Source organism: Streptomyces sp. NPDC051907, assembly GCF_040681075.1.
Taxonomy (GTDB): domain Bacteria; phylum Actinomycetota; class Actinomycetes; order Streptomycetales; family Streptomycetaceae; genus Streptomyces.
On the sequence record NZ_JBFAYB010000002.1, the window covers coordinates 110981 to 166818 of the forward strand.

Consider the following 55838-nt stretch of genomic DNA (forward strand, 5'->3'; position numbering starts at 1 on the left):
AGCACTACAAGATCCTCCGGGACTGCCGGCAGCACGGTGATGGGCTCCACCACGCGGTCCAGGCCTTCGCCCACATGCACAACCTCGCCCTGGCCGCGTGATCAGAACAGGTGTGAGCCATCTACTCCGCCAGGCTCCGGGGGATCTGCCGCACGTCATCGCGGACGCACGGGACCAGGCGGTAGCAATGACTTCGTCGTACGACCACCATCGGAGCTGTCCGCCGATGGCGGGAGCACACCATCCTGCGACGTGAACTGCGGCTCGCAGGCCCGTACGTCGGCAAGGCCCACCGCGCCGGCTGTTTATGCAGCACTGTTCACGTGGAGATCTTTCGTCTTCGTGCCGTACCTGAACACAGGGTCCGGGCACCCCGTATATGTCGAGAGAGTGAGGGCGAAGCGACGGGAGAACTCGTGAAACACACAGTGCACAGAAGCTCAAAATCCGGGATCCGGGTGGCTGCCCTCTCGGCAGCCCTTGTCGTGGGCTGCGGTGGGATCATCATGGCCGGTGTCACCGCATCCGCTGGAGAAGGTGGACAGAAGCCAGGCGCCGAAGCTGCGGCAGCATTCAGTCCTGACGTCGACGAAATCGACCAGCCGTCAGCAGCACCTGCCATCGAGTGCCCGGACGTGGACAGGGCGATTCCGGACGTTCCCGCCGAGCATGAGGGGACAGTGCAGCAGTCCCTGCTCCTTATAGATGCCCAAGCCATCGCCGCGAATGAGCGTTTCTCCGACGACAGAGAGCGACTTGAGCGCGATCCCGCCTTGGCTCGGGAGCAGATCTTGACTCCCCTGGAGAACGAACGCCGCTCGACCATCCGAAGAATCGTTTCGCTCACGCAACCGAACGAGGCCGTCGTCGCACAAGAGTTGGAGTCGCTGGCTGTCTGCACGCTGCGAACCGGTGCAGGTGGCAACGATGGGTCCGGGGGCAGCACCCCCGACTTCCGGGCCGACGCCCCGGATACCGGAGTCACCGGCGACGCCGCTTCACCAGGAGTCGACGAGAGCGGAGCTGGAGTCGGCAACGGAAACGGGAACGGCAACGGAAACGGCAACGGTGACGGCCAGAACAACGGCAACGGAAACGGTCAGGGGAACGGGAATGGGAGGGGACAGAACAACGGCAACAACAACGGCAATGTCAATGGCGCCGGGGATGGCCGGGACAACGGAAACGCCAACGGCAACGAAAACGGGGCCGGGGATGGCCAGGACAACGGAAACAACAACGGGAACGACAACGGCGGCGACAGCGAGAGTCTGAGCGCAGATCCTCGCAACAACTCCGCTGGCTGAGCGCCTGACAGAGAGGGGATATCGCCGACGTTGGAGCAACTCACGCCGTGTACTTCGACCGTCGTGCACATCTCTGCCTCGATACAGCGTGCAGCGAGGTCTGCCCCGTGGCCCTGCTGAGTCTCCGGGGGTACATGCGCGACTCCGCTGAGCCTCCCAGGGCAACATCCCTTTGTGGCGGCAGCGCTACTGCCGGTCCTACGGGACGCTCCGGGCCAATGGCGCAAGCATCGCCGCGCCATGCTCGCAGCGGGGGTGGCCGGTCGCTTCGCCCGCCGCGGCCTGACTTACAGGCCATCTCATGCGGCTCCTCGCTATGAGGTGTTCGGTACCACGGTGGACTGGGCCCCAGTTCCGTATGGCACCGGTCAGCGGAGCCGGCACGTGCCATCCCGCCGTTTCGAACAGAGTCCGGCCTTCCGGCGTCGCGACCAGCACGCCCTGCACCGCCCTCTGCCCGGCCGCAGCGTTGGCGAGCGTATGCATCACCATGCGACCCAGACCCGGGCGTTGGTGAGCTAGGGCAGTCGTCTCGACCTGGTCGAGTACCACGGTGGGGCCGGTGACGGCGATCTGCCCACGGGCGGCGAAGGCGCCGTCGATGGTGCGCACCAGGACATGGGTGACGCCGGCTCGGGTCCAACGGCGCAACCGGTAGCCGTCGGCGGTCTCGGGCGGGGCCTTTGGAGTAGCTCTAGGGATGTGGGTACCTTCAGTCATACGCCGGGCGCGGTCGTGTCCTCCGTGATCTCGCGGATGACCGCTTCGTCGGCGGTGGTCAGCACATGGCGTACGACATGCACGGACAGGCCGACGTCAACAGTGAATCCCCAGCCAGTAGGGGTGGGGGCGGCTGTGCCGCGCGAAACGGACCAGCCAGAGGCCACATCCGGATGGCCACCGTCCGCGCTGTGCGAGCAGCCGTAGCCGGTGATCACCAGCCTGTCTTCTCTCTCGGCCGCTTCGAGCACAGCGCCAGCTGGAGCGAAGCGATATCAACTGTCGGCGCAGGAGCGCGAGGCGCGGGTGGTGGCCGGTGCGGACCCGGAAGTTCTCGCAGGAAGGCAGGGCGGGAAGTCGGCACCGCAGCCCCCGCTCGGGTCAGGCTAGGGACTGGTGTCCTCGTCCGCGCAGTCCGCGGTCGCGGCCTCCTGGGCGAGTCCCCCGCCAACGCTCCACATGGGCACTGCAGGAGTGGGGCGGGAGAGCCAACGCACCCCATCCTCGACCACCTGCGGGCGTCGAGGTCCCCGGCGTCCCCATCGCCGACACCGATCTGTTCGACCCGCTTCCGCCCACGATCGACGGCATGGCCCCGGGCCGATCACTCAGCAAGCCCGGTGCGAGTGACAGGACTGACCGCAGAACCCGATCCGTCACACGGGTATCAACAGCGGCGTTTCGGCCATCACACCAGGAAGGCGAACCCGCGCGCCTTGCGGGTGGATGCACTCTGCACGAGGAGACTCCCGTGCTCCCGTACGGAATCCGCTTCGTCTCAAACACGTGTGTTCGATCAGGAGTCCGCTGTCGTTGATCCCGACAGAGCCACCTGACCACAACGCCTGTGCAGAGAGGTGCAGTTGACCTCGTGGACATCACAGGCGATCCCTCCGGCAGACGGGTACGGCGGCTGGCTCCCCAGGCCCCCGTTCCAACGTCGAGAGGTACTGACATGACGCCCGCCCGCTCCGAGATCCGCGGCCTCGTCGGTGCCTACCTGGAACGGCACCCCGCCGAGCACGACCGTCTGGCGCGGCTGTTGGCGGCCCTCGACGAGGCGGATGATCCGGCGGGCCGCGCGACGCTGCCTAGGCACGTCACGTGCAGCGCCGTCGTGATCGACAGCGAACGGCGCGTGCTGCACGTTCGCCACAGGGCCGGTGGCCCGGCTCTCGCGCCCGGCGGCCGCATCGAGGCAGCCGACCGCACGCTGCTCGCCGCTGCGCTGCGCCAAGTCCACGAAGAGGCAGGGATCGAATCCGGAGACCTGTGCCTCACTCCCCAGCTCCTCGGCAGCCCTATCGACATCGACGTCCACGACGTCGCTGCCCGACCGGCCGACGGCGAGCCGGAACACCGGCACTACGATGTCCGATTCGCCTTCTACCTCGCCCACGAGGCTCCCGCGATCCCCTTGCAGGGCGAGGAGGTCTCGGGGGCGCAATGGCTCCCCTTCGACCAGGTCGCCTCGCCCACGTTGCGCGACAAGCTCCTCGACGCCGCGCTCGACGGCCGACCGGAGCCGGTGAACGCCTCGGCGCTGATCTTCGACGACGCCGGCCGATATCTGCTGCACCTTCGCGACCATGTGCCGGGCATCTGGGAACCGGGCGCGTTCGCCCTGCTCGGTGGAGGCCGCGAGCCGAAGGACACCTCGCTTGAGGGCACCCTGCGGCGCGAGCTCGCGGAAGAGGTCCCGGGCCTCGACCTCCCGGTCCTGGAGCCCTTCGCCGTGGAGGCGGCCACCGGCAGAGACGGCCTGTGCGTGCCGGTCCAGATCTTCGCCGGCCGCTGGAACGGCGACCCCGACCACGTGGAGCTGACCGAGGGCGTACTGCTGCGGTGGTTCCCGCCAGAGACACTGGACCGGCTGCGGCTGAGCCCCTCGACCCGCGACCTCGTGCGCCGGCATGCGGCGCAGCACGCCGCCCGCGGCCCTCGGCCGACCATCCCGGTGGCCCGTCCGGCCGCCGGCGAGACCGTGCCGAACGTCGTGGGTGTCCACCTCTACCTGGAGGACCCCGACGGCCGCGTGCTCCTCGGACTGCGTCACCCGGACTCCGCATACGCCGGGGAGTGTTGGCATCTGCTCGCGGGCCACTGCGAGCAGGAGAGCGCTGTCGCCTGCCTCGTCCGCGAGGCACTCGAAGAGGCCGGTCTGGTCATCGACCCGCACGATGCGGAGTTCGTGCACGCAGTGCACCTGGTCGACGCTCCCGGCGCGCAGCCCCGGATGCAGATGGTCTTCCGGGTCCGACGGTGGAAGGGCTCCCCAGAGCTCCGCGAGCCCGGAAAATGCCTCGCCTGGCAGTGGTGGTCGCCCGACGGCCTTCCCGAGCCCATCGTCCCCTACGCCCGGGTGGCAGTCGAGGGGATTCGCGCCGGTCGCCTCTATACCGAGATGGGCTGGTGAGCGATGTTGAACGCTCCGGCCGACTCCCCCTCGACGCCCCACTCCCACGCCGACGCCCTGCCCTCGTTGTGGCGGCACCGCGACTTCCGGCGGTACCTGACCGGGCAGACCGCCGGCGTGGCCGGCAGCTCGATCAGCTCGATGGCGATCCCGATGCTGGCCGTCCTCGAACTGCACGCCACCACGGGGCAGGTCGCCATGCTGGCGTTCCTTGGGCAGCTCCCGCCAGCGCTGCTCGCGCTGCACGCCGGCGCGCTCGCCGACCGTTACTCCAAGCGCCGGCAGATGATCATCGGTGACCTGGCCAGCGCCGCGGCGCTGGCGACGGTGCCGTTGGCCGCTGCCCTGGGAGTGCTGACCCTGGCGATGCTCAACACGCTGTGGGCGCTGTACCTGCTGCGGGTCCTGGAGATGAGCGCGACCTCGTTCGGCGTGGTCCTGGGGCTCGGCGCCCTGGGCGCGGCCGCCGGCACTCTGTCCGCCCCGGTCCTCGCGCGGCGCTACGGGCCCGGGCCGATGATGCTCGGCGCGCTCGCTCTCACGCCGCTCACCCAGGTCCCGCTGCTGCTGGCCTCCCCCGGCATCGGCTGGGAGACCGTGATCGGCGGCGCGTTGTTCCTGCAGCTGGCCTGTGCCGCGGCGGCAGGCACCACTCAGCGCTCGATCCGGCAGATCGTCACCGAGGACCGCATGCAGGCCCGGATGCAGACGGTGAGCACCTGGCTGACCTCGGGGGCCCGGCCGTTGGGGGCGCTGCTGGCCGGTGGGCTCGGCACGTGGGCCGGGGTGCGGCCCGCCTTGGCAGCCGGCGCCGGTCTGCTCGTGGCGCCGCTCGCGGTCCTGGCCTGTTCGCCGCTGCGCGGCCTGCGGCAGATGCCCGATCCTCCGCTCCGGTCGGATGCCTCGGGCGATGCCGGGGCCGGGCCGCCCGCCGGTTCCCGTCACGTCGTGCCCGCCCCCGGGCCGGGGCGCGCCATGGACGTCGACCGGGAGGGTTCGATGGACGGAGAGAGGCCGTGACGCAGCTGAACAGAGGCAGTTCCGAGGTGGCACCCAGCGCCTCCGCGCTGCCGGAGCCGCGTCCCCCGGGGCCCGCCCTCGCCACGTCCCGCGAAGGCGCGGCAGCCGTCGGCGCGGGTGTCTCGGCCGCGCGGGCGGCGATGGTGGCCCGCCTTGAGGAGTCCGGTGATCTGCGCGCCGGTCCGGTGCGCGATGCGCTGCTCGCCTTGCCCGGGAGGTGCTGATGCCCCAGGCGTACGTGCGCCGCTCGGCTCCTGACGAGGTGCCACCGCGTTGGGATCTGCTGGACTGGGCTCGGGCCGAAGACCGGGACGAGTTGCTGCGTCTGCTCCACAGCGGGGACAGCGTGTCGGTCCAGCACGGGGGCGAGCCGCTCCTCGGCCGGGTCCCCGGCCCCCGGCACGGGGGCTCCATGACTGCGATGTCGAGCACGATGGGCATGACCGCAGACCTGTTGGGCGTGCTGGATCTACGGCGGGGCCAGCGGGTTCTGGACGTCGGCACCGGCGCGGCGGTCACCGCGGGGGTGCTGTGCTTCGTCTGCGGGGACGCAGGGGTCGTCACGCTCGACATCGACCCACATGTCGGCGCGGCCGCGCGAGCCCGGCTGGCCGAGCTCAGGTATCGGCCCGTCGTGGTGACCGGAGACGGGATGGCCGGTTGCCCGGGCGGTGCGCCGTTCGACGAGATCTTCGTGTCCGGGGCGCAGTTCGACCGGATCTTCGTGTCCTTCGCCGTGTCCCGTGTCCCGCCTGCCCTGGTGGCCCAGCTCGCACCGGGCGGCCGTGCCCTCATGACGGTGGGCACCTCTTCGCCGTCGTGGCCGGGCCTCGCCGTAATCACCAAGACCGCGACGGGAGAAGTGGTCGCCGAGCTCCGCGCGGTGGAGTCCGGGCATCGCGGCGGTGTGGGCTTCGACCGGCTGTTCTTGTCCGCGGGCTTCCGCGAGCGGATTGCCGCCGGCGGAGGCCGCTGGACCCAGCGCAGCCGCCTTGTGCCCCCGGCCGACACCGATCGTGGCATGTGGCTGGCCTTGGACCACCTCTACCCGGGTCTCGTCCGCCACTTCGGCGCGGACGGTCTGACCATCGGCGCACCCGGGTGCGGGTCCTGGATGCGGGCGCGGCCGGTCGGGCGGCGCCGCTGGGAGGTCACGGTCGACGGGCCGCGCGACATCTGGGCGGAGATCCACGACGTCGCCGCCCGGTGGCGGGCAGCGGGCTCCCCTCACACCTACCGCCTGCAGATCGACGCTGGCGGCGCCCAGCGGGTGACCACCAGCTGCGACACGCTCGCCTGGTCCCTTCCCGACCCTTCTCGTACCTCTGGAGACGCACAGTGACAACCCGACGTGGCGGACCGGCCGCCGAGTACGCCGCCTGTGGGGAAACGCTCTTCGGCACGACGGCTGCCGCGTACGCCCGCTACCGGCCGGGAAAGCCGGACGCTGCCGTTCGCGTGCGTGCCGCTCCCCTGCATGGTGTGCCGGCCCCGGTGCCGGTGGACCTGGTGACCAGGACGGCTCAGGTACCGTGCGCGCCGCTGACCGTCGTACGGCGGCTCGCGCACGTCGATCTGATGGACGCCCACCCGGGAGTGCTCGCCCAGGCGATGGCGGAGTCGAGGGCCGTCCTCGGGGCGGGCACGACCTCCTCGTACGGCGAGGTCCGCACCGTCACATCGCAGCCGGCCGACCGGGGCCCTGATCTGATCGCCTGTCGCCGGGCGTTCCTCCGCTTCCCCGTGGCCCGCCCCTGGACACCCGAGACGGTCGTCGGCCATCTTCGCCGCACCTCTTTCGCCCCGCCCGATCTCTTCTCGGACCGGCACGAGGCGTTCGAATTCGAGGCCAGGACCCGCCAGCTGCTCGACGCGTACACAAAGCGCGGAGTGCTGCGGGAGGCAGCGGCGCTCACGGTGCTGCTGGGCCGCCGGCCCGGGAGCGCGCGGTGAGCGGGCAGCAGCGCCACCGGGAGCCGGTCGACGTGCACCTGATCCTGCGCCGCGACGGGGATGCGGGCGCGGAGATCCTGCTCTCTCGCCGGGCCGGGGACGTCTACGCCTCGGGCCTGTGGCACCTGGTCTCGGGACACCTCGACGGACCGCATGAGGACGTCGTCGACGCGCTGATCCGCGAGGCCGCGGAAGAGGCCGGCGTGACCATCGACCCGGCGGAGGTTCGCTTCGCGGTCGCCGTGCACCACCGCGGCCCTGGCGGCAGGTCCAGGACCGGAATGTTCTTCGAGGTTCGCGTCTGGCAGGGCGCCCCTTGGGTCCGGGAGCCGGCTGTGTGCGACGCGATGGGCTGGTTCCCGCTCGACGCTCTGCCGGAGCCGATGGTCGCGTACTGCCGGGCCGGGCTGGACGCCTACCAGTCCGGCCAGATGATGGCCGTGCACTTCCAGGAGCCCACCGACCCGATCGCCTACGACCCGGCTCTCGACCGGCGCCGTCCCGTCCCGGTGGTCGGGACGTCCGGACCGGACAGCCGGGTGCGGGAGTTCACCGAGCGAGCCGTCGGGCGCATCACCGGCTGGACGGACGTCTCCTGGGCGCGGGAGGGCAGCCGCGTGTGGCGGGTGCACGGCGTCGAGGGAGGGGTGTGGTTCGTCAAGGTCCACCAGAACGACCGCTTTCACCGCAGGGAGGTCGACGCCTACCGCGGCTGGGTCCCGGAGCTGGGGGCAGCCGCGCCCCGCCTGGTGGCCGCCGAGCAAACGCTGCGCGCCGTCGTCATCACCGCGGTGCCGGGACGGTCCCTGCACGGAGCCGTTCACCCGCCCGCCGAGCAGCGGCTGATCTTTCAGCGCATCGGTCAGCTCGCGGCGGCCATCCACCGAAGCACCCCCTCGCATCCAGCCCCCGCCGGGACCGCGCTGCCGGGCAAGTGGGAGCGGCGCCTCGCAGCGGCTCTCCCTCACCTCGCGCCCGGGGACGAGGACTTCATCCGCGCCATGGCCGCGACGGCGGCGGAGCTTCCCGGATTGGAGACGAGGCCGACACACGGCGACTTCCAGCTGCGAAATCTGCGCTGGGACGAGGCCACCGGCTCCTTGTACGTAATCGACTTCGAGCGGAGCGAGGAAGGCCCGGGCGTACGCGACTTCGTGCGTCTGTCCGACGCCTGGGCCGACCGGCCGGACCTCTTCGCGGCGGTGATGGACGGCTACGGCCGCCCGTTCACCCCAGCCGAAGAGGCGCATCTGGCCGTCCTCTCCCTGCTCGACGCCGTCTCCGGCATCCAGTACGGCGCCGCCCACGGAGATCTGGAGCTCCTCGAACGCGGCCGCCGCACCCTGGCCCGGCTCCGCGCCACGGGCCGCCCATGAACAACACCCCTACCGCATGAGACCAGTTGAGGAGCAGCACCGTGGAGTACGTCGTCCGCGAGGAGTGGACCAAGCACTATGCCGACGGGAAGGGCTTCCGGCAGTTGGGCGACAGGGAGCGGGCGCTGCTCGCCGAACACACCCCTGTGCCGGACGGCGGTGGACGGGCACTGGACGTGGGATGCGGCACCGGCGGCCTCTCGCTCTACCTCGCCTCGCTCGGCTACGAGGTGGACGCCGTCGACTTCGCCGACAGCGCGCTCGACCACGCCCGTCAGGACGATCCGGACGCCGCAAGGGTGCGGTGGATCTGCATGGACATCGAGCGGGACGACCCGGTGGACCTGTGCGAGGACGGGTACGACCTGATCGTCCTACGCCTGGTGGTGCCGTTCTTCACGGATCGCACCCGGATCCTGCACGGCCTCGGTCAGCGGCTGCGACCCGGCGGCGCCCTGGTGGTCATCACGCCCACCGCCGAGGCGACGCCTGAGGAGCGGCGCGGCATCGCGCTCGACGACGACGAGATCACCTTGATCGCCGGGAGCTGGAAGACATACGAGCGGGAGGACGCGGACGGTCTCGCCTTCCTGATCCTGCGCGAGCCGTGACATCGCGCCACCCGGGCGGTGGAGCGGAAGCGGGTCCGTCCGACCCTGCGGCGACCGGGCCTCGGTGATCGTGCGGCCAGCCTGGATCCGCAGCGTCCGCGACTTCATCCACCGCACCCGCACCGAACTCGGCATCGCCGCCTGACGTACGTCCCCCTCCTCAAGGTGGGGGACGTACGACCGAACGTGCTCAGCGGCGTACGACTACGTCGTGCACCACCGCGTATGGGCCTGTGTGCTCAGCCGTCTGTTCGAGCCGGGACGGCCCGCAAGGGGCTTCGACAAGACGATCTACAGGCGAAGGAACGAAGTTGAGCGGACGATCAACGCGTTGAAGAACTCCCGGGCTGTGGCCACGAGGTTCGACAAGCGCGGCTCCATCTTCCACGGCACCGTCACGCTCGCCTCGATCAGACTCTGGCTCCGCCCGTGATCTCCGCCGGATCTAGTAGCCGGTTGTACCGTCGAGCATCTCGCGCAGGATGTCCAGGTGGCCGTTGTGGCGGGCCGTCTCCTCGGTGAGGTGGTGCAGGATCCAGCGCAGGTCGACGTGGAGGCCGTTACGGATGGTTCCCTGGGCCTGCTTGTCCAGGTCGTTCCCGGCGACCAGTTCGCGGTAGCGGGCGCTCTGTTCGGCGTACTCGTCGAGCAGCTGCGTGAGCGGGAAGTCGACGGCGATCCGCATCTCGCGGTCGGGGTCCTCATCCGTCATGGGGGCGCGGTCTTCCTCGCCGAGGAAGATCACCTGGAACCAGTAGTACTCGACCCAGCGAAGGTGGTTGATCACTCCGCTCATGGTCATCAGCGGTGAGCCCGGCAGGAGCGCCTTGCGGGCGTTCTCCGCAGAGACGCCTTCGCACTTGGCGCGAGCGGTGCCACGTGCGTAGTCGAGAAACGTGGTGAGCTGGGTGCGCTCGTCCCACGCGGGCGGTGTGTCATCGATTCTTGTCATCGCGCGAAGCATCCCCGATCACCACGACCCATGTCGAGGCATTTCGCGGAGGGCCCCTGCCCCACCCACCGCCGACCGCCCGACATGATCCGCCAGACAGGCCCTAGTTGTATTGCCTCGTTAGGTGACGCGGCTTGCGGGTGGTTTGCCTGTGAGTGCGGTGTGTCCGCGGTGGTGATTGTAGGAGTGGAGCCAGCCGGGGAACGCTTCGCGGCGTTCGATGTCTGACCGGTAGGGGCAGGCGTAGGCCCATTCGTCGAGCAGGGTGCGGTCGAAGCGTTCGACCTTGCCGTTGGTCTGGGGCCGGTAGGGCGGGACGGCTGGAGCGGTCACCCATGCCCGCTTCGCCCAGGGCGCAGTACCGGTATTCGTCGACCCTTGACGGCCTCGGTCTCCTGTCCCAGACCCGGGTGCAAAGCAGGCGTCTCAGCTCTCGGCGGGGGCGGCGGGCTGGTCTGCTTGCCGGGAATCAGATCGCCATCAACGGGGTTGGTGGGGGATGAGCCGTTATTGGAGGGGTCATGCGAGCGATTCAGGTGTACGAAGTGGGCGGTCCCGAGGTGCTGCAGGAGGCCAAGGTGGACCAGCCGCGGCCGGGTCCGGGCGAGGCGGTCGTGGAGGTCGCCGCATCCGGGGTCAACTTCCTCGACGTCTACCACCGCGAAGGCCGGTACAGCCTCCCGCTGCCGTTCACCCCGGGCGCTGAGGGCGCCGGCACGGTCGTCGAAGTTGGACCCGGCGTCGCTGACGTCGCAGTCGGGGACCGGGTCGGTTGGGTGGAGATTCCCGGCACATATGCCGAGCGGGCCGTCGTGGACTCCTCCCGGCTGGTGCCGCTGCCCGACGACATCGGCTTCGAGACAGCCGCCGCCGTGCTCCTCCAAGGCATGACCGCGCACTATCTCGTCAAGGACGCCTACCCGGTTCAGGGGGGCGACACGGTGCTCGTGCATGCGGCTGCTGGTGGCATGGGGCTGCTTTTGACCCAGCTCATCACCCATCTCGGCGGCAGGGTGATCGGCACGACGTCGACCACGGCGAAGGCCGAGCTGGCGAAGCGTGCCGGGGCCGCTGAGGTGATCCTTTCCTCCACAGTCGACGATCTCGCAGCCGAGGTGAAGCGGCTCAACGGCGGTCAGGGACTGCCGGTTGTCTTCGACGGCGTCGGCGCGCACACCTTCGATGCGAGCCTCGCCAGCCTGCGAACCCGCGGCCATCTCGTGCTCTTCGGCGCGGCAAGTGGTGCCGTGCCGCCGTTTGATCCGATGCGGCTCGCCCACGGCGGTTCGCTGACCCTGATCCGGCCCAGCCTCGGGGACTTCATCGCCGATCGGTCCGAACTGCTCCGACGGGCCGCCGATGTGTTCGAGTGGGTGCGCTCCAAGGCGCTTGAGGTCACCGTAACGGGCCGCTACGCACTGTCCGAGGCCGCCCAGGCCCACAGCGATCTGGAGGCTCGGCGTACCACCGGCAAGCTGCTCCTCGTACCCGATGCGGCCGCTATTGGACGCCGCGAGGAGACGCAGAGCTGATCGCGGGTGCCGAGGTCGGGGATCTTGGAGACTGAGATGTCGAGGGCATGGCCGACCGTCATCGCCAAGATCCCCGACACCGTCAGGCACTCAGCAGGCCAAGATCAAGTTCTGGCGGGTTTCTGGCGTATCTGGGTCACACCCCTTCAAGATCCCTCAGCCGAGACCTGGCTCACCCCGTCCACAACCTCCCGGGGCAGAACACCGGGCGTGTTGCGAAAGTGCGTGCGGTGACGGACGTCGCGTAGTACTCCTGGGGAGACCTAGAGACACGTTTGTTCTCACTTGGAGTCGTCGATGGCCGTTCGTCGTGTCGTGCCCAACATCCAGTCGGAGGCCGCGCAGGAGAGCCGGGATTTCTATGGCCTGCTGGGCTTCGAGGAGGTCATGAACCACGGCTGGATCATGACGCTCGCCTCCCCGTCCAGCCCGGCAGCGCAGATCAGTGTCATGACCAGTGACAAGACCGCGCCTGTCGCCCCCGACATGAGCGTCGAGGTGGACGACGTGGATGCGGCCTATGCGGTCATGCGGGAGAGCGGTGCGGAGATCGTGCACCCCTTGCAGGATGAGGAGTGGGGCGTGAGGCGGTTCTTCGTCCGCGATCCCAGCGGACGGGTGGTCAATGTGCTGGGCCATCGGTGACGGCCCTATCCGCGCCTCTGGTGAAAGTGCTGGTCACAGCCACTCACGGCCACCCGCATCAGGTGGTGGGCTTCACCTCGGACGTGTTCTTCAGCAGGCCTTCGATGATGTAGACGGCCTCCCACACCCCGCACGGGATGAAGCGCGTGAACAGCGCGATGTGTCCAAGGCGCAGCGTTGACGATCCCGCCCGGCTAGACGTACCGCACGCTCGCCTCGGCCGGCTTCGACAAGACGATCTGCGAGCGAAGGAATGAAGTCGATCGGACGATCAACACCCTCAAGAAATTCCGGGCCGTGACCACGAGGTTCGACCAGCGTGCCTACGTCTTCCAGGATGCCGTGACTGTCGTAGCGATCTGGCTCTGGCTTCGGGGGGGGTAGATCCATTATGCCCGTGCGGGGAGGCGCGGGTCACCGTTCTCCGGAATGATTTTTACGCCTGATTTGCGCCTTTAGGCTTGCGGGCAACGGGCACAACGCACGTACCTGAGTTGGGAGTTGAGAGTGGCGCACGACGTTGCCGCGCTGGCCGCGGAGCTCGCGGACATGGCTGCGGCCGATCACCAGTCCGCAGTCCGCGCGAACAGCGATGACCCCGCCGAACAACTGGCCTGGCGGCGGCTGACCGCCCGGCACGGCGACCGGCTGGGCGAGATCATGGATGAATTCGGCTGGCCGACGGCAGAACTGGTCGGTGAGGAGGCCGCACGCGCAGCATGGCTGATCGCCCAGCACGCCGACCGACAGCTCGATGTTCAGCGGCGCGCCCTCCATCTGATGCAGCAGGCGGTGTCGGCAGGCTCGGCTAGCCCGCGCGAGCTGGCCTTCCTGCGCGACCGCACGCTGGTCAACGAGGGCCGCAAGCAGGTCTACGGCACTCAAATCGCCGACGTGAAGGACGGGGCGCCGATTCCGTGGCCCTGTGAAGAGCCCGAGCGCATGAACGAACTCCGTGCAGAAGTCGGCATCGAGCCTTTCAACGAGTACGTTGCCAAGTTCTCCCTGGCCTGACGCGCTGTTCCCAGTCGCGCGCTGCGGACGTCCGCACAGACCAGGGCAAGCGACGCGAACCTATTCACGCAGACCACGATCCGAGTCCCACAGACGGTTGCTTCCACGGGCACGACGACGCGTCCGTACTCGCTGGATTCCTGCGTGTCCTGCTCAGTAAGGCACCGAGCCGTGAAGTCGCCCTCGCGCCGTGCCACCAGGCCGCTGAACAGTACGGCGGTCTAGCTTCAGTTGCGGTCCCCCGGCCGGACCAGCCTTTCCGGATGTACGGTCGTCCGCGCCCACCTGACATGGACCCCCGACAACACCCATGCACATTCAGTAGCGCAGGCTTTCGAATTCGCCAGCGTGCGGTCCATCGATCTCCGCATCCGGCTGCGGGACCGCTTCGATGTCGTAGTGGGGCTCCAGGAACAGCCCTTTGTACTGCGGCCGCGGATCGGCTGCGGCCACGGTCGTCGCCTTCGCCTCCTGGTGGCGTCGCAGCTGCTGGACCGCAGTGGTGGTCATGTGGATTCCCCTCCCGTGGCGCGCAGCTCGCGCGCGGACTGGCCTCCTGGCCTCGTCGTCCCGTTGCAGACAGGAGACGCGAGCCGGCCACAGAGATCATAAGCTCCGGCCGGCCGGAGCGGCCCGCCATTCCCCCCGTAGTCGGTCACTGCCGATGTCACCGCCCCTGCCGGGACGGTCGCGCCGAGGGAGCCGGTCATGCTGGTCATCACGCAGCTCAGCCAGTCGCTGTTCGACGGCGACCCGGTGCCCCAGCGTCAGCGCGGGCACCCGGCGCTGCCCCAGTCCACGACGCATGAGCCGCCTTGTGTTCCCGCCTCGCCCTCGCTCGCGTCACCGATCTGCTGCGGCCGCATCTCCGCCCGCATTCGCCATGCGGACATCGTGAGCCGTCCTGTCACACGCGGACAACGCCGATCCCATCCTCCGCCGTCGGCTCCGGACAGGATCCGGACAAGCCTCTGACCAGCCCGGACAAGGAGCGGCGTGTCCGGGACACAGCTTGCCGTTGCCGCGGCCGGCTCTGTGCCCACAAGCTCGGATCAGCCCGCCGGGCGAGACCGAACAGGGTCCGCACACCGGCCGGTGCCACGCCGTACACGGACCGGAACCGAGCCGGGCGCGGCGGGCGATCCCACGAAACCCACGAAGGAATCGGAGGAAGGGCATGCTCGTACAACTGCGGACGATCTCGGATCGTCTGCTCGACACGGTGGCCCCGAAGACGAGTGCGTCGGCGGCCGACTGCTGGCAGAGCGAGTGCATCCGCCGCCGCTGCCTGGGACGCACCACCACGCTGATGTGGTACGAGGTGTGCGAGGACTACCAGGAGGTCGGCTACTGCGGCTGCCGCATGTAACGGGCGTCGCCCACTGCGTGCCACCGCATCTGCAAGGCACCGGCTCCGCCCGGCCCGCGCCGGGTCGGAGCCGGTCTCCAACGACCGGTCTTCAGCGCCGGGCGCTCCGCCGGCGGGAGGGTTTTCGCTCCGATGAACTATGTGATCGTCAGCGGCCGGGTCCTGCTCGGCCTCGTCTTCCTGTGCTCGATCGCAGGCAAGGTCCGCTCCACTGACGCGTACCGCGCCTTCCGGCTCGCGGTAGCGCAACTCGCCCCGCCGCTGCGGCGCAGGACGAAGGCCGTGGCACCCCTGGTGATCGCCGCCGAGGCGGCCGTGCTGGTGGCGCTCGTCGTCCCCGCGTCCGTGACCGTCGGCTTCGCAGCGGCCGCATTCCTGCTCGTGGGGTTCGCCCTGGCCCTGACCAGGGTGTTGCTGCGGAAGGAGAACGTCGCCTGCCACTGCTTGGGCGGCTCCGAACCCGTCGCCACCCGGCACGTCGTGCGCAATGTGCTGCTGGTCGGCGTGGCCCTCGCCGGACTGGTGGGACGGCCCGACACGGCGGAGACGGCGACCGGCTCATGGGCGGGACTGCTCCTGGCCGTCGGCGTCGGGGTCCTCCTCGCGCTGTTCACCGTGACCCTCGACGACCTGGCTCACCTGTTCGGCCCGGTGGACCCCGAGGAGGCCAGGGCATGACGCGAGCCCCCGCCGCTCTCACGGCGCTAGGCGCCGGGTGCGCAGTGGCCGGCGCGGTGGCACTGGTCCGCCGGTTGTACGTCGTCGTCACCGTCCAGGGCGAGAGCATGACTCCCACCCTCGCCGACGGCGACCGGGTCGTCGTCCGCCGTACCCGGCTCGCCGCGGTCCGCAGTGGCCAGCTCGTCGTGTCCGGGCCGCCCGCCGGCGAGCGCTGGGACCGTCTCCCCCTGCCCGCGTGGCTGGTCAAACGTGCCGTCGCCGTTCCCGGGGACCGGGTGCCGAAGGACGCGGGCCCCGCACTGCGGGCGCTGGCCGAGGAGCATGTGCCGGACGGACGGCTCGTTCTGCTCGGAGACAACCCGCGGCGGAGCCTGGACTCCCGCCAATGCGGCTACTTCACCTCCCGCCAACTGCTGGGCGTAGTCGTCCGCCGGCTCCCGTGCGCGGCAGCCGGTGACGGCCGTTCCCCTTCGTCGCCCGGCCACGACGTCCGGGCCGTCCCCGGAAGGACCAACCCACCATGGCGTACCTGACCGCCGTCGTGACGCTGTTCGGCCTGCTGAGCATCGTCAATCTGATGCTGACGCTCGGGGTCGTCCGACGGCTGCGCACCCAGCGGCACGGGTCCTCGCCCGCCGCCAAGGGCGACCCGTTCCAGGGCTCGGGTCTCTCCGTCGGAGAGACCGTGGGCAGATTCTCCGTGAGCGACACCGAAGGCAGGCCGTTGACCCGCGACAGTCTGCACGAGGGAATGCTCGTGGCCTTCCTGTCCCCTGGCTGCCTTCCCTGCGAGGAACTCCTCCCGAGCGTGGTGGAGTTGAGCCGCGTAGCGGGACCGGGTCAGGTCCTGGTCGCCGTCGTGCTGGACGAGGACGGCGAAGCGCGGCCCGATGCCTTCGTCGCCGCACTGTCCCCGGTGGCCACGGTCGCCGTGACACGTCTTGAGGGCGAGCTGACCCGGGCCTTCGCCATCGAGGGCATGCCGACCGGCGTCCGCATGGGCCCCGAAGGCCGGATCGCGGCCAGTGGCCGCGCCCTGCTACGCGTCTCGCACCCGACGAAGGCCGGTGCATGAGCGGGAACATGAGCAAAGGTCCGGGCCGCCGTACGCGCGGAGGGAATGAGCAGCTCGCGCCGCGCGACGCGTTCGTCGCCGCCCGCAGTGCGCTCTCGCTCGCCTGGCGGTCGGCGCCCGCGCATCTGACGGGCCTCGTGGCCGTCGCCGTCGCTGCCGCCGGGGTACCCGTGGGAGTGGCCTGGCTCACCCGGCTCGTCCTGGACCGGCTGACCGGTGTGAGCCAGGAGGCTCTGCTCGGGCTGGCTCTGGGGCTCGGCCTGCTGGGGCTGGTGGCGGCGCTGCTGCCACACCTCAGCCAGTACCTGGGCGCACGGCTCAACCGGGCTGCGGGAATGCGGGCGGTGAACCGGCTCTTCACGGTCGTCAACTCCTTCGGCGGACTCGCCAGGTTCGAAGACCCCCGGTTCCAGGACCGTCTGCGGATGGCTCAGTCCGCGGGCAGCCAGGCCATCGGCCGCGTCGTGGAGACCGGGCTGAGAATCGCCGGCGGTGTCCTGAGCGTCGGCGGGTTCGTCGTCGCGCTCTTCGTCATCAGCCCGGTGATGACCGGACTCGTCTTCGCGGCGGCCGTGCCCGCGCTCGTGGCCGAGCTCCGGCTGTCCCGACGCCGGGCGAAGAGCGCCTGGCGCATCAGCTCGGCGCAGCGGAGGGAGTTCTTCTACCAGTCCCTGCTGTCGAGTCTGGACGCGGCCAAGGAGATCCGGCTCTTCGCGGCCGGTGACTTCTTCAAGGACCGGATGCTCGACGAACGGCGCACGGCCGACGTCGAACGGCGGCTGGTGGAGCGCAGGGAGCTCGTCACCCAGTCCGGCCTCGCCCTGCTCAGCGCCCTCGTCACCGGAGGCGGACTGGTTTGGGCGGTACTCGCGGCGAGGCAGGGACGGTTGACGGTCGGCGACGTCTCCATGTTCGTGGCCGCTGTCGTCGGTGTGCAGGGCGCGTTGTCCGGTCTCGTCGGCTCCCTCGCCGATGGGCACCATCAACTCCTCCTGATGAACCACTACATGGCGGTCCTGCAGGCCGGACCGGATCTCGAACCGCCGGCCGGCCGTGCACTCCTCGACGGGCTCCCCGCACTGAGCCGGGGCATCGAGCTGCGGGACGTCTGGTTCCGGTACGGCGACGACCGCCCCTGGGTACTGCGCGGCGTGAATCTGTTCATCCCACGCGGCACGGCCGTCGCCCTGGTCGGACACAACGGCGCCGGGAAGAGCACGCTGGTCAAGCTGCTGTGCCGGTTCTACGACCCGACCCGGGGCGAGATCCTGTGGGACGGGGTGGACATCCGCCGGGTACCGGTGCACGAGTTGCGCCGTCGGCTCGGCGCGGTGTTCCAGGACTACATGAACTACGACCTCACGGCCGGCGAGAATATCGCCGTCGGCGACGTGCGGGCGCTCGACGATCCGGCGAAGCTGACCACCGCCGCGCGGGAGGCCGGTGTGCACGACGTTGTGGCGAAGCTGCCGCACGGCTACGACACCATGCTGAGCCGCGTCTTCGCCGCCGGCGACGCCGATGACGACGCCGGGGCACAACTCTCCGGGGGCCAGTGGCAACGCCTCGCCCTCGCCAGGGCGTTCCTGCGCACGGACCCCGACCTGCTCATCCTGGACGAGCCCAGCTCGGGTCTGGACGCGGAGGCCGAGTACGACATCCATCTGCGGCTACGGCGATACCGGGCGGGCCGCACCAGCCTGCTGATCTCGCACCGGCTCGGTGCGGTCAGGGACGCGGACCGGATCGTCGTGCTGGCCGACGGCCGGATCACAGAGGAGGGCTCCCACGCAGAACTGCTCGACGAGGACGGTACGTACGCCCGGCTCTTCACCGTCCAAGCCAACGGCTACCAGCACTGACGTAGCGCTCTTCGCGAGAATGCGGATTCGCTCGCCCTGCGAGCCGTCACCACGCGAGCCCCCCGCCCAGCATCATCGGCACACGCCTCGCACACCAGCGGGGACTTGCCCACTCCCGCCTCGCCGCCCAGCGGCACCGCGCTCGGACGGCCCTCGACCGCGTCCGCCAGACGCCTCAGCTCAGGAGCCCGCCCGGCGCACCAGCCCACGCCCGGAACGGCGAACCTGCTGGCGGGCGGCCGGGCGCACTCCTCCGACAGGCCTGGACAGCGGGCAGGCTCACCTTCTCGGGCGAGGGCCGGCGCGGACGCGTTCGGCGACCGACCACCTGTGATCGGGCAGCAGCCTGCCCGCGCCCGGCGACAGCTCACGGTGACGACGCTCACCGAGTCCCGATGTCGTAAGCGGTGCCGTCGCCGACGGCCTGGAGTTTGTCCGGGTTGGCCACGTTGTGGATGCCCGTGATGCGGCCGTCGGCGCCGAAGTCGAACGTGACGGTGGCGATCACGCGTCCCGGCGCGCTGAAGACGATGCCCGGCCCGCCGTTGATCTCGACGAGCTCGGCTTTCATGTCGGCGGGCTCGATGCCCTGGTACGTGACGGTGCCGATGGCCGCGAACCAGTTGGCCACCGTGCTCGCGCCGACAACCGGGCGCAGGGCCTGGCGGACCTTGCCGCCGCCGTCGGTCCACAGGGTGACGTCCGGGGACAGCAGTTCCATCAGGGTGTTGATGTCACCGCCGGTCGTGGCGGCGAAGAACCGCTCGGTGGCCTCGCGCTGCCGGCTCCGGTCGGCTGCGAAGCGTGGCCGCCGGGCCCGCACGTGCTCGCGGGCCCGGTGCGCGGCCTGACGCACCGCAGGCTCGGAGCGTTCCACCGCCTCGGCTATCTCGGCGTGGCTGAAGTCGAAGACCTCCTTGAGCACGAACACCGCGCGCTCCAGCGGGCTGAGCGTCTCCAGCACCACCAGCATGGCCATCGACACGGACTCGGCGGTCGCTGCGACCTCGGAGGCATCCCCACCGGTGAGGATGGGCTCCGGCAGCCACGGCCCCACATAGGTCTCGCGCTTGTGCCGCGTCGAGCGCAGCCGTTCCAGTGCCAGGTTCGAGACGATCCGCGCCAGGTACGCCTTGGGGTCGGCCACCTGCGAGCGGTCCGCGGCGGACCACTTGATCCAGGCGTCCTGGACTGCGTCCTCGGCGTCGGCCGCGGTGCCCAGAAGGCGGTAGGCCACGGAGAACAGCAGGCTGCGGTGCTCGTGGAAGACCTGCTGGTCGGGGTGGGCTGACAGGTTGGTCACCGGGCCTCCCGGACACGGGTGTAGCGGCCCCCGCGGGGCCAGAACGCGCCCGAGGCGGGCATCTTCTTCATACGGCCAAAGGTCGGCCAGGGCGAGGCGGTCACCGTCTCCTTGTACCGGACGGCCATGCGGCCGGTCAGGCAGATCCGGCGCGGGCTGTCGTCGGGGCGGGTGAACTGCACCACGGCATCGCCGCGTCCCAGGCTCACCGGCGTGTGGTAGTAGCCGAAGCGGAACGGCTTGGGCTGCTTGCCCTTGAGCACACGGTCGATGGACAGCGCGGCGTGCACCCCGGTCGGCATGCCGCCCTGGCAGGTGCCGTGCATCACGCCGTAGCCCTGGCGGATCGCGGCCGCGTCGCCGATCGCGTACACGTCGGGGTGGGACACCGACCGCAGTGCGGCGTCGGTGACGATGCGTCCGCGCTGGTCGACGGCCAGCCCGGCGGCGGCCGCCAGCGGCGACACCCGCGTGCCGCTCGTCCACAGGACCGCGTCGGCGGCGATGCTCTCCCCGCCTGCCAGTTCCACGCCGTCGGGCAGCACCTTCACCACTTCCACCCCGGCGCGTACCTGGACGCCCAACCGGTCGAGCGCGGCGTGCACGTACGCCTTCGCCTTGGGCTTCATGGCCGCACCGGGCTCGGCCCGACCCAGCAGCACGACGTCCAGCTCCGGGTGCCGCTCGGCGATCTCCGCGGCCGACTCGATGCCGGTCAGCCCGCTGCCGCCGACCACCACCGTGCCGCTGCCGAGCTGCCCCAGTCGCTCGGCGAGCGCCTCGGCGTCCTGGGCGCTGCTCAGGGGGTACGCGTGGTCCTCGACGCCCGGCACCGCCGACGCGTCGGCCACACTGCCCAACCCGTACACCAACGTGTCGTAGTGCAGGACCCGGTCGTCGTCGATCCGCACCGTCTTGGCGTCCGCGTCCACCGCCGTCACCCAGCCCCGTACGAATCGCGCCCCCGTGCCCTCCAGCAGCTCGGGGATGCTCAGCTCGGCGAGCTGCTGCCCGGTCGCCGTCATGTGCAGCCGCATGCGCTCGGTGAACCGCTCCTGCGCATTCACCACGGTCACCTGCACGCCTTGGCGCCGCTTGCCCCGCGCCGCCAGTTGGACGGCCGCGGACATGCCCGCGTACCCGGCCCCCAGGACCACCACACGGTGCGTGACCGTCATGCCGGTTCCCTGCTGTGTGCTCATCGTTCCGTCCTCCTCCATCGCTGCCTACGACCACCAGATGGAAGCGGACCGCCCGTCTGTGACAGGAAGCCGATGTGATGCACAGCACAGTCTGAATCGATGTCCGTCGATAGAATTTCTCAACCACACGGCCTAGCCCTTTGGGCGAGTAGCTCCGTGGCATCCGGCCGCGGAGCCTCCGCGGAAATCCGTTGGCGGACCACGGAGACCGCTGCTAGTTTCCGGGAGGCCGTGCGAGAGAACGAGGAGGTGGTACCCGTGAACGCAGTATCGACATGGGTGCTCCCCTCCGGGGTCACGGTCGGGCGATAGGTCGTCCGGGAGCGCCGTTCACGAGCACTCCCGAAAGGCACGACCATGCACTTCACTTCCGAGCAGCGCCTCGACGACGGCGTCCTCGAACGCGAATTCACCCTCGGCGAGATCCCCGGCACCCTGTGGACGCCTGGATCCGCACCGGCTCCGCTGATCCTGATGGCCCACAACAACGGCCTGCCCAAGGGCGAGTCCCGGCTGGTGGCCCGGGCCCGGCACTCCGCGGCGGCCTACGGCTACGCGGTGGCCGCCATCGACGCGCCCGGGTGCGGCGACCGGCCCCGTTCCGCCGCCGACGAGCAGGCCCGCGCCGGCATCCGCCGGGCGATGCAGGCCGGCGAGCCGGTCGACGAGATCTTCGAGTCCTTCATCGGCCCGCTGGTCGAAAAGACGGTGCCGGACTGGCAGACCACTCTGGACGCCCTCCTCTCCCTGCCCGAGATCGGCGGCCCGGTCGGGTACTCGGGGTGGACCGCCGTGGGCATTCGGCTGGCGGTGGCCGAGCCGCGCATCGCGGCCGCGGGCTTCTTCGCCGGGGGCTACGTGCCCCGCGCCCAGCGCGAGGAGGCCCGGCAGGTCACCATTCCCCTGCTGTTCCTCCTGCAGTGGGACGACGAGGGGAACCCCCGCCAGCGCGCCCTGGACCTGTTCGACGCCTTCGGCGCCCAGGAGAAGACCCTGCACGCCAATATGGGCGGCCACGTCGGCACGCCCTGGTTCGAGGTGGACGACGGGAACAGGTTCTTCGACCGGCATCTGAAGTGACGCCGGGCCGCCAGGCCGGCGCAAGACGGTAGGCGGTGTCGGAGATGGCGAACGCCTCGACTGGATGACAGGGCGACTGGCTTCACTGTCCAAGGACATCGCCGGCCCCGTGCGCGCCCAACCCGCTGACCTCGCCCGCCGATTCCGTCACCTCACGAGCCGCATTGCATCGGTTCCCCGTCTACCGCGGCCGAGCTCGGGCCCCATCGGGCTGCACCGTCCTGATCGTCGGCAGGGCCGCCGAGCGCCGATCTCCACCCCGGACGCCACCGTGGGCATCCGGAGCGGAAGACCGACGATCAGCGACGTACGTCACCTACCTAACCGGACGAAGCCGTCGTCGTAGAAGACGGCACGGAGGCCGTAGACGCCGGGACGGGCGTCGGAGCCTGCTGCTCAGAGCTTCCGGGCCGGGGCCCAAGAAGCAGATACAGCACCGTGACGACGGCCACCCCGACGACGAGCGCTACGCCTTTCTTCTCATCCTTGAAGCCGACGTAGGTTGCCAAACCTCCCAGGACAAGCACGACAATGTCCGTCAGGGTCATGGGGACCTCCCAAGTCCAGACCCTGGGCCCGCCCGCCGCGAACCGCCAAGTACTCGACGGGTGGGCCCACTCCCCCAGCCACTGAATGTGGCCTTGTCGACACAGTACGTAGGCGCATTTCAAGCTCTGCGCGCGCTCCCTCTGAGCCCCCGTCACGCCTGAGGCTCATGGGTCGGCGGACGTCTCGGGTAAACGAGCACCGGCCTTTCCAGCCGTCAAACCAGCACTCACAGGGCGCCGCGGCAGCGATCACGAAGCAGCCGTCCGAGTCTCGAGCCCTCGCCGGCGCCATTCCGCCCGAACGACTGTCCGGACGTCCGCGCCGAGCCGCACCAGCAGGACGACCGCCGCAACGCGCTGACGATCTCGGTAGCCGCGCGGCGTGCGAACCGGGAAGCCTGAGTCCCAGCTGGTCCTCTCGCGCCCAAGGCGCAGGCGCCCTTTCCCCGGCCCGCTCCGTGATCAGCCCTTGCCTGGGCGACGGGCCTGACGGTCGGAGGAGCCGGGACGCGTGGCAAAGCCCGCAGACTCGCGGATCCTGGTCAGTGTCTCGCTGAGCTCGTCATTGAGCCGCCGCCGTCGTTCCACGGCTTCGCTCAGGTCGCCGGCCGGCGGGTTGCCGGAAGGCTGATCGAGCCTTTCGCGCAGCTGGGCGAGGCGGGCCGCCAGTTCGGGATGCGGGTCCTGCAGATCCGTGAGATCACTGCGTGCTTCCAGCGCCTCAACGCAGCCACGGGAGCTCGCCCGGGAGTCAGTGTCCCGGCCCTTCATATCTCTGTCCCGTCTGCAGCAGACGAGTCAACTCCGCACCGACCGGCCGAGTCACGGGGCCGGACACCTCGAGGCCGAGCTCCCGGGCGAGCGCCGCTGTGTGAAGTCGGCAGACGGCTTCTACGAGCGTGGCGTACGCATCCGTGGCAGCTCGGGCGCGGCGCCAGGCAGTGGCGGTGATGGCGGCGGCCAGCAACGCCCCCGGCCACCACAGGGCGCCGACAGCGCCGTAGAGGAGCCCCCAGCCGGCGAGGCTGGCCGCCCGGGTGAGATCCCCACGAGCGGCAGTCACCTCGGTGCGGGTCGCGTCCGGGACGCTGAGCCACAAGTGCGGCCATACCGTGGCGAGATCCAGGTCCAGGTCACGGTCGAGTCGTGTGGCGACCACCGCCAGGCGATCCCCCATCCACGTGGGGCGTTCGGGGAGTTCGGGGGCGATACGCACGAGTGCGGCATAGGCGGTCCCCAGGCCGTCCGTCGGGAGCGGCTGAGCGCTTCCGCCCGCGCGGTGAGCACGGGCTCGGGCTGCGGCGGCCTCCTCGCGCTCGCGGGCGTAGCGCTCGCTCGCGGCGAGCCACTGTTCACGGCGGCGCGCGACCCGCCGCCGAGCGAGGCGGCGGGCCCGCTTGGGCCACTGCTCCCAGTCGGCCGCCAGCGCCAGCCGCTCGGCCAGTGAGCCGAGGGCCTGCGCGGCGAGCCCGGCAGCCGCGGCAGCCAGCAGCAGGCCAAGCAGTACCAGTGCTATCCGACTTGAGGAATGGGGCTGCGCCGCGGCGGCCCACTGGTCGAGCCGACGGCTCAGCCGGGTCAAGTCGACGGGGTGAGCGTGGCCCAGGGTCTGCGCGGTCGCCAGGGCCGCGAGGTACAGCGCACCGGGCAGAACGAGCAGGGTCAGCCAGCGTTCAGCGATCCTCTTGCCGAGCTCTGCCAGGAGCCCGCCCATCTCACAACCGCTCAGAGAGCATAGGGCTGCCGCCGATGTCGCAGACGGGCGGCGCCTCGGCCCGAGGCGACAAGACGTAACGGGCGCACCGGCGGTCTGGGCACAGATACACGGTGTCCCTCGGTCGAATTCGGCTGAAGTCCCCTAGCGTCCTGGGCACGGCAGCTCGTCGCACATTGCCGTATACGCCCAGCGCGTCGCCACTCCTCTGGAGTGCGCCATGCAGGGCGTGGATGAGGCTGTCCACCTCGCCGCCGGCGCGCAGGGCGGCGAGCAGTCCGTCCAGCGGGCCGGTGTCCCCCGCCTCGTCCAACTGCTGGCGAATGTCGTCCAGTTGGCCACACACGTAAGCGATCGCCCGGCCGACCGGATCGACGTCGGCTTCCCCCTGGTTCACGTCCACCTGGCCACCGTAGCGAGGAGCAGACCGCCGTGGTCCTGTTTATCGGACTACTCCCTACTTAAGCCACGTCCGAAGCCGACAGACGGTCGTACGCCGGGAGCGGCGGAGCGGCTTGCCCGGATGGAAGCTCAGGAGAGGGCGGTCGGTCTGCGGGGCGGCGGGACGGCGCGGAGCAGCTCCCACAGCGGGCGCGAGCCGGACGCCCACGCCCCGAGGGTGTGGCGGTCGACGACGTGCAGGCGCTGCTGCTCGGCGAAGGCCACGGCCGGGGCGGTGACCCGGCCGTTCGTCACGATCACCGCGACGTCGGCGCCGTGGACCTGGCGGGCGGTGCCGTTGAGGACCTGGAGGTCCGGCGTGCCCACCGCCGAGCCGGACAGGCCGTTGCGTCTGTGCTTGCACTGGATCACCCAGCGCCGCCCGTAGGGGTCGGTCGCCTTCACGTCGGCGCCCAGGTCCCCGCCTCCTCCGACGCGGACCGCGTCCTGGCAGCCGTCACGGCGCATCAGGTCTCGTACCGCGTCCTCGAACCGGGAGTGGTGCAGGGCGTCCAGCTGGGCCAGCCCGTAGCGCAGGCTCTGCGCCCGGACCGCTTCCCACCGCGCCTGCTGCTGCCTCTGGTGGAGCCAGGCGCCGCCGGCCAGCGCGGCGAGGGCGCAAAGGGCGACCAGGATCCACCAGTGCGTCAGCAGCCAGTCGACGACGGCCACCACGATCACGACGCCCAGGAGGAGCGCGACCAGCTGGCCATCCGCACGCTTCCGCCTGCCGGGCCTGCGGGTGCGGCGGCGCGGTGGCGGGCGTCTGGTCGACGCGGCCCGGCGCCTGCGGGGGCTCATCGGCCGGCCTGCGTGACGACGACGGCGAGCAGCAGCGCCACATTGATGGTCAGCAACCGTCCAGACCTCCCCCAGCGAACGGCCGTCACCGCACAGAAACGGGCAGCGCGCCGCCTCAGCCTTCTTGTGTAGTGGCGCGGTGGCGACGTCGCAGGGGTGTTGCCGGCGAATGGCACGAAGGCGATGGGACCTGGCCGAATACTGCGCGGCAGGTCAGCCGACGACGTGCACGGTCACACCCAGGTCCCCGCGCGCACCCCCGTCCTTGCCTGGGCCGCCGAGTTCACGGATCCACCGTGCAACGCGTCCAGGACCTCGACGAGGTCCTCCCCCGCAGGGTCGACCTCAAGCACGTGTCCGGGCCATGCTGCTCTGGCCGGGACCGAGCGAAGGGGAGGCACGGGTGACAGCAGACGAGCAGAGCCGTGACACATTGCGCAAGGCGATCGAGGACCGCCTCGACCGGTGCGCCGGCGGGGACGTCCAAGCCGCCCTGGAGCCGCGGGCCATGGAACAGGCGAAGGCGCTGGGCGCCCTGCTGCGCGTGGACGACCAGGACGTGGCATCTCGGCTCGCGCTCGGCTGGCTGTACTGGCGCCGGCATGAGGCGCTCGGCGAGGCGGAGGACCAGCGACAGGCCATCGACCTGCTCGTTCTCTGCCTCCTCACCGGCACCGAACCCCGCCGATTGCCGGCGGCGCTGCTCCCTGGCCTCGTCGAGGAAGCCGTCAAAGCGGCCGAGCAACTCTCGGACCACGTCATGACCCAGCCCGATCCTCAACTGGCCACAGCCGCGGTCGCACTCTGGAGGCGCGTTCTGGACGTCGCCGACTTCGACAGCCGCCGGCGGTCGACGACGCTGTCGAACCTCGGAACAGCGCTCCAGACGCGGTACGGCAACGGCGGCACGGCCGAGGACCTCGACGAGGCCATCGGCTGCTTCCGACAGGCTCTGAGCACGATGGGCCCCGACGATCCCGCTACGCCGTTGATCCGTTCCAACCTGCTGTCCGCGGTGAATGCGCGTTTCTCGCGTCACGCCAGCCAAGGCGACCTCGACGAGATGATCCGCCTGTATCGGCAGTCGATCGCTGCGGCCCGACCCGACCACCCCCAGTGGTGGGACTGGCACGCCGATCTCGCGATGGCGCTGGTGGCCCTGTGGGAGTTCACCGGTACCCGGACCGACCTCGAGGAAGGGGTCACGAAGTTCCGGGAGGTGGTCAATGGTGCGTCTGCCGGGCACCCTCGTCTGACCGACTGGCGCTCGTTGCTGGGGATGGGGCTGGAGGCGCGGTTCAGGATCGCCGGCGACTGGGCGGACATCGACGAGGCGATCGGCCTTCATCGAAGTGTCGTGGCCGACACTCCGGTCGAAGACGCCGCTCGCCCGGGCTTCCTCACTGAACTCGGCGACGCACTGACCCTCCGCTTCTACTTCCGCGAGATCAAGGAAGACATCGACGAGGCGGTCGAAGTGCACCGGGAAGCCCTTGAGGCCACCGCATCGACGGATCCGGCACGACTCAGGAGGCTGTCCGTTCTGGGAGCAGCCCTGGAGACGCGATCCAGCTTCATCGGCGGCTCGGCCGACTTGGAAGAGGCAGTCAGGCTCCTCAGAGAAGCGACCGCCGTCATCTCCGCCGACGACGTCCTGGCACCCGACCGGCTGTTCAACCTCGGCAACGCCCTGCGCACACGTTTCCAGCAGGAGAAGCAGCCAGCCGACCTGGACGAGGCGATCGACCTGCTGCGCCGGGCGGCCTCAACCGCACCTCCAGGCAGTCCTGGACGCGTCGACCGTCAGGCCGCCCTGGGCATCGCGTTACACATGCGATTCGGCTACACCGGCATGCCGGACGACCTCCACGAAGCCATCACGGCGCACCAGGAAGCGGCCGCCGCTTCCGGCCCGACCGACCCCGAACGGCCTCGGCGGCTGTCCAATCTGGCAAGGACACTGAGCTCCCTGGCCACATGGACGGGGGCACTGGCGGACCTGAACCCCGCGATCGACGCTCTGCACAAAGCAGTCGAGGCCACTGGGGTCGACGACACGGCGTGGCCCGCCCGGGCATGCAACCTCGGCGGCCTGCTGTTCATCCGGTTCGACCACAGCGGCGCGCGGGCGGACCTGGACACGGCCGTCCGAATTCTGCGCGCCGTGGTCTCAGCGGCTCCGGACGACCATCCCGAACGACACCTCTTCAGGGTCAACCTCGGATTGGCTCTGCGGATCAGATTCGAGCGTTTCGGCAACCCGACAGACCTCGACGAGGCGATCGAGCGGATCCGAGGGGCGCTCGAGCACATCCCGGACGGCGACGAGCAGTACGCCAAGCTCCTTGCGGCGATGGGAATGGGGCTGAGCACACGCTTCCGGCTCAGCCGCGACCTGGCGGACCTGGACGAGGCGATCGCCGTGCACCGCCGCGCGGCGGCTGCCGTCCGGGAGGACTCCCCCGATCGGTCGATGGTCCTCTCCACCCTCGGAATCGCGCTCCACCTGCGCGCCGAACACAGCGGCGACGAGCACGACGAGGAAGAAGCGGTGGGCGTCTTCCAGGATTCAGTGGCGCTCGCTCCCCCGAACCACCCCGACCTGGGGATCGGACTGTCCCACCTCGGGGACGCGTTGCTCCGCCGCTTCCGGCGCACCGGCGCGCAGGCCGACTCCGTGGCCGCGGCCGACGCATTCGCACGGCACACCGCACTCGCCGCCGTACCGGCGTCCGAGCGTGTACGCACCGCTCGCCTCGCTGCGGCTACGGCCATGCCGTCTGAGCCGGCTCGGGCGGCACGGCTACTGGAGGCCGCCGTCAATCTGGTGCCCCAGATCGCACCGCGAGAGCTGGAGCGGCCGGACCAGCAGCACGCCGTGCGCAGTCTGACGGGCCTGGCCCCCGAAGCCGCTGCGCTGACCTTGCAGGACACCACGCTTCCGGAAGACGAACGAGCCTCCCGGGCACTACGGCTGCTCGAGGCGGGACGCGCCGTACTGCTCAGCCAGGCACTGGACACCCGCAGCGATCTGACGGACCTTCGGGCTCGCCATCCGGAACTCGCCCGCCGGTACGTCGAGTTGCGCGACGTGCTCGACCGCTCGCCCGAGCCCGGAGCCGCGACGCGCGACGACGAGATCCGAGGTGAGGCGACGGTCTCCCTGCTCCGCGCCGACTCGTTCGACCGGCGTCGCCTGGCGGACGAGTTCGCCGCCCTGTCGACGCACATCCGGACGCTGGACGACTTCGACTCCTTCGCCCAGCCCCCCACGACCAGTGAGCTGGTGGCCCAGGCCGGAGACGGACCGATCGTGGTCTTCAACACCAGCGACTACGGGACGGACGCCCTGCTCGTCACCTCGGCGGGCGTGAGCGCACTGCCGCTGCCCGGCGTCTCCCACAACACCCTCATCACCCAGATCAACAACTTCCACCGGGCACTGCGGACCGCCTCCGCCGGCGCCACCCCGCGCGCCCGCACGACCGCCCAGAAGCAGCTGTCGGAAGTCCTGCGATGGCTCTGGCACGCCATCGCCGAACCCGTCCTGCTCGCGCTCGGCTTCGACCGTGCCCCAGGCCCCGGCAAACCCCTGCCCCGGATCTGGTGGGCGCCGGGAGGGCTGCTCGGGCTCCTTCCCGTCCACGCGGCCGGCCACCACACCGACTCCCCCGACGATCCCGCCGCGCGCACCGTGATGGACCGGGTGGCGTTCTCCTACACCCCCACGATCCGCGCCCTGCGCTACGCCCGGCGGCGCACCGCCCAGGGCCGCCGGCCCGGGCGGGCGTTGATCGTGGCGATGCCGACCACTCCCGGGCTCCCGGGCGAGGGACGACTACACCACGTACGGGATGAGGCAGCCGTGGTCGCGTCCCATCTGACCGACTCCGACACCCTCATCGAGCCCGAACTCCCGCACTCTCTTCCCTCGGGCGTAGACGGGCATCCGACCCGCGCCAAGGTCCTCGACCGGCTCCCCGCCTACTCCGTCGCACACTTCGCCTGCCACGGGACAAGCTTCGCCGGCGACCCCTCCCAGAGCCACCTTCTGCTCCACGACCACGCAACTGCCCCGTTCACCGTTGCCGCCCTCGCGCCCTATCTCCTCGACAACACCGACCTGGCCTACTTGTCAGCCTGCGACACCGCCCTCAGCACCAACGCCGAACTCATCGACGAGTCGATTCACCTCGCCGCAGCGTTCCAGCTGGCCGGCTACCCCCAAGTCATCGGCACTCTCTGGGAGATCAACGACCACCACGCGGTCGACATGGCTGGCTCCTTCTATTCCGGTCTGAGAGACGAGAACGGAACCGTTGACCCCAAACGCGCCGCTCGTGCCCTCCACGACGCCACCGTCGCGGCACGCAACGCGCTTCCCGAAACACCGTCGCTTTGGGCCGCCTATATCCACGTCGGTGCTTGAGCAAGGGTGCTGCCTCGAGAAGAGCGGCGGTGCGGCGGGGTCGGTGACTTTGACGACGCTGCTGCCGTACCGCACTGCCCGCAACGCTCGTGATCACGCAGCTGGAATTGCGGAGCGGGCGATTGGTCGCCGGCCGCCCACCGGTGGAGCGTGTTCAGATCCGCTGATGCAGCAGCCTTTCACCGTCGGCACCGAGAATCAGCACGTTGCGGGCGGTGCCATCCTTGTTCGAACCGTGGTCTCCATCCCACCAGGCGACAAAGTCACGTGCCAGATCCGCAGCCTGTTCCCGGGTTTCCGGGGTGTAGTCGGTGGTCAGCTCGATGTCGTAGTCTTTTTGGGTCAGTTGCGTGGTCGTCAGCTTTGAGACGTGTGGCGCCGACTCATGGGCTCCGTTCTCTTCTGCCCAGGCTCGGAAGCTCTGCAGCAGGCCGGAATCCTCCGTACGGTTGGTGACTGCGGCGGCAGGCAGTGCGGCGGGCTTGTTGAAGACTCCGTCAAGGCAGCCCTGGACCCACGCTCCCCGGTCGGCCTCAGACTCAGGGGTGTCGGCGTCAAGAGCCCGTCGGGTGCAGCCGCCCCAGGTGTCCTCGCGAACTGCCGCTCCCTTGCCCGCCGTGTCGTACACGGACTTGCCCGCTTCGTGGCCCGCCCGGCAGGCCGTGACATCGGGCGGGAGTTGGCGGCTGGCCTCGGCCGCACTGTTGCATGGGTGGCGGCGCCGGATCGGCGCCCGCTGGGCCTCTTCTCCGACGTCGCCGCCCTCAGGGCGTCTACGCGACGCTGGTCATTCGGGCATACACCACGACGTTGTTGGGGTAGTAGTGGCGGTCCGCGTCGAAGTCGCCGCCGCAGGTGACCAGGCGCAGCGCCGCGTGGTCGACGTTCTTGTAGACCTCCAGAGTGGGGAACTCCTTCTTCGGGTACTCCGCGACGCGCTCCACGGTGAACATGGCCTTCTTGCCGTCCTGGCGCGTCACCTCGACGGCATCGCCGGCCTGCAGCGTCTTGAGCCCCTGGAAGACCGCGTCGTCGCCGTTCCAGGTCACGTGGCCGGCGATCACTGCGGGGCCCTCGGAGCCGGGGGTGGGGCCCGGCTCGTACCAGCCCGCCAGATCGGGGTTCTTCGGGGTCGTCATCGTTCCGTCCTTGTTCTGCCCCAGCGTCTCGAGTTTGCTCGTCACGCCGAGGGAGGGGATCGCGACCTGTTGTGGCACCGATCGGTCGAGGACTGCCGCTGCTTTGGCCCCGTCCGAGCCCGTCGCCGGTGTCTGACCGGGCTGCGCACCCTGGCCCTGGCCCTGGGGGGCGCCCTGGCCCGTCCCCGACGAAGCCGTGTCCTTGCCCCCGCAGCCGGACAGGAGCAAGGCCGCGACTACCGCGGCGGTCACCGGGATCGAAGCCCGCCGCACTCCGGCCCGCATGCTCGTCAGTGAGCGGCTCACGCAGCACCCCCGGTCTTCGCCGTCGCGGCGCCGGACGTCATACGACGGCGTGCCACGAGCAGCGCGCCCGCCGCCGCCATCGTGGCCGCCGCCGTGCCGCCGATCACTGTGCCCGACGAGATGCCTCCCGCCTCGGCGCCGGTGCCCGTCTCGATCCCGCCGACCGGGACGGACCCGACCGCGGCGCCCTTGACTACACCGCAGTTGGCCGGAGCGGTGGCCTCCTGGGGGAGCTTCGGGTCGAGTTCGCTCTTGCCGGCGCCCTCGAAGTCGTACTTGTTGTTGTCGTTGCGGTCGATGCCGTGCTGCACGATGTGCAGGTCCTTGATCTTCTCCACCACGTCCGGCGAGACGGGGATCGTCCGCTTGTAGGTGATCTTGCCCTCCTGGTCGGCCACCGGCATTCGGTCCACGGCCAGGCCGCTGGTCGCGGCGTCGGTGTCGCCCGAGACGGTGAGCGCGATGTTGATGTCGCCGTAGTGGACCGTGGCCTCGGTGTTGTTGAGGATCTTGTCGCCGTTGGTGTCGGCGCTTGCGTCCGGGCAGACGAAGTCGTGACCGTCGGTCGAGCCGTGCAGGTGCTGCGCCGACGGCTGTCCGGGCACCAGGCCCTCGGACTTGATCCACACGGTCAGCTTGTCGCCCCGGATGCTGACCAGGGCAGTGCCCTTGGAGCCGGTGTCGTTCAGCTGCTCCAGATCGATCTGATAGGCCGGGGTGTCCTCCGCGAACGCCGGGGACGAGACGGCGGCCACCGTCAGTAGGGCGGCGGGCAGAGCAGTAAACGCCGCGAGACGGCTGGTTCGCTTGGACATCACGTTCGTTCCTTTTCCGCGGCCCTGTTGGAGGGCCGCACCTCGTGCGGATCCCTGGCGAAGCCCGAAGGCTCGACCGATGCGCATCCGGAGCATCAACACGCTTGCCCGCATTCCAGGTGAAGGGCGTCCCTTCTTGTTGCGAGCAATGTGCAGTTACCTTTTAGAACGCAGGGAGTCCCGCGCGTGTTCAAAGGCGCCCAGGGGGAGTTGTCCGTCTCGGCCATCGCGGCGAAGAACCCGAACAGCAGCCTCCCTGGCCGCTGGGGTCGCACATCCCCTGGAGGGGTCCGGCGAGCATCTCCAGGACCGGGCCGTGGGCGGTGAAGTGGTCGGCCAAGGCGGCCCGTTCGTTCGTATCGGACGGTGAGGCTGTGGTACCCGAAGAACCGGGCGATCGACCGTTCGATCTTCCAGCGCTGCCGACCGAGGCGTTCGCCGGACTCGATGTCAGGCCCCGCGATGCGCGAGACGAGCCCGCGCTCGCGCAGCCAGGCCAGGTGTTCGGCGCGAGTTGGATCGGTTCGACGGGCGGATTGCGCCGCTCCTCCGAGGGTGGGGAGGCGGTCCGGCGCCGACCCGTCTTGGGCGCACGAACCGGCCGCTCGCCCGTGCCATCGGCGCCTCGCCCGTCCCGGAAAGAACCCTCCGCCTCTGTGAGGCCCTGATGTCGCACCTCCAGGGCTGGGGACCGGCCATTCCGCCGCGCAACGGCATGGCTCCGGAAGGACCTGGATATGGATGGCGCAGCCCGATCTATACCTGGCCGCCCATCGGTGTACAACGGAGGTTCAGCCGCGTGATCGCCGCTTCGGGTACCGCACCGCACATCAAGGAGTTCGACGAGAAGGGGTTCCTGGTGCTTCCGGGTCTTCTACCCAGCCATTTCGTCGGACGTCTGACACGGGAGGTCGACCACTGGGTCGATTCCGGGTTGCGACAGCGTTCCATCGACGCCTGCTTACGCCCGGATCGGTGCCCGGTACCGGACACGGTCGAGCTGGATATGACGGCACACGGGGAGCTGGCCGCGTTCCCGCCGCTGCTGGAACTGCTGGAGGACGAGAACCTGCTCGGCCCTGCCTTCGTGTTCCACCACCTCCACAGTGACCGCCGCCCCTCCGGAGCCCCGGGCAAGCCCTGGCACCACGACTACGAGCAGCGACCCCAGCGGCATCGGCTGCTTCCGATGGTTCACGTTCTTCACTACATCCAAGGCCTGCGGCCGGGCATGGGCGCTCTCGCCGTGCTGCCCGGCTCGCACCACGAGGTCGCGGAGAAGGACGCCCGCAGTCATCTCGGGACGGGCGCCCTGCCGGGTGAGGTACTGATCACCGAGCTGCCCCCTGGGTCAGCGGTGGTTCTCCACTCCGCGCTGTTCCACACCCGACGTGCCGGGGACGCGTCCGCGGCCGAGGGCACCGACAGGTACATGATCGACGCGTCGTACTGCCGTACGGGTGAGCTGTGGCCGCCGGTCAAGCCGTACTGGCGCCGGATACTGGCGGTCGGCCGGGAGCGCCGGCTGGGACAAGGACGGTGGGCGGAGTTGTTCGAGGAACGTCATTTCGGCGTGTACGAGCCGGGCGACGCCGGGCGGGCGGCATGAGGGTCCTGGAGGCCGTCTCCTTCGACACGGTCCTGGGTCACTTCACGCGGCGCCATCCCTACCACCCTGGAGACTTGGCCAACTCCAACGACGAGGCGCAGACCCATATCCGCAACGCTCAGGCCCTCGCGGAGGGCCGCTGGCACCGGGTGCTGCTGGAGGGGCCGGAGGTCAGCGGCGTGGTGCTGCCCTGGCATCTGGGCGAGGACGGGGAAGTCGAGCTGATCCCGAGGACGGGCCTCACCGTGCGGGCCGCCGCCGCCCGGCTGGCGGCTCTGGGGGATGCGTACGCCGCGTCCAATCCGCTGTGCGCCCGCAAGCTGGCGCGCCAGGTCCACGCCGAGCCCACCGCGGTGTTCCTGAGCACCAGGGCAGTGGAAGGACCGGACTACGAGGGACTGTCCGTCCGGGAAGGGCTGGTCCACCTGGACGGACTGCACCGGATGCTGGCCTGGGAGCGGGCGAAGCGCCTGGCGCCCGGCCAGCTGCTGAACGCGTACGTGGCGGGTCTATCCCCGGCCGACGTAGGGCATGGCGCTGGGCATGACCAGGACGGACTGGATGTTCACCCCGACCGGAAGGGCGGCCATGGCCCGGACCATGTCGACCACGTGCCGGATGTCCATGGTGGGCTCCACCCGCAGTGAGCCGTCGGACTGCCGGACGGCGGGCTGCGGACGGTCGGCGGGGGTCACATTGCCGATGTCGATCTGTCCACAGGAGATGTCGTAGCGGCGGCCGTCGAGGGAGAGCGAGCGGGTGATGCCGGCCACGGCGTGTTTGGCCGCGGTGAACGCGACCGAGTCCGGCCTCGGCATCTGGGCGGACGGGGCCCCGTTGTTGACGATCCGCCCGCCCCGGGGGGCCTGCGCCTTCATGATCCGGAAGGCCGCCCGCGAACACAGGAAGGTTCCGGTGGCGATCGAGTCCATGACCCGATGCCAGTCCGCCACGTCCACGTCCTCGGTTGGCGTGTACGGCATGACGTCAGCGGCGTTGTTGAACAGCAGGTCCAGACGTCCCCACCGTTCCACCACTGCGGAGAACAGCGCGTCCACGGACTCCGCGTCGGTGACGTCCGCGGGCAGCACCACCGCCCGGTCGCGGTCGCGGGCATCGGCGAGGCGCGCCGATTCACGCAGCCGCTCCTCACGACGGCCGGTCAGCACGACCGTCCAGCCGTCGGCCAGCAGACCCAGGGCACAGGCCTGCCCGATACCGCTCCCCGCCCCTGTGACCACAGCCGTCCTCACCACACCGCACCACCCCTTCGCCTCACGCCGTCCATGACGTCGGTCCGAACACCCGCAAGCGTCTCCCCCGGCACACCTCAGCAAACAGGAGCAGCCATGACCGACCGTTTACAGGCGCTGCACGGCACGGACGGCAGCAGGTCGTGGTTCGAGCGTGCGCAGAACTCCCTCGCGGGCGGAATCAGTTCGTCCTCCCGCCTCACCTCCACAGGGCCGCACCCCTACCCGCTCTACATCAGCAGCGGGTCCGGCTCCCGGATCCGGGACGTCGACGGCAACGAGTACATCGACTACCTCATCTCCTACGGCAGCGCCGTTCTCGGCCATGCCCCGCCCGTGCTGACGGACGCCCTCACCCAGGTGCTGCACAACGGCACGATGTTCGGCACCTGCAACGTCCCGGAGGTAGAGCTGGCGGAGACGATCTGCCAGATGGCGCCCTGCGCGGAACTCGTCCGCTTCGCGAACTCCGGCAGCGAGGCCGTACAGGGCGCCGTACGCACTGCCCGCGGCCACACCGGGCGCTCCCGGATCCTGAAGTTCGAAGGGCACTACCACGGGTGGTCGGACACCCTGGCGATCTCGAACCGCCCCACGGAGCACGAGGCCGGCCCCTCCGGCACGCCACGGCCCGTCCCGCACTCCCCGGGAATCCCCGCCGGTGTCGTGGAGGACGTCGTGGTCTGCCCCTGGAACGACCTGAGCGCGCTGCGTGCGATGCTCGACGCCCATGCCGGGGAGCTCGCCGCCGTCATCTGCGAGCCGATCGTCGCCAACAACGCCTGCACCATGCCCGAGGCGGGATATCTGGAGGCCTTGCGCGAGGAGTGCACCACCCGCGGCATCGTGCTGATCTTCGACGAGGTCTGCACCGGGTTCCGCACCGGCCCTGGCGGCGCCCAGGCCCTCTTCGGCGTGGAACCCGACCTCGCCGTGTTCTCCAAGGCCCTCGGGGGCGGCCTGCCCATCGCCGCCTTCGCCGGACGCCGAGAGATCATGGACGCGCTCGCCTCGGGACGGGTCAAGCACGGCGGCACGTACAACGCCTCGCCGCTGTGCGCGACGGCCGCGCTGGTGACCCTGCGGCAACTCGGCGATCCCGCCGTCGTCCAGCGGATCGACGACACCGGCCGCCAGGTGATGGAGACGGCACGGAAGGCGGCGCACGACCAGGGAATCCCCTGCTCCGTGCAAGGCGTCGGCGCCATGTTCCAGACCGTCTTCACCGCCGACGGCCTCCCCACCCGCAACTACCGCGACCTGCTGCGCGTCGACCAGGTCCGGTCCCACGCCTTCCGGCATGAACTCCTCAAACGCGGAGTCCACGCCAACGCCTTCCCCATGGCCTGCTGGTTCGTCTCCGCCGCGGTCACGGACGACGACCTCGCGGCCACCTGCGAAGCTGTCACGGAAGCATTCAAGGCCCTGTGACGACAAACCCGCGATCACCCCGCTGGACCTGAACCCGGGGAGACGACATCGGCACCGGCGCAACGGTCGGCCGCGTCGCCGTCTGCGAGTCGGTGGCTGCTGCCCTGGTCATGGCCGGGGCAGGTTGGCTTCCATGCGGAAGACCGCGGCGGTTCCGCCTGTTGCCGCTTGTAGGGCGAGTCCGGGCCTGGAGGCGTCTCCCGGTACCTGGAGCCGTTGTCCTGTGCCGCGGTTGAGGAGCTGGTACTCGTCGGGAGCTGCGTCCGAGGATCGCATCGCCCATTGCTGGCGCTGGGCCCTGGGCGCGCACGTCTCGATGCGCACGGTGGTCTCAGCCGGCCGTCGGCTCTTGGAGGGTGCGGCCAGGCATGTGCCGCTGTCGCGGTGCTGGAGGGTCAGGAATCCCTGGTCGTCGATGCTGCGCCGCCATGTCTGCACGCCGTCTGCCGCACAGGGCTGATGGACTGCTTCTTCGGCTGCACCGAGCCCCAGGCACTCGGCGGTGCGTGTGCTGACCAGTGTCATGTCGACGGCGGGGGCTGGGCTGTCGGTGATCAGGTAGGGGCTGTTGGCCGCGTTCTCGTCGGGGCGTTGGGCGAGTGGGGTGCCGGGCTTGGGGCGTGGGGAGAAGTAGGCGAACTCGTCTTTGGTGCAGTCGAGTACGAGGGCGGCGAGGACGTCGTCGCAGCGCGGGGTGGTGTCCTGGGTGCGGCACATGGGGTCACGGCCTTGGTCGAGGCGTTTGTCGCAGTGGCTGACGCCGAACGTGTGGGTCATCTCGTGCGACATTGCCGACTCGTTGGCGCAGGGCCAGTTGACCGCGGCGGTGCCGGGGCCGAGGCCGGCTCGTTTGGAAGCCTGTTTTGGTTCCGAGGCCACACCGCAGAGTTTGACGTCGGTGTCGAAGAAGTACAGGATCCGCGTCCGTTTGAAGCGGTCGAGTTCTTCGCCGGTCAGCTGGGCGCCCTTCTGAGCGATGGCGGCGTCGGCCGCCTTGTGGCTTTCCGCGAAGTTGGGCGCGGATGCCGGGAGTCCGGGCAGGCTCAGCGTCATGACGTCGGCCTGGCACGAGGCGTCCTGCACGAGACGAGGGCGCCGGCTGTCCTTCTGGCCGAAGCGCTGGGCGCTGGCTTCGAAGATCTGGTCGATGTTCCACAGGGTCTGCCGGATGTGCTGCGCGGCGTCAGGCCGGGCCGGTTTCTCGGACTTGTGCACGTACACGGCCTGGTACCAGCCCTTGTCCGGACTGTCCTGGCTGTCACAGGCGAGGGGCAGAACGGCTCGCTGCTCCTGCGCGAGAGGTTTGGGCGCCTCCTGGCTGGCCCAGCCGGGCAGGCCCGCAGCCGACCAGCTGACCGCAGCGGCGGCAGCCAGGGCAACGGCGATGTGACGCTTCTTCTTGGCTTGATGACGGCGTGTCATTACCTCAGCTCCTTGCGGTTGCTGGAGCAGTGAGGGGCATATGTGTCGGGGCCGTCGTGGAGGTCGAGCCAGGCACTGTACACCACGGGGTGAGCCGGCAAGTCAACCCAGAGAAGAAGTAAAGATAGGGCAAAGAGGAGGGGCGGATTTGAACGCCGCACGTCCCCTTGTCGAATTCACCAAAAACGGAGACGAGTGAGGAACGCGCGCCGGACCGTCGCGGAGGTCAACCGCACCCCGGCAACTCACGCCGACTCCACTGGCTGAAGCGGCCCGAGACAGCCCGACCCGCAGTCCGCGGCAGCCGGGCCGCGACCAGCTCAATCCGCCTCCCACGAGCGAACCGACAACCCACCTCACCCCCAGCCCTGACGTCAGACCAGTTGAATACCCTCCTCGCGCTCAGGGGCAGCGCAGAAGGTGAACAGGGGCACTCGCGACTCGCAGCATTCCGTCCAGTCGTTTCCGCAACCACCCCGGAGGACGATGATGAAAGCTCACGCACGCAAGCGCCGGACCAGACGCCTGCTCGCGCCACTGGTGGCACTCACGGTGCTGCCGACCTTCTATGTCACTGCCCAGGCGGGGCAGGAGACCCATGGCGCGCCCGACGCAGGTCGGACAACGATGTCAGAAGCCTCCGCCGTCAGCGCCTCCACGCCTGCCTCGGCCCGGCCGCGCGGTGTCGCCGAGCCGGGCAAGCTGGTCTTCAGCGACGAGTTCGACGGCAAGCGCCTCAACGAGGCCAAGTGGAACGCCAGAGACCAGGAACGCACACAAAGCAAACGCAAAGACGGCCTGCGCTGGTGGTACAAACCCGAGAACGTGTCCGTCGGCGACGGCAAACTCTCCCTGGGCATCAGCAAACTGGGGCACAACCAGTACGGCGGCGCCCGCGTCGACACCTGGCGCAAATTCGAGTTCACCTACGGGACCGTCGAGTTCCGCATGCACATACCCCCCGCACAGGGACACCTGGCGGCCGCGTGGATGCAGAGCGCCGTCAAGGAGTCCCAGACCGGCACCGGAGCCGACGGCACGGAGATCGACCTCATCGAAACCCCCTACCCGACCGACCGATTCGCCACCTCGATCCACTACGACGGCTACGGCCCAGACCACAAGACCGCCTCGACCAGAACCACCAAACCCGGACTGCGCACCGGCTACCACACCCTCGCCCTGCACTGGACGCCGAAGAAGCTGACGTTCCTGTACGACGGGGAGGAGATCTGGACGGTCACCGACCCCGCACTCATCAGCCGCGTCAAGGAGTTCCCCATCGCCTCCAACGAGATCCTCCAGTGGGCCAAGGGCGACATCCGCGAAGCACCACTGGACGCCTCCTCCGCAGTGCTCGTCGACTACATCCGCGTATGGCAGTAGACCCAGCATGCGGCCGCAGGTGCCGGCCTGTCCTTCGGCCGTGGCGTCACCAGGCTCCCGCCGAAGGGAGCGAAGGGGACGCAAAGGCGGCTGGACCGGATCCGCCGCCGCTGACCGACGGATTCGGGCGCGCGACAGACCTGGCGGGAGCGGCGACGGCCCACTACGCGCGGCTCGCAGCGGTGTGACCTTGCGATCCGGCACCTTGCTTCGCATTGCCCCACCTGGGCCGGATACTCGTCGCGAACCCGTCAAGCCTCGGACTCTGAAGGGATGGCCGGCCTTCCGACACTGCCACACCGGGGAGGGGCGTCATCGGTGTGCCTCGCTTCGCGGTCGACGTGATGCAGACCGTCGCGGTGCGTGTCAGCGTGATCGGAGAGGAATCCATACCCCCCGCATCAAGAGGAGTCGCCGTCATGGACGGTAGGCAGGACAAGCGCCAAGAGCCGGGCAAGGGGCGTGAGGCGCAGGAACACCGTCGCCCCGGAGACCCTGCGCAGCCCCAGCCCGGCAAGTCGTCCCGCGAGAAGGGACACAAGCCCGGTCAGAAGGAGGCCTCGCGCCGCCGCGAGGACGATCTTCTGCGCGAGGAGGACCTGCACGACGAGGGGCTCTGACCGGCGCACCACTCGGCCGCTGGATTCGGGGTCAGCCCGCCGCCTCGGCGGTGCCGTCCTCAGGTTCGGGTGTGGTCGCGATGAGGATCTGAGTGGCCTGCGTGGTGTTGTCGGCGCGGACGGCGCGGGCCATCGCCTCGTGGGCGGCGTGGGCGTTGGTGTCCGGGGGAACCACCAGCAGGGCGAAGTGGTCGTTGTGGCCGCGAGTGACGAGGACGGTGTCGTCGCCGACGGGGTCGGCGTCGAGGTGCACGACCTGGCCGTCGATGACCAGACGGGTCGGGACGTCCTGCCAGGCGGAGGTGTCCAGGCCAACCCGCGTGATGGGCCCGAGGTGCGCGGTCAGTGCCGTGATCAGTGCGGGCAGCTCGATCGTGACGTCCCTGGAGCGCGGCCACCAGGCGCCGTCCAGGAGCCCTTGGCGGGACTGTGTGGTTTCCAGCCGAAGCAGGGCGGTGCCCGGCTTGACCGCTTGGTGGATCGCGTCCGGGAGGAGCTTCAAAGGGGCGGGGTTGTCGGATGCGGCCATGGTGATTCCGCCTGTCTCGCGGTGCGGCGGCACCCCGTTCGTCGGCCGGCAGCGGCGTCGAAAGGGCTGTTGAGCTGCGGAGCGTCTCCGTCGTTTCACGGTACTCCGCCCACTCCGACGGTGCGGCGAGGGGGACCGACTGCGCCGCTGTCGCCATCTGCGCCAGAAAATACCTGGTCAGAAGCGGCTTCCTGGATCGCGAACCGGAGTACGGTGAAGAAACCGGGAGTATTTCGCACACCCGCTCCCACGCGGACGTCGTTTCCGGCGATCACTGCACCGGGCCGTTCGCGAACGGTCCGGGGACGGGTCCGCGACATGGCCACGACCCTCGACCGCGCTGCGCAGCCGGCTGTTGTCCTGCGCCCGGCCCGCTTGTCCCTTACGCCGAAGACCGCCCTCGCAGGTCAGCTGGACGGTGCCTGGTGGCCCCGCTCTCGTGACCTCGAAGCCGAGCTCCCCGCTCTCGCCGCCGCTCTGGACGAGCCCTGGGGGCGCGTCACCCGTGTCAGCGTGAACCCCAGCCGCTGGCCGGTCGTCCCGCGCACGGTTGCCGTGGACGGGCGCGTGCTGCACGTCGGCTGGTTCACCGAACAGGACCCTGACAAGCTGATCCTGCTCTCCTACACCGTCGGCCGCTGGGACCTCCTCGTGATCCCGCCCGAGACCGAGGCCGCGGCCGCGGCCCGCCTGATGGCCGCCGCGGCGATCCCGGGCAGCGTCCTGGCCGCAGGCGTCCTGATGGCCAACGAGACCGTCATCGGGCGCGGCATCCGCGACGCGCGCCGCCGGGAAGCCACCTGGGAGGGCGAGGGCGGGGCCTGCATGTCCCCCTTCGGGGAGCCGATGGGCCGGTCCGCCCTGCCGCTGCCCGGAAACGGGTGGAGGTGAGCTCCGTGGAGACCGCCGTCCTCATCGCGGTGATCATCCTGATGATCGGCGTCGCAATGCGCTGGACCCACGTGCTGAACGCCCGGCACGACGCGCGGATCGAGGCCTACCGCTTCAGCGACCCTCTGCCGAGGCCTCCCGGCCTGCCGGACGACACCGGTCGTCGAGCACACCACACGGGTGCCGACCGGTGAGGAACGGACCTTCCTCCGACCGGGGGCAGCGGTGGGGGGGGCGCGGGGCCCCCCCCCCCCCGCCGCCGCACACCCCCCGACGGGAGGCCCCCCCCCGGCCCCCCCCCCCCCCCCCCCCCGGGCTGCCCGCCCAGGGCGTGTCACCCCCGCTCCGGGGGCTGCACCCACGCCCCCCGCCCCCCTCGCCCCCTACCCCTCGTACACCACCGTCACCGGCGCATGATCGCTCCACCGCTCGCCGTGCGTCGCCGCCCGCTCCACCCACGCCTTGACCGCGCGGCCCGCCAGACCCGGCGTCGCCACCTGGTAGTCGATGCGCCAGCCCGTGTCGTTGTCGAAGGCGCGCCCGCGGTACGACCACCAGGAGTACGGCCCCTCCTGGTCGGGGTGGAGCGCCCGTACGACGTCCACGTACGCCGCCTCGTCGAAGACCCGGGAGAGCCACTCCCGCTCCTCGGGCAGGAACCCGGAGTTCTTCTTGTTGCCCTTCCAGTTCTTGAGGTCCGCCTCCTGGTGGGCGATGTTCCAGTCGCCCGAGACCACGACCTCGCGCCCGTCCGCAGCCGCGCGCGCCTTCAGCTCGCTCAGGTACGGCAGGAACTCGGCCATGAACCGCGTCTTCTCGTCCTGCTTCTCGGTGCCGACCTCCCCCGAGGGCAGATACAGGCTCGCCACCGTGACGCCGGGCAGGTCCGCCTCGACGTACCGACCGCTGCCGTCGAACTCGCTCGACCCGAACCCGATCCGGACCGCGTCCGGCTCGCGCCGCGTATAGAGGGCGACGCCCGCGCGCCCCTTCGCCGCGGCCGGCGCGTGGACCGTGTGCCAGCCCTCGGGCTGACGCACCTCGTCGGGGAGCTGGTGCGCCTCGGCGCGGACCTCCTGGAGGCAGATCGCGTCGGCTGAGGTCGTGGCCAGCCACTCCACGAAGCCCTTCTTCGCGGCGGCCCGCAGGCCATTCACATTCACGGTCGTCACGGTGAGCATCCCGGCACCATACCGACCTCGCCGCATCCGCATGCACGTACGATTTCCGGATGACTTTGCACCACACGCCCCGGCCCGCCCCGGGCCCGGCCCCCGCGTCCGGGGCCTCGCACGTCCTGCGACCCGTGCCGTTCGACCACCCCGACGCCGTCAAGCTCAACGACGAGGTACAGCTGGAATACGCCGAGCGGTACAAGCAGGACGGCGAGAGCGAGGGCGATGTCACACCCCTCGACGCCACGATGTTCGCCCACCCGCTCGGGCTCTACCTCATCGCGTACGACGACGGGGGCCGCGCCGTCGCGAGCGGCGGCTGGCGCTCCCAGGACGCGAACGGCGAGGGCTACGCGGACGGAGACGCCGAGCTCAAGCGCATGTACGTGATCCCCGAGGCGCGCGGCCTGGGCCTGGCCCGGACGATCCTCGCGGCCCTGGAGGAGGACGCCCGCGCCGCCGGCCGCACCCGGATGGTCCTGGAGACGGGCATCCGCCAGCCGGAGGCGATCGCCCTGTACGAGTCCACCGGCTACACGCCCGCCCCGCAGAAATTCGGCCACTACCGCGACTACGAGAACAGCCGCTGCTTCGCGAAGCCTTTGTCGCGCCCCTGACATATCTCGGAATCCCGTGGCACTCTGCCTCACGCACGCCGATCCGCACCGCCTCGATCCCCCCCCCGGCCCGCGCGACACCCCGCGCGGGCACGGCACGGCAGAAGGAGACATGCGTGAGACGCCATCGCATCGCCGTGGGAATCCCGTTGACCGTCGCCGCCTTACTCGCCGGCGCTCTGTCGGCCGGCGCCGCGGCCGCCGCACCCCCCCCCCCCCCCCCCCCCGCGTCCTTCGCCCCTCAGCAGGCGGCGAAGGGTTTCTGGACCGCGGAGCGGATGCGCAGCGCCACCCCGCTCGATCTGATCCAGCCCGCGCCCGGCGCCCTCAAGGCCCCCTCGAAGGGCGGCAAGACGACCTCTATAGCGCCCACGCCCGCCCCCGGCGCCCCGAGCTCCATAGCGCGCACGGACCTCGGCCCCACCGCCTTCCCGCAGCCCGGCGGCCCCTGGACGAGCGGCGGCGCCGTGGTCAAGACGTCCGGCCGGGTCTTCTTCACCATGCAGGGCCGTACGGCCTCCTGCTCCGGCAACTCGGTCACCAGCAAGAACGGCAGCACCGTGATCACCGCCGGCCACTGTGTGAAGTACCAGGGCGGCTGGCACACCAACTGGGTCTTCGTCCCCGGCTACGACAACGGCCAAGCGCCGTACGGGCAGTGGAGCGCGACCAAGACGCTGGCCACCGACCAGTGGGCGGCGAGCGAGAACATCAACTACGACGTCGGCGCGGCCGTCGTCGCCCCGCTGAACGGCAAGACGCTCGCCGAGACGGTCGGCGCGCAGGGCCTGCAGTTCAACGGCGGCTACAACAAGGCGATGTACGCCTTCGGCTTCCCCGCGGCCGCCCCGTACAACGGCTCGAAGCTGATCTACTGCAGCGGCAACAGCTCGAAGGACTTCCTGTTCTCCCAGGACCACAGCCTGGGCTGCAACATGACGGGCGGCTCCAGCGGCGGCCCCTGGTTCACGTCCTTCAACGAGGCGACCGGCACCGGGCTCCAGGCCTCGGTGAACAGCTTCGGCTACATCTTCCTGCCGAACCGGATGTTCGGCCCGTACTTCGGGCCCGAGGCGCAGGCGCTGTACGACAAGGCGCAGTCGTCCTGACCCGGCGCAGTCGTTCTGACCCGTCGGCGGGGCATGTGAGCGTCGCCACACTGTCGCCGCGTCGCCGGATCACCGTCGACCCGAGGCCGTCCGCGAGGCGATGTGCGCGCTGAAGCGGACAGCAGAGAGCCCCTGCCGGATTCCCCGGCAGGGGCTCTCAGTTGCTGTTGTGGACCTGTGGGGATTTGAACCCCAGACCCCCTCGATGCGAACGAGGTGCGCTACCAGACTGCGCCACAGGCCCTTGCAACGAGTGAAACTCTAGCATCCCCATCGGGGTGCTTGGAAATCCGTTCCCGCGCTGGTCACGCGGTCGCCTCTCCTATGGCGCGAGGTCGCCTCTCGCATGGCGCGAGCCGTCCCGCCACGCGCCGGCACGGCTATAGGCGCACGCGTCCACGACACCCGCCATAGGCGCACGCGTCATGACACTCGCTATAGGAGGCACGCGCCTCCACGACACCCGCCGCGCATCCGGGCGAGCCGCCGCGCCCCGCTCGTGCGGGGCGCGGCCTCGGCTCACTCGTTGGCGGCGCGGGGCCGGTCCTCGTCCGCGTACTGGTCGAAGAGCGGCGTGCGGCCGCGGTCGCCCCTGCGGCGCGGCGCGGGCGCCCGGCGGCTCGCGGGCGGCTCGGCCGCCGGGGGCGGGACCGGGGCGGGCGTGGGCTCGGCCGCCGAGGAGCGGGCCGAGCTCCAGGTCTCCGGGTCGCCGACCTCCACACCGCTCGTCGCCCGCGGGGCGACGGGAGCGGTGACGTACGTCGGCAGCGGGACCGGCACCGGCTCCCAGCTGTCGCCGCGCGCCGGGCCCCTCTCCCGCTGCTGGTCGACCCACTCCGCGTGGTCCGTCTGCTCGACGAGCGCGCGGCGGCCGGCCTCCTGCGGGGAGAGCGCGGGCGCGGGCTCCGGCTCGGGGTGCGCCTGCGGAGCCTCGTCCTCCTCCGTCGCCACGACCGGCTGACGGCGGTGGCGGCTCTCCCGCAGCCGCTGCGCCGCGGCCTCGGCGAGGCGGCGGTCCATGACGAAGGCGAAGCGCCGGCGCTCCTGCCGGCGCAGATGCACGATGTAGACGCTGAGCAGCACCGCGGGCAGGGCCGGGGCCCACAGGAAGCCCAGCCCGCCGACCGCTGCCACGATCGCGCCGAGCGTGAAGGCGAGGAAGAGGACCACGGTGGTGCGTCTGCGGCGGGCCAGGACCTTGGTACGCCGGGCGCGTTCGGCGGCGGCGCCGTTCGGCCGCGGACGCGGACGCTGGCGCTGACGCGGCGGACGGGCGTCCGAGCCCTGGACGTCCGCGGGGACCTCCAGCCGGGCTTCGGTGCGGGGCCGGGGCGCGGCGAAGGCCCGGACGTCCACGGAACTCAAACGATCCGTGGGCGCTTCCGGGTCCGCGTCGGCCTGTTCCTCCTCGGCGGTGCGTTCCTGCAGCTCCTTGGCGTACCGGCGCTCCATCGCCCCGCGTCCGGACAGCAGCCGGATGGCGGTGGAGAAGCGTTCCGTCGGACGTGCCTCGTTCAGCTCGTCCTGCCTGCGGAGCCACATCGGCACCAAGTAGGCGGCCCAGGCCCCGACGATGACTGCGTAGATGAGGCCGCTGCTGCTCACGCTTCACACCGTAGAGGGGTTCGCACGACGGGATCCGCCAATTGGCCCGGTGTGTCGCACGATCTGGCTGATATCACGGACTTTTTTTGTGATTGTTCAGATCAGTTGTCGGCAGGCGTCGATCAATATCGAACATTTATTTTATTTACCGTGGCGTCCCGGGTCGTGCCTGGTGCCAGCGGCGGAGCAGTCCCTCGGGCGTCTCCTCCGCCGTGAGCGCGAAGACCAGATGGTCCCGCCACGCGCCGTCGATGTGGAGATATCGGGGGCGCAGGCCCTCTTCGCGGAATCCGAGTTTCTCCACGACGCGGCGGCTGGGGCCGTTCTCGGGCCGAATGCAGACCTCGATGCGGTGCAGTCCGACCGAGCGGAAGCAGTGGTCGACGGCGAGCGCGACCGCCGTCGGCATGACGCCGCGGCCGGCGACCGCGCGGTCCACCCAGTAGCCGACATGGCCCGAGCACATCGAGCCCCAGGTGATCCCGGCGACCGTCAACTGGCCGACGAGACGCCCCTGGTACTCGATGACGAAGGGCAGCATCCGCCCGGCGTTGGCCTCGGCCCGCAGATGGCGGACCATCTGGCGGTACGTCGGACGCCGGGCCACCGGACCGCCGGGCGCGGGCGGCGGAATCGTCGCCTCCCAGGGGCGGAGCCAGTCGCGGTTGCGCCGGTTGACCTCGCGCCACGACGTCTGGTCGCGCAGCTTTATGGGGCGGAGGACGATGTCGCCGTCCGCCAGGATCACCGGCCACGCGGGGGCGTTCAGCTCGCGCTCCCTGCCGGTCTGGGGTGGTCTCCGCCACGGATCTGGTCGACCGCGTGCAGCAGGAGGGGCTCCAGCACGGCCAGCCCGTCGCGCACTCCGCCGCTCGATCCGGGCAGGTTGACGATCAGCGTGCTGCCCGCGACGCCTGCCAGCCCCCGGGAGAGCGCCGCCGTGGGCACCTTCTCGCGGCCGTACGCGCGGATCGCCTCGGGAATCCCGGGGATCTCGTGGTCGAGGACCTCGCGGGTGGCCTCGGGGGTGCGGTCGGTGGGCGAGACGCCGGTGCCGCCGGTGGTCAGGATGACGTCGTACGCGGCGCCCACCCCGTCCCGCAGCGCCCGCTCGACGGGCTCGCCGTCCGGGACGACACGGGGTCCGTCGACCCGGAACCCGAGCGCGGCCAGGCCCTGGGCGAGGATCGGGCCGCCCTTGTCCTCGTACACCCCGGCGGCGGCGCGGCTGGAGGCGGTGACGACGAGGGCCCGGCGACCGGCGGCGGGCTCGGGGGCGGGGGCGGGCTCGGGGCCACTGGCCTCGTCGGCGGACCGGCCGCCCGCTCCGGGCGCCTCGGCGCCGGCGGGCGTCCCCGCCTCCGGCTCGCGGCCGTGGCTGTGTCCGTACACGTCGCCCGCGCGCGGCGCGGGGCTCATGACCGGCTCCAGTCTCCGGACTTGCCGCCCGTCTTCTCCTCGACCCTGATGTCCGTGATCACCGCCGCCTTGTCGACCGCCTTGATCATGTCCACGACGGTGAGCGCGGCGACCGAGACCGCCGTCAGCGCCTCCATCTCCACGCCCGTGCGGTCCGTCGTCTTCACGGTCGCCAGGATCTCCACCGCGTCGTCCGCGACCGACAGGTCCAGCTTCACGCCGGACACGGCGAGCGGGTGACAGAGGGGGATCAGGTCGGGGGTCCGCTTGGCTCCCATGATCCCGGCGATGCGCGCGGTGGCCAGCGCGTCGCCCTTGGGCACGCCCTCACCCCGCAGCAACTCGACGACCTGCGGTGAGACCAGGACACGGCCGCTGGCGCGGGCGGTGCGCGCGGTGACGTCCTTCGCGGAGACGTCGACCATGCGGGCCGCCCCCGACTCGTCGATGTGCGTCAGCCTGCCTTCGGTACTCATCTGCTGTGGCGCTCCCGGTCAGGGCCCCGCTGGGCCTGTGTGGGCAGACACGGTACCGCCACAGCACCCCGGTCACCCGAGGAGGACCACCTCGACCTCCGCGCCGGGCTCGACCGAGGTGTCCGCCTCCGGGACCATGATCAGGCAGTCCGCGTGGGCGAGGGCCGCGATCAGATGGGAGCCTGCGCCACCCACCGGAGTGACGGCGCCCTGCTCCCGGTCGTACGAACCGCGCAGGAACTGGCGCTTGCCCGCCGGGGACGACAGGGCCTTGTCGGACTTGAGCACCGCGCGCGCCGTCGGCCGGCTGACGTCCTCGAGGCCCATCAGCGCCTTGATCGCCGGCCGCACGAACAGCTCGAAGGAGACGTACGAGGAGACCGGGTTGCCGGGCAGCGCGAGCAGCGGGGTGTGGTCGCGGCCGATGGCGCCGAAGCCCTGCGGCTTGCCGGGCTGCATGGCGAGCCTGCGGAAGTCGATCCCGCTGCCCGGCTCGTCCGCGTCGCCCGTCGAGGAGAGGGCCTCCTTCACGACGTCGTACGCGCCGACGCTCACGCCGCCCGTGGTGACCAGCAGGTCGGCGCGGATCAGCTGGTCCTCGATGGCGGCGCGCAGGGTCTCCGCGTCGTCGGCGACCGCGCCGACGCGGTAGGAGAGCGCGCCCGCGTCGCGCGCGGCGGCGGCCAGCGCGAAGCTGTTGGAGTCGTAGATCTGGCCCTCGGCCAACTGCTCGCCGGGCTGCACCAGTTCGCTGCCGGTGGAGAGCACGACGACCCTCGGGCGGGGCCGTACGCGCACGGTGCCGCGGCCGATCGCGGCGAGCAGGCCGATCTGCGGCGGGCCCAGGACCGTGCCCGCCTCCAGCGCCAACTCGCCCGCCTGGACGTCGCTGCCGCGGGCGCGGACATGGGCGCGCGCCTCGACCGGGCGGTGCACCCGCACCTCGCCGCTCGCGCCCTCGGGGGCCTCGCCGGCCGGGCGCATCGTCGTGGCCGCTCCCCCGCCGCTCCCGCCGTCGGTCCACTCGACCGGGACGACGGCCTCGGCGCCGGGCGGCAGCGGCGCGCCGGTCATGATGCGCGCCGCCTGGCCGGGTCCGACGGTCGGCAGCCCGCCGGCGCCGGCGGCCACGTCCCCGACGACCGTGAGGACGGCGGGGAACTCCTCGGTCGCGCCCGAGACGTCGGCCGTGCGGACCGCGTACCCGTCCATCGAGCTGTTGTCGAAGGGCGGCAGGGCGACCGCGACCGTGACGTCCTCGACCAGGACGCAGCCCTGGGCGTCGGGCAGTTGCAGCTCGATGGGGTCGAGCGGGCGGATCGCGCCGAGGATGTCGGCCAGATGGTCGTCCACCGACCAGATCGTGCTGCTCACGGTGTTACATCTCCTCGGTCACGTAACTGCGAAGCCAGGTCCGGAACTCCGGGCCCAGGTCTTCACGTTCGCACGCGAGTCTGACAATCGCCCGCAGATAGTCGCCGCGGTCGCCGGTGTCATAGCGGCGGCCCTTGAAGACGACTCCGTGCACCGGGCCGCCGACGTCCTCGTTCTCGGCGAGCTTCTGCAGGGCGTCGGTGAGCTGGATCTCGTTGCCGCGGCCCGGCTCGGTCTTGCGGAGTATGTCGAAGACGGCCGGGTCGAGGACGTACCGGCCGATGATCGCGAGGTTGCTGGGCGCGTCGGCCGGGGAGGGCTTCTCCACCAGATTCGTGATCTTGACGACGTCGCCGTCCGCGGTCGGCTCGACGGCCGCGCAGCCATAGAGATGGATCTGCTCGGGGTCGACCTCCATGAGCGCGATGACGCTGCCGCCCTCGCGCTCCTGGACCTCGACCATCCGGGCGAGCAGCGGGTCGCGCGGGTCGATCAGGTCGTCGCCGAGCAGGACCGCGAAGGGCTGGTCGCCGACGTGCGGGGCGGCGCAGAGCACGGCGTGGCCGAGGCCGCGCGGGTCGCCCTGGCGGACGTAGTGCATGGTGGCCAGGTCGCTGGACTCCTGGACCTTCGCGAGGCGTTCGGCGTCGCCCTTGCGGGTGAGCGCCTCCTCCAGCTCGTAGTTGCGGTCGAAGTGGTCCTCGAGCGGGCGCTTGTTGCGGCCTGTGATCATGAGCACATCGGAGAGGCCGGCCGAGACCGCCTCCTCGACGACGTACTGGATCGCGGGCTTGTCGACGACAGGCAGCATCTCTTTGGGAGTGGCTTTCGTGGCCGGCAGGAACCGGGTACCGAGGCCTGCGGCAGGGATGACAGCCTTGCTGATCCTGGGGTGCGACTGAGTCATGCCGAGCACCCTATCCGGTGCGTATGGGCAGAAGATGAGCTTCCGGTTAACTTCCTGCTCATAAATGATCATACGAGAGGTTTGGGAACGCGCAGTGAGCGATGATATGCCCGAAAAGAGTGCGTTGCGCCGTGAACTCCTCGATGCCCGGGGCCTTCTGTCACCTATGGACGTCACGGAGGCCGCCGCGGTTCTCGCGCGCCGGGCACTGGATCTGCCGGAGCTGTCCGAGGCCGGCACGGTCGCCGCGTATGTCTCCGTGGGGCGCGAGCCCGGGACGCGGGCGCTGCTCGACGCGCTGCGCGAGCGCGGCGTACGCGTCCTGCTTCCGGTCCTGCTCGCGGACAACGACCTGGACTGGGGCGCGTACGAGGGGGCGGACCATCTGGTGCGCGCGGGCCGCGGCCTGCTGGAGCCGGACGGCGAACGGCTCGGCGTGGGCGCCGTGGCAGAGGCGGACGCCGTGCTCCTGCCCGGCCTCGCGGTGGACGGCCGCGGCATGCGGCTGGGCCGCGGAGGCGGTTCGTACGACCGCGTCCTGGCCCGCCTCGCCGCGGCCGGCGCCGACCCCGCGCTCGTGGTGCTCCTCTACGCGAACGAGGTGGTCGCGCGGGTCCCTGAGGAGCCGCACGACCACCCCGTTCACGCGGTGGTCACACCGGAGGCGGTGCGGCGCTTCAAGCCGGCCTGACGCCGGCGTGGACGCCGTTCCCGCTCCGGGTCATCGGGACGTCCGTGTCATCGGGACGCCGGAACGAGCTTGAGGGTGTCGACCGTCTTGCCCGACACCGCCTGGGCGCTATAGGGCCAGTCGAGGAGCTCGCCGTTCGCCCACTTGTCCGTCTGGTCGGTGTAGTGCGCGCTGTAGGCGTGCCCCGAGGCGCCGGTCAGATTGATCCAGCGGGACCGGTCCCAGTCGCCGACGGTGACGACCATCCGCATCGAAGGCACCCAGATCACCTCATAGCCGGTCGCCGCGTTCCAGCCGGTGGCGTTGACGGTGGCCTCGCCGCCGCCCAGGTTCCACGGACCGCGGTTGAGCACGAACTGGAGGAAGCCGGGACCCTCGGTGCCGAGCGTCTGGTTCTTCAGGGTCAGCTGGTGCAGCCGCCCCCAGCTCCACGTGGAGGCGTCCTTGCCGAGCTTGGCGGTCAGCTCCCAGCGCGCGTCGTCCATAGCGCGCGCGAGCAGCTTGTCCCGGGTGACGGTGGCGGGCTCCGTACGCGTCTCAGGGGAGCGCCACCAATGGCTCTTCTCGTCCTTGAGGATCTTGCGCACGACCTCGAACCAGCGGTCGCCTCCGTCGGGCTGGGCCGAGTCGGAGTCCCGCTCGCCGCACTCGCGCACCCGCTGGTTGAGCTCGTCGTCCGGGGCCGTGCTGTCGGCCGGACGGACGCTGAGGCACTCCCCCTCGGGCCGCATCTCCTTGGGGAGCTTGTTGCCGAAGGCCAGCTTGAGGACGTTGCGCCAGACCGCGTTGAAGTACGCGGCGGCGCCGGAGTCCGGCTCCTGGGTGTAGTCCCAGCCCTCCAGCAGCTTCTGGGCCTCGCGGACGTACGGGTCGGAGATGTCGATCTTGAGCAGATACGGCGTCAGCAGCTTGGCGATCTCGCTGCTGTTGTCCATCTGCATGGTGCGCATGTCCTCGGTCGAGATCTTGCCGCCGCCCTGGATCTTCGACTCGATCAGATCGTTGATCCGCTGGCTGCGCGCGCCATAGCCGTAGTCCTTGGTGATCAGATAGGGGTACTTCTTCGCGTTGATCACGGACTGGTTGGCGGTGACGATGTAGCCGCGCTCGGGGTTCTCCTCGTACGGCATCTCGTCGAAGGGGATGTAGCCCTTCCACTTGTAGTTCGGGTCCCAGCCCGGAGCGGGCGTCGAGCCGTCGCCCGTGGCGCGGACCGGGATCTTGCCGGGCGCCTGGTAGCCGATGCCGCCCTTGGCGTCGGCGTAGATCAGGTTCTGCGAGGGGACCTCGAACTTCGAGGCCGCCTTGCGGAACTGCTGGAAGTCCTTGGCCCGGTTCAGCTCGAAGACGGCGTCCATAGTGTTGCCCGGCTGCAGGGCGGTCCACTGGAGGGCCACGCCGTAGCCCGCGCCGCGGTCGGGCGCGGAGTTGGAGACGGGGGCCTTCTGGCCGACGGTCTCCAGCTCGTCGCTGCGGTCGGAGACGAGCGGGCCGTGGGCGGTGGAGCGGACGACGATCTTCCTGGAGGCGCCGCCCGCGACCTTGATGACCTCGTCGCGCCTGGTCAGCTGCTTCTCCTCGTCGCCCACCTGGTAGCGGTCGCCGCTGAGCTTCTCGAGGTAGAGGTCGGTGACGTCCGCGCCGAGGTTGGTGAAGCCCCAGGCGATGTCCTGGTTGTGTCCGATGATCACACCGGGCGTACCGGAGAAGGTGTAGCCGGCGGTGTCGTACTGGCAGGACGCCGAGACCTGACGGCAGTGCAGACCCATCTGGTACCAGAGGGACGGCAGCTGCGGCGCGAGGTGCGGGTCGTTGGCCAGCAGCGGCTTGTTCGTCGTCGTGTACTTGCCCGAGACGACCCAGGAGTTGGAGCCGATGCCGCTGCCGCTCGGGCCGAGGAGCGCCGGGATGGCGTCCAGGGACTCGGAGAGCGCGGAGAGCTGCGAGTTGACGCCCTGGACGGCGGTGCCGGGGTTGCTCGCCGTGCCGGCGCCGGCTCCCGTGCCCCTGCCGGTCCCGGTGCCCGTGCCGTTGCCGGTGCGGGAGCTGCCCGCGTTGCCGGTGTTCGTACCGCTGCTGGCGCCGCCCGCGGACCCGGACGGCTTGGCCTTCGGGTCGAACTTCCCGGTGACGGGGTCGATGCCGCCGCCGCCCACGATCGGCTTGTTCCGGTCGTACGGATAGGCCGGATACAGCTCCTTGATCTGCTGCTCGTTGAGCCTGCTGGTCAGCAGCGAGCGGTCGATCTCCTCCTGCATGTTGCCGCGCAGGTCCCAGGCCATCGCCTTGAGCCAGGCCACCGAGTCGACCGGCGTCCACTGCTCGGGCTTGTAGTCGTTGCTGAACTCGAGAGCCGCGTACTCGACGGAAAGCTCCTTGCCCTCGCGGCCCTTGAGGTAGGCGTTGACGCCGTCCGCGTACGCCTGGAGGTACTTCTTGGTCTGCGGCGAGAGCTTGTCGTCGTACTCCTGCTGCGCCACCTGGCGCCAGCCGAGGGTGCGCAGGAACGCGTCCGTGTCGACCTGGCTGGAGCCGAACATCTCGGAGAGGCGGCCGGCCGTCATATGACGGCGTACGTCCATCTCCCAGAAGCGGTCCTGGGCCTGGACGAACCCCTGGGCGCGGAACAGGTCTTCGTCGGTGTCCGCGTAGATCTGCGGGATTCCATAGTCGTCGCGCTTGACCTCGACCTGGCCCTTGAGGCCGTCGAGCTCGATGGTCCCGGTGGTCTGGGGGAAGGAGGCGCGCACGGTGCTGATGCTCCAGTAAGCGCCGTATCCGACACCCGCGACAAGCGCCAGCACCAGGACGATCACGAGCAGGCGGGCGCGTCGCCCCTTCTTCTTCTTGGGGGAAGAGGCGGTTGTGTTGGCGGGCATCGCTGTCCTTCGAGGGGCAGGGTGGTCCTGGGAGTGCTGGAGCAACTCTAGGCGCAGCTCCTAGCCGGGCCGGACGCGGTATCGGTAAGGCGGCGCCCGGGGCGCTCCCGCACCCCGGCTCGAACGGAAGATCGACCGCATCAAGGAAACGTTAAAGATTAGGTAAGGTAACGAAGTGTTGGGGCCGGAAGAACGTTCCGGCCACGCAGACGCCAGGGGAAGGATCGGCCACTGACTGTCCACGAGCTCAACGAACTCCTGCTCATCTGCTCACTCGTTCTGCTCATCGCCGTCGCGGCGGTGCGCATCTCGTCCCGGAGCGGGCTCCCCAGCCTGCTGCTGTACCTCGGGATCGGGATCGCCATCGGACAGGACGGGATCTTCGACGTCCGGTTCGACGACGCGGAACTGACGCAGGTGATCGGCTATGCCGCACTTGTCGTGATCCTGGCCGAAGGCGGCCTGGGCACCAAGTGGAAGGAGATCAAGCCCGCGTTGCCCGCGGCCGTCATGCTGTCGACGGTCGGCGTCGCGGTGAGCGTGGGAGTCACGGCGGCGGGGGCGCACTATCTGGTCGGCCTGGAGTGGCGCCAGGCGCTCATCATCGGCGCGGTCGTCTCCTCGACGGACGCGGCCGCGGTCTTCTCCGTACTGCGCAAGGTGCCGCTGCCGTCCCGGGTGACCGGTGTGCTGGAGGCCGAGTCCGGCTTCAACGACGCCCCTGTGGTGATCTTGGTCGTCGCCTTCTCGACGGCGGGCCCGGTGGACGACTGGTACGTGCTCGTCGGGAAGATCACGCTGGAGCTGGCGATCGGCGCGGGCGTCGGACTGGCGACGGGCTGGCTGGGCGCCTATGGACTGCGGCATGTGGCGCTGCCCGCCTCGGGCCTGTACCCGATCGCCGTGATCGCCATCGCGGCGCTGGCGTACGCGGCCGGCGCCATGGCCCACGGCAGCGGCTTCCTCGCCGTCTACCTCGCCTCCATGGTGCTCGGGAACTCCAAGCTCCCCCACGCGCCCGCCAACCGCGGGTTCGCCGAGGGGCTGGGCTGGATCGCGCAGATCGGCATGTTCGTCCTGCTCGGCCTGCTGGTGACCCCGCACGAGCTGGTGCACGACTTCTGGAAGGCGGTGGTCGTCGGCCTGGTGCTGACCATGGTGGCCCGGCCGCTGGAGGTCTTCGTCAGCCTGCTGCCCTTCCGTATCCCCTGGCCCGAGCAAGTGCTGATGTCGTGGGCCGGACTGCGCGGCGCCGTGCCGATTATTCTCGCGACCATTCCAATGGTCTCCGGCGTCGAGGGCAGCGACCGGATCTTCAACATCGTCTTCGTGCTCGTCGTCGTCTACACCCTGGTCCAGGGGCCGACGCTGCCCTGGCTGGCCCGGGCGCTGCGACTGGGCGACGCGTCCGACGCCGCCGACCTCGGGATCGAGTCGGCGCCGCTGGAGCGGCTGCGCGGACATCTGCTGTCGGTGGCGATCCCGGACGGCTCGAAGATGCACGGCGTCGAGGTCGCGGAGCTCCGGCTGCCGGCGGGCTCGGCGGTCACCCTTGTCGTACGGGACGGAAAGAGCTTCGTGCCCCTGCCCTCGACCGCGCTGCGGCGCGGCGACGAGCTGCTGGTGGTGGCGACGGACCCGGTGCGGGACGCGGCGGAGCGCAGGCTGCGGGCCGTGGGGCAGGGCGGAAAGCTGGCCTACTGGCTGGGGGCGAACGGCAGGCCCGGCGCCGACTCCGCGGGCAGGGGCGGCGCGGCTCGCCGCGGCCGGGGCGGCGTGAACCGCAGAGGTCCGAGCGGCCAAGGGCGGTCTTCGAGCGGAAGCGGCCCGGGTGGAAGCGGCCCGAGCGGAAACGGTTCTGGCAGCGACGGAAGAGAAACGTCCGATTAATCCCAGGTGTACGCCTAAAAGTGTGGCCTACTTCCCAGGTGCGGCGACAAAATCCCCTGTACCATGAAGGCACACTGATCGACCAACTCTGCCTGACGCAGAGCTGGCGCGACCGTATGGCGGCCGCGGTGCCCTTCTCAGGCCCCGGTATCTACCGCAGTTCCGCGCAAGAGGACAGCTCTCGGCGGCTCCAGTGCGTCTCGTATCACGAGTACGGCGCGCGCCAAGGGAGCGCTACCAGGCG

At 70.3% G+C, this 55838-nt stretch carries 52 protein-coding genes, 1 tRNA gene and 6 pseudogenes (1 of these 59 cut by a window edge); 32 read left to right on the forward strand and 27 right to left on the reverse strand.

Annotated elements, in window-relative coordinates:
• Together AB0M39_RS01800 and AB0M39_RS01805 are read left to right on the forward strand one after the other, a co-directional pair.
• Positions 1-101, forward strand: a pseudogene (locus AB0M39_RS01800) (transposase family protein); its annotated part reaches 338 nt to the left of the window's first position; the annotation flags it as partial.
• A gap of 315 nt (positions 102-416) precedes the next feature.
• Complete coding sequence (locus tag AB0M39_RS01805; RefSeq protein ID WP_365359015.1) at positions 417-1307, forward strand: hypothetical protein; 891 nt, start codon at positions 417-419, stop codon at positions 1305-1307.
• 716 nt (positions 1308-2023) lie between these two features.
• On the opposite strand, the gene AB0M39_RS01810 is transcribed toward AB0M39_RS01805, so the two are convergent.
• A complete protein-coding gene (locus tag AB0M39_RS01810; protein WP_365359017.1) occupies positions 2024-2245 on the reverse strand; it encodes a hypothetical protein in 222 nt (73 codons plus the stop codon).
• A gap of 737 nt (positions 2246-2982) precedes the next feature.
• Here AB0M39_RS01810 and AB0M39_RS01815 point away from each other — a divergent pair.
• The 8 genes and pseudogenes from AB0M39_RS01815 to AB0M39_RS01850 form a co-directional block, all read left to right on the forward strand.
• The gene (locus AB0M39_RS01815; RefSeq protein WP_365359019.1) at positions 2983-4443 is read left to right on the forward strand and encodes an NUDIX domain-containing protein; all 1461 of its coding nucleotides are present in this window, start codon (positions 2983-2985) and stop codon (positions 4441-4443) included.
• 3 nt (positions 4444-4446) lie between these two features.
• Positions 4447-5463: an MFS transporter gene (locus AB0M39_RS01820; protein WP_365359021.1), complete on the forward strand. Its 1017-nt coding sequence runs from the start codon at positions 4447-4449 to the stop codon at positions 5461-5463.
• Positions 5460-5687, forward strand: a complete 228-nt coding sequence (locus AB0M39_RS01825; RefSeq protein ID WP_365359023.1) for a hypothetical protein — start codon at positions 5460-5462, stop codon at positions 5685-5687. Before AB0M39_RS01820 ends, AB0M39_RS01825 begins: the two co-directional genes overlap by 4 nt.
• On the forward strand, positions 5687-6805 hold the full coding sequence (locus AB0M39_RS01830; protein ID WP_365359025.1) for a protein-L-isoaspartate O-methyltransferase: 1119 nt from the start codon (positions 5687-5689) through the stop codon (positions 6803-6805). Before AB0M39_RS01825 ends, AB0M39_RS01830 begins: the two co-directional genes overlap by 1 nt.
• Positions 6802-7416 (forward strand): hypothetical protein, encoded by a 615-nt coding sequence (locus tag AB0M39_RS01835; RefSeq protein WP_365359027.1) that lies wholly within the window; start codon positions 6802-6804, stop codon positions 7414-7416. The genes AB0M39_RS01830 and AB0M39_RS01835 overlap by 4 nt, the downstream gene beginning before the upstream one ends.
• Positions 7413-8792: a phosphotransferase gene (locus tag AB0M39_RS01840; protein ID WP_365359028.1), complete on the forward strand. Its 1380-nt coding sequence runs from the start codon at positions 7413-7415 to the stop codon at positions 8790-8792. The genes AB0M39_RS01835 and AB0M39_RS01840 overlap by 4 nt, the downstream gene beginning before the upstream one ends.
• 41 nt (positions 8793-8833) lie before the next feature.
• Complete coding sequence (locus tag AB0M39_RS01845) at positions 8834-9403, forward strand: class I SAM-dependent methyltransferase (RefSeq protein ID WP_365359030.1); 570 nt, start codon at positions 8834-8836, stop codon at positions 9401-9403.
• A 259-nt stretch (positions 9404-9662) separates the two neighbouring features.
• A pseudogene (locus AB0M39_RS01850) lies at positions 9663-9836 on the forward strand (transposase); the annotation flags it as partial.
• Positions 9837-9848: 12 nt separating this feature from the next.
• On the opposite strand, the gene AB0M39_RS01855 reads toward AB0M39_RS01850, so the two are convergent.
• Both AB0M39_RS01855 and AB0M39_RS01860 read right to left on the reverse strand, forming a co-directional pair.
• Positions 9849-10355, reverse strand: a complete 507-nt coding sequence (locus AB0M39_RS01855; protein WP_328906080.1) for a DinB family protein — start codon at positions 10353-10355, stop codon at positions 9849-9851.
• 120 nt (positions 10356-10475) lie between these two features.
• A pseudogene (locus AB0M39_RS01860) lies at positions 10476-10667 on the reverse strand (integrase core domain-containing protein); the annotation flags it as partial.
• Between the two features lie 209 nt (positions 10668-10876).
• Here AB0M39_RS01860 and AB0M39_RS01865 point away from each other — a divergent pair.
• Positions 10877-11887: a quinone oxidoreductase gene (locus tag AB0M39_RS01865; RefSeq protein ID WP_365359032.1), complete on the forward strand. Its 1011-nt coding sequence runs from the start codon at positions 10877-10879 to the stop codon at positions 11885-11887.
• A 297-nt stretch (positions 11888-12184) separates the two neighbouring features.
• Entirely contained in the window at positions 12185-12532 is a 348-nt protein-coding gene (locus tag AB0M39_RS01870; RefSeq protein WP_365359034.1) for a VOC family protein, read from the forward strand.
• A 58-nt stretch (positions 12533-12590) separates the two neighbouring features.
• Here the strand turns inward: AB0M39_RS01870 and AB0M39_RS01875 are convergent.
• A pseudogene (locus tag AB0M39_RS01875) lies at positions 12591-12740 on the reverse strand (Tn3 family transposase); the annotation flags it as partial.
• A 14-nt stretch (positions 12741-12754) separates the two neighbouring features.
• Here AB0M39_RS01875 and AB0M39_RS01880 point away from each other — a divergent pair.
• Positions 12755-12916, forward strand: a pseudogene (locus AB0M39_RS01880) (IS5/IS1182 family transposase); the annotation flags it as partial.
• A 123-nt stretch (positions 12917-13039) separates the two neighbouring features.
• A complete protein-coding gene (locus AB0M39_RS01885; protein WP_365359036.1) occupies positions 13040-13546 on the forward strand; it encodes a DUF6624 domain-containing protein in 507 nt (168 codons plus the stop codon).
• A 318-nt stretch (positions 13547-13864) separates the two neighbouring features.
• On the opposite strand, the gene AB0M39_RS01890 is transcribed toward AB0M39_RS01885, so the two are convergent.
• Positions 13865-14056, reverse strand: coding sequence for a hypothetical protein (locus tag AB0M39_RS01890; protein WP_365359038.1), 192 nt, complete (start codon positions 14054-14056; stop codon positions 13865-13867).
• 667 nt (positions 14057-14723) lie between these two features.
• Here AB0M39_RS01890 and AB0M39_RS01895 point away from each other — a divergent pair.
• The 5 genes from AB0M39_RS01895 (at position 14724) to AB0M39_RS01915 (ending at position 18533) form a co-directional block, all read left to right on the forward strand.
• The gene (locus tag AB0M39_RS01895; RefSeq protein ID WP_365359039.1) at positions 14724-14915 is read left to right on the forward strand and encodes a hypothetical protein; all 192 of its coding nucleotides are present in this window, start codon (positions 14724-14726) and stop codon (positions 14913-14915) included.
• Positions 14916-15047: 132 nt separating this feature from the next.
• Positions 15048-15593: a MauE/DoxX family redox-associated membrane protein gene (locus AB0M39_RS01900; protein WP_365359041.1), complete on the forward strand. Its 546-nt coding sequence runs from the start codon at positions 15048-15050 to the stop codon at positions 15591-15593.
• Entirely contained in the window at positions 15590-16129 is a 540-nt protein-coding gene (locus tag AB0M39_RS01905; protein WP_365359043.1) for a S26 family signal peptidase, read from the forward strand. The genes AB0M39_RS01900 and AB0M39_RS01905 overlap by 4 nt, the downstream gene beginning before the upstream one ends.
• Positions 16117-16671, forward strand: a complete 555-nt coding sequence (locus AB0M39_RS01910) for a TlpA disulfide reductase family protein (RefSeq protein WP_365359045.1) — start codon at positions 16117-16119, stop codon at positions 16669-16671. Before AB0M39_RS01905 ends, AB0M39_RS01910 begins: the two co-directional genes overlap by 13 nt.
• A gap of 8 nt (positions 16672-16679) precedes the next feature.
• Entirely contained in the window at positions 16680-18533 is a 1854-nt protein-coding gene (locus AB0M39_RS01915) for an ABC transporter ATP-binding protein (RefSeq protein WP_365359047.1), read from the forward strand.
• Between the two features lie 382 nt (positions 18534-18915).
• Here the strand turns inward: AB0M39_RS01915 and AB0M39_RS01920 are convergent, their stop codons facing one another.
• Complete coding sequence (locus AB0M39_RS01920) at positions 18916-19836, reverse strand: RNA polymerase sigma-70 factor (protein WP_365359049.1); 921 nt, start codon at positions 19834-19836, stop codon at positions 18916-18918.
• Positions 19833-21038 (reverse strand): FAD-dependent oxidoreductase, encoded by a 1206-nt coding sequence (locus AB0M39_RS01925; protein ID WP_365359051.1) that lies wholly within the window; start codon positions 21036-21038, stop codon positions 19833-19835. The genes AB0M39_RS01920 and AB0M39_RS01925 overlap by 4 nt, the downstream gene beginning before the upstream one ends.
• Positions 21039-21395: 357 nt before the next feature.
• On the opposite strand from AB0M39_RS01925, the gene AB0M39_RS01930 reads away from it, so the two are divergent.
• Entirely contained in the window at positions 21396-22118 is a 723-nt protein-coding gene (locus AB0M39_RS01930; protein ID WP_365359053.1) for an alpha/beta hydrolase, read from the forward strand.
• A gap of 320 nt (positions 22119-22438) precedes the next feature.
• Here AB0M39_RS01930 and AB0M39_RS01935 read toward each other — a convergent pair whose 3' ends face one another.
• From AB0M39_RS01935 to AB0M39_RS01955, 5 genes are all read right to left on the reverse strand, one after another.
• A complete protein-coding gene (locus AB0M39_RS01935; RefSeq protein ID WP_365359055.1) occupies positions 22439-22666 on the reverse strand; it encodes a hypothetical protein in 228 nt (75 codons plus the stop codon).
• A gap of 462 nt (positions 22667-23128) precedes the next feature.
• A complete protein-coding gene (locus AB0M39_RS01940; RefSeq protein ID WP_365359057.1) occupies positions 23129-23437 on the reverse strand; it encodes a hypothetical protein in 309 nt (102 codons plus the stop codon).
• Positions 23418-24380, reverse strand: coding sequence for a hypothetical protein (locus tag AB0M39_RS01945; protein ID WP_365359059.1), 963 nt, complete (start codon positions 24378-24380; stop codon positions 23418-23420). The genes AB0M39_RS01940 and AB0M39_RS01945 overlap by 20 nt, the downstream gene beginning before the upstream one ends.
• Before the next feature lies 1 nt (position 24381).
• Positions 24382-24783, reverse strand: coding sequence for a hypothetical protein (locus AB0M39_RS01950; RefSeq protein ID WP_365359061.1), 402 nt, complete (start codon positions 24781-24783; stop codon positions 24382-24384).
• Between the two features lie 128 nt (positions 24784-24911).
• Positions 24912-25622, reverse strand: a complete 711-nt coding sequence (locus AB0M39_RS01955; protein WP_365359063.1) for a restriction endonuclease — start codon at positions 25620-25622, stop codon at positions 24912-24914.
• A gap of 403 nt (positions 25623-26025) precedes the next feature.
• Between AB0M39_RS01955 and AB0M39_RS01960 the strand changes: the two genes are divergently transcribed.
• The gene (locus tag AB0M39_RS01960; RefSeq protein ID WP_365359065.1) at positions 26026-30051 is read left to right on the forward strand and encodes a CHAT domain-containing protein; all 4026 of its coding nucleotides are present in this window, start codon (positions 26026-26028) and stop codon (positions 30049-30051) included.
• A gap of 154 nt (positions 30052-30205) precedes the next feature.
• Here the strand turns inward: AB0M39_RS01960 and AB0M39_RS01965 are convergent, their stop codons facing one another.
• The 3 genes from AB0M39_RS01965 to AB0M39_RS01975 form a co-directional block, all read right to left on the reverse strand.
• Positions 30206-30679, reverse strand: coding sequence for a hypothetical protein (locus tag AB0M39_RS01965; RefSeq protein ID WP_365359067.1), 474 nt, complete (start codon positions 30677-30679; stop codon positions 30206-30208).
• Positions 30680-30824: 145 nt separating this feature from the next.
• Positions 30825-31475, reverse strand: coding sequence for a class F sortase (locus AB0M39_RS01970; protein ID WP_365359299.1), 651 nt, complete (start codon positions 31473-31475; stop codon positions 30825-30827).
• A gap of 17 nt (positions 31476-31492) precedes the next feature.
• Positions 31493-32314 (reverse strand): hypothetical protein, encoded by an 822-nt coding sequence (locus AB0M39_RS01975; RefSeq protein WP_365359069.1) that lies wholly within the window; start codon positions 32312-32314, stop codon positions 31493-31495.
• 712 nt (positions 32315-33026) lie between these two features.
• On the opposite strand from AB0M39_RS01975, the gene AB0M39_RS01980 reads away from it, so the two are divergent.
• A complete protein-coding gene (locus AB0M39_RS01980; protein WP_365359301.1) occupies positions 33027-33920 on the forward strand; it encodes a phytanoyl-CoA dioxygenase family protein in 894 nt (297 codons plus the stop codon).
• Positions 33917-34381: pseudogene (locus AB0M39_RS01985) on the forward strand (DUF6309 family protein); the annotation flags it as partial. The gene AB0M39_RS01980 and the pseudogene AB0M39_RS01985, both read left to right, overlap by 4 nt.
• A gap of 48 nt (positions 34382-34429) precedes the next feature.
• Here AB0M39_RS01985 and AB0M39_RS01990 read toward each other — a convergent pair.
• Entirely contained in the window at positions 34430-35176 is a 747-nt protein-coding gene (locus AB0M39_RS01990) for an SDR family oxidoreductase (protein WP_365359071.1), read from the reverse strand.
• Between the two features lie 93 nt (positions 35177-35269).
• Here AB0M39_RS01990 and AB0M39_RS01995 point away from each other — a divergent pair, with 93 nt between their 5' ends.
• On the forward strand, positions 35270-36604 hold the full coding sequence (locus AB0M39_RS01995) for a glutamate-1-semialdehyde 2,1-aminomutase (protein ID WP_365359073.1): 1335 nt from the start codon (positions 35270-35272) through the stop codon (positions 36602-36604).
• Between the two features lie 108 nt (positions 36605-36712).
• Here the strand turns inward: AB0M39_RS01995 and AB0M39_RS02000 are convergent, their stop codons facing one another.
• Entirely contained in the window at positions 36713-38026 is a 1314-nt protein-coding gene (locus tag AB0M39_RS02000) for an RICIN domain-containing protein (protein ID WP_365359075.1), read from the reverse strand.
• A 627-nt stretch (positions 38027-38653) separates the two neighbouring features.
• On the opposite strand from AB0M39_RS02000, the gene AB0M39_RS02005 reads away from it, so the two are divergent.
• Together AB0M39_RS02005 and AB0M39_RS02010 are read left to right on the forward strand one after the other, a co-directional pair.
• A complete protein-coding gene (locus tag AB0M39_RS02005; RefSeq protein WP_365359077.1) occupies positions 38654-39412 on the forward strand; it encodes a glycoside hydrolase family 16 protein in 759 nt (252 codons plus the stop codon).
• A 419-nt stretch (positions 39413-39831) separates the two neighbouring features.
• Complete coding sequence (locus tag AB0M39_RS02010) at positions 39832-40032, forward strand: hypothetical protein (protein WP_365359079.1); 201 nt, start codon at positions 39832-39834, stop codon at positions 40030-40032.
• Positions 40033-40063: 31 nt separating this feature from the next.
• Here AB0M39_RS02010 and AB0M39_RS02015 read toward each other — a convergent pair whose 3' ends face one another.
• A complete protein-coding gene (locus tag AB0M39_RS02015; RefSeq protein ID WP_365359081.1) occupies positions 40064-40561 on the reverse strand; it encodes a DUF5994 family protein in 498 nt (165 codons plus the stop codon).
• 318 nt (positions 40562-40879) lie between these two features.
• Here AB0M39_RS02015 and AB0M39_RS02020 point away from each other — a divergent pair, with 318 nt between their 5' ends.
• Together AB0M39_RS02020 and AB0M39_RS02025 are read left to right on the forward strand one after the other, a co-directional pair.
• Positions 40880-41452, forward strand: coding sequence for a DUF5994 family protein (locus tag AB0M39_RS02020; protein WP_365359083.1), 573 nt, complete (start codon positions 40880-40882; stop codon positions 41450-41452).
• A gap of 5 nt (positions 41453-41457) precedes the next feature.
• Entirely contained in the window at positions 41458-41646 is a 189-nt protein-coding gene (locus AB0M39_RS02025; protein WP_365359085.1) for a hypothetical protein, read from the forward strand.
• A gap of 189 nt (positions 41647-41835) precedes the next feature.
• On the opposite strand, the gene AB0M39_RS02030 is transcribed toward AB0M39_RS02025, so the two are convergent.
• Positions 41836-42633: an exodeoxyribonuclease III gene (locus AB0M39_RS02030; protein WP_365359087.1), complete on the reverse strand. Its 798-nt coding sequence runs from the start codon at positions 42631-42633 to the stop codon at positions 41836-41838.
• Positions 42634-42683: 50 nt separating this feature from the next.
• Here AB0M39_RS02030 and AB0M39_RS02035 point away from each other — a divergent pair, with 50 nt between their 5' ends.
• Together AB0M39_RS02035 and AB0M39_RS02040 are read left to right on the forward strand one after the other, a co-directional pair.
• On the forward strand, positions 42684-43244 hold the full coding sequence (locus AB0M39_RS02035; RefSeq protein WP_365359089.1) for a GNAT family N-acetyltransferase: 561 nt from the start codon (positions 42684-42686) through the stop codon (positions 43242-43244).
• A gap of 116 nt (positions 43245-43360) precedes the next feature.
• Positions 43361-44353, forward strand: a complete 993-nt coding sequence (locus AB0M39_RS02040) for a peptidase (protein WP_365359091.1) — start codon at positions 43361-43363, stop codon at positions 44351-44353.
• A gap of 170 nt (positions 44354-44523) precedes the next feature.
• Here AB0M39_RS02040 and AB0M39_RS02045 read toward each other — a convergent pair.
• From AB0M39_RS02045 to galU, 7 genes are all read right to left on the reverse strand, one after another.
• A tRNA-Ala gene (locus AB0M39_RS02045) sits at positions 44524-44597 on the reverse strand.
• Between the two features lie 275 nt (positions 44598-44872).
• On the reverse strand, positions 44873-45958 hold the full coding sequence (gene glpR / locus AB0M39_RS02050; protein WP_365359093.1) for a gephyrin-like molybdotransferase receptor GlpR: 1086 nt from the start codon (positions 45956-45958) through the stop codon (positions 44873-44875).
• A gap of 145 nt (positions 45959-46103) precedes the next feature.
• The gene (locus tag AB0M39_RS02055; RefSeq protein ID WP_365359095.1) at positions 46104-46706 is read right to left on the reverse strand and encodes a GNAT family protein; all 603 of its coding nucleotides are present in this window, start codon (positions 46704-46706) and stop codon (positions 46104-46106) included.
• A gap of 17 nt (positions 46707-46723) precedes the next feature.
• Positions 46724-47170 (reverse strand): MogA/MoaB family molybdenum cofactor biosynthesis protein, encoded by a 447-nt coding sequence (locus AB0M39_RS02060; protein WP_365359305.1) that lies wholly within the window; start codon positions 47168-47170, stop codon positions 46724-46726.
• A 203-nt stretch (positions 47171-47373) separates the two neighbouring features.
• On the reverse strand, positions 47374-47853 hold the full coding sequence (gene moaC, locus AB0M39_RS02065) for a cyclic pyranopterin monophosphate synthase MoaC (RefSeq protein WP_365359097.1): 480 nt from the start codon (positions 47851-47853) through the stop codon (positions 47374-47376).
• Between the two features lie 72 nt (positions 47854-47925).
• The gene (gene glp, locus AB0M39_RS02070; RefSeq protein WP_365359099.1) at positions 47926-49227 is read right to left on the reverse strand and encodes a gephyrin-like molybdotransferase Glp; all 1302 of its coding nucleotides are present in this window, start codon (positions 49225-49227) and stop codon (positions 47926-47928) included.
• Positions 49228-49231: 4 nt separating this feature from the next.
• Positions 49232-50134: a UTP--glucose-1-phosphate uridylyltransferase GalU gene (gene galU / locus AB0M39_RS02075; protein ID WP_365359101.1), complete on the reverse strand. Its 903-nt coding sequence runs from the start codon at positions 50132-50134 to the stop codon at positions 49232-49234.
• Between the two features lie 94 nt (positions 50135-50228).
• On the opposite strand from galU, the gene AB0M39_RS02080 reads away from it, so the two are divergent.
• Positions 50229-50825 (forward strand): 5-formyltetrahydrofolate cyclo-ligase, encoded by a 597-nt coding sequence (locus AB0M39_RS02080; RefSeq protein ID WP_365359103.1) that lies wholly within the window; start codon positions 50229-50231, stop codon positions 50823-50825.
• Between the two features lie 47 nt (positions 50826-50872).
• Here the strand turns inward: AB0M39_RS02080 and AB0M39_RS02085 are convergent, their stop codons facing one another.
• Positions 50873-53704 (reverse strand): penicillin acylase family protein, encoded by a 2832-nt coding sequence (locus tag AB0M39_RS02085; RefSeq protein ID WP_365359105.1) that lies wholly within the window; start codon positions 53702-53704, stop codon positions 50873-50875.
• A gap of 231 nt (positions 53705-53935) precedes the next feature.
• On the opposite strand from AB0M39_RS02085, the gene AB0M39_RS02090 reads away from it, so the two are divergent.
• A complete protein-coding gene (locus AB0M39_RS02090; RefSeq protein WP_365359307.1) occupies positions 53936-55594 on the forward strand; it encodes a potassium/proton antiporter in 1659 nt (552 codons plus the stop codon).
• Positions 55595-55838: the final 244 nt, after the last annotated feature.

What these genes read in the sequence shown, in the direction of transcription:
- AB0M39_RS01980 (WP_365359301.1), top strand. Translation starts at nt 33,027, where the DNA reads ATGGCTCCGGAAGGACCTGGATATGGATGGCGCAGCCCGATCTATACC.
- AB0M39_RS02020 (WP_365359083.1), top strand. Translation starts at nt 40,880, where the DNA reads ATGGCCACGACCCTCGACCGCGCTGCGCAGCCGGCTGTTGTCCTGCGC.
- AB0M39_RS01995 (WP_365359073.1), top strand. Translation starts at nt 35,270, where the DNA reads ATGACCGACCGTTTACAGGCGCTGCACGGCACGGACGGCAGCAGGTCG.
- AB0M39_RS01905 (WP_365359043.1), top strand. Translation starts at nt 15,590, where the DNA reads ATGACGCGAGCCCCCGCCGCTCTCACGGCGCTAGGCGCCGGGTGCGCA.
- AB0M39_RS01820 (WP_365359021.1), top strand. Translation starts at nt 4,447, where the DNA reads ATGTTGAACGCTCCGGCCGACTCCCCCTCGACGCCCCACTCCCACGCC.
- AB0M39_RS01970 (WP_365359299.1), bottom strand. Translation starts at nt 31,475, where the DNA reads ATGCGGGCCGGAGTGCGGCGGGCTTCGATCCCGGTGACCGCCGCGGTA.
- AB0M39_RS02035 (WP_365359089.1), top strand. Translation starts at nt 42,684, where the DNA reads ATGACTTTGCACCACACGCCCCGGCCCGCCCCGGGCCCGGCCCCCGCG.
- AB0M39_RS01935 (WP_365359055.1), bottom strand. Translation starts at nt 22,666, where the DNA reads ATGACCCTGACGGACATTGTCGTGCTTGTCCTGGGAGGTTTGGCAACC.
- AB0M39_RS02000 (WP_365359075.1), bottom strand. Translation starts at nt 38,026, where the DNA reads ATGACACGCCGTCATCAAGCCAAGAAGAAGCGTCACATCGCCGTTGCC.
- AB0M39_RS01925 (WP_365359051.1), bottom strand. Translation starts at nt 21,038, where the DNA reads ATGAGCACACAGCAGGGAACCGGCATGACGGTCACGCACCGTGTGGTG.
- AB0M39_RS01855 (WP_328906080.1), bottom strand. Translation starts at nt 10,355, where the DNA reads ATGACAAGAATCGATGACACACCGCCCGCGTGGGACGAGCGCACCCAG.
- AB0M39_RS01870 (WP_365359034.1), top strand. Translation starts at nt 12,185, where the DNA reads ATGGCCGTTCGTCGTGTCGTGCCCAACATCCAGTCGGAGGCCGCGCAG.
- AB0M39_RS02085 (WP_365359105.1), bottom strand. Translation starts at nt 53,704, where the DNA reads ATGCCCGCCAACACAACCGCCTCTTCCCCCAAGAAGAAGAAGGGGCGA.
- AB0M39_RS01865 (WP_365359032.1), top strand. Translation starts at nt 10,877, where the DNA reads ATGCGAGCGATTCAGGTGTACGAAGTGGGCGGTCCCGAGGTGCTGCAG.
- AB0M39_RS02010 (WP_365359079.1), top strand. Translation starts at nt 39,832, where the DNA reads ATGGACGGTAGGCAGGACAAGCGCCAAGAGCCGGGCAAGGGGCGTGAG.
- AB0M39_RS01940 (WP_365359057.1), bottom strand. Translation starts at nt 23,437, where the DNA reads ATGAAGGGCCGGGACACTGACTCCCGGGCGAGCTCCCGTGGCTGCGTT.
- AB0M39_RS02015 (WP_365359081.1), bottom strand. Translation starts at nt 40,561, where the DNA reads ATGGCCGCATCCGACAACCCCGCCCCTTTGAAGCTCCTCCCGGACGCG.
- AB0M39_RS01910 (WP_365359045.1), top strand. Translation starts at nt 16,117, where the DNA reads ATGGCGTACCTGACCGCCGTCGTGACGCTGTTCGGCCTGCTGAGCATC.
- AB0M39_RS01895 (WP_365359039.1), top strand. Translation starts at nt 14,724, where the DNA reads ATGCTCGTACAACTGCGGACGATCTCGGATCGTCTGCTCGACACGGTG.
- AB0M39_RS01900 (WP_365359041.1), top strand. Translation starts at nt 15,048, where the DNA reads ATGAACTATGTGATCGTCAGCGGCCGGGTCCTGCTCGGCCTCGTCTTC.
- AB0M39_RS01830 (WP_365359025.1), top strand. Translation starts at nt 5,687, where the DNA reads ATGCCCCAGGCGTACGTGCGCCGCTCGGCTCCTGACGAGGTGCCACCG.
- AB0M39_RS02030 (WP_365359087.1), bottom strand. Translation starts at nt 42,633, where the DNA reads ATGCTCACCGTGACGACCGTGAATGTGAATGGCCTGCGGGCCGCCGCG.
- galU (WP_365359101.1), bottom strand. Translation starts at nt 50,134, where the DNA reads ATGACTCAGTCGCACCCCAGGATCAGCAAGGCTGTCATCCCTGCCGCA.
- AB0M39_RS01955 (WP_365359063.1), bottom strand. Translation starts at nt 25,622, where the DNA reads ATGAGCCCCCGCAGGCGCCGGGCCGCGTCGACCAGACGCCCGCCACCG.
- AB0M39_RS01915 (WP_365359047.1), top strand. Translation starts at nt 16,680, where the DNA reads ATGAGCAAAGGTCCGGGCCGCCGTACGCGCGGAGGGAATGAGCAGCTC.
- AB0M39_RS01815 (WP_365359019.1), top strand. Translation starts at nt 2,983, where the DNA reads ATGACGCCCGCCCGCTCCGAGATCCGCGGCCTCGTCGGTGCCTACCTG.
- moaC (WP_365359097.1), bottom strand. Translation starts at nt 47,853, where the DNA reads ATGAGTACCGAAGGCAGGCTGACGCACATCGACGAGTCGGGGGCGGCC.
- AB0M39_RS01890 (WP_365359038.1), bottom strand. Translation starts at nt 14,056, where the DNA reads ATGACCACCACTGCGGTCCAGCAGCTGCGACGCCACCAGGAGGCGAAG.
- AB0M39_RS01945 (WP_365359059.1), bottom strand. Translation starts at nt 24,380, where the DNA reads ATGGGCGGGCTCCTGGCAGAGCTCGGCAAGAGGATCGCTGAACGCTGG.
- AB0M39_RS02005 (WP_365359077.1), top strand. Translation starts at nt 38,654, where the DNA reads ATGTCAGAAGCCTCCGCCGTCAGCGCCTCCACGCCTGCCTCGGCCCGG.
- AB0M39_RS01930 (WP_365359053.1), top strand. Translation starts at nt 21,396, where the DNA reads ATGCACTTCACTTCCGAGCAGCGCCTCGACGACGGCGTCCTCGAACGC.